Origin of the sequence: Pseudomonas sp. UBA5666 (assembly GCF_002420785.1) — a bacterium.
GTDB classification, from domain to species: domain Bacteria; phylum Pseudomonadota; class Gammaproteobacteria; order Pseudomonadales; family Pseudomonadaceae; genus Aquipseudomonas; species Aquipseudomonas fulva.
This window is the reverse complement of sequence record NZ_DIIQ01000025.1, coordinates 1-52,012: the sequence shown is the minus strand read 5'-3', so window position 1 is coordinate 52,012 and position 52,012 is coordinate 1. Positions and strand designations below refer to the sequence as shown.

69 protein-coding genes and 4 pseudogenes (1 of these 73 cut by a window edge) are annotated in these 52,012 nt (G+C 59.4%); 9 read left to right on the top strand and 64 right to left on the bottom strand.

Features of this window, described 5'->3' with window-relative positions; genetic code table 11:
* Nucleotides 1–51 carry the end of a LysR family transcriptional regulator gene (locus B2Y33_RS12895; RefSeq protein ID WP_206405765.1) on the top strand. It extends 837 nt beyond the left edge of the window, so 51 of the gene's 888 nt are visible here — the last part of the coding sequence; its start codon lies beyond the left edge, outside the window; the stop codon is at nt 49–51.
* 28 nt (nt 52–79) lie between these two features.
* Here B2Y33_RS12895 and B2Y33_RS12890 read toward each other — a convergent pair whose 3' ends face one another.
* From B2Y33_RS12890 to B2Y33_RS12850, 9 genes are all read right to left on the bottom strand, one after another.
* Nucleotides 80–1,393: an MFS transporter gene (locus tag B2Y33_RS12890; protein ID WP_206405764.1), complete on the bottom strand. Its 1,314-nt coding sequence runs from the start codon at nt 1,391–1,393 to the stop codon at nt 80–82.
* A gap of 72 nt (nt 1,394–1,465) precedes the next feature.
* A complete protein-coding gene (locus tag B2Y33_RS12885) occupies nt 1,466–2,305 on the bottom strand; it encodes a class II aldolase/adducin family protein (protein ID WP_009681448.1) in 840 nt (279 codons plus the stop codon).
* Between the two features lie 252 nt (nt 2,306–2,557).
* Nucleotides 2,558–2,773 carry a tautomerase family protein gene (locus B2Y33_RS12880; protein WP_206405763.1) on the bottom strand — a complete coding sequence of 72 codons (216 nt, stop codon included), beginning with the start codon at nt 2,771–2,773 and terminating at the stop codon, nt 2,558–2,560.
* 48 nt (nt 2,774–2,821) lie between these two features.
* Nucleotides 2,822–3,919: an alkene reductase gene (locus B2Y33_RS12875; RefSeq protein WP_206405762.1), complete on the bottom strand. Its 1,098-nt coding sequence runs from the start codon at nt 3,917–3,919 to the stop codon at nt 2,822–2,824.
* Between the two features lie 28 nt (nt 3,920–3,947).
* Complete coding sequence (locus B2Y33_RS12870; RefSeq protein WP_046784311.1) at nt 3,948–4,514, bottom strand: OsmC family protein; 567 nt, start codon at nt 4,512–4,514, stop codon at nt 3,948–3,950.
* Nucleotides 4,515–4,581: 67 nt separating this feature from the next.
* Nucleotides 4,582–5,253: a DsbA family oxidoreductase gene (locus tag B2Y33_RS12865; protein WP_039612627.1), complete on the bottom strand. Its 672-nt coding sequence runs from the start codon at nt 5,251–5,253 to the stop codon at nt 4,582–4,584.
* 45 nt (nt 5,254–5,298) lie between these two features.
* A complete protein-coding gene (locus tag B2Y33_RS12860) occupies nt 5,299–5,631 on the bottom strand; it encodes a carboxymuconolactone decarboxylase family protein (RefSeq protein ID WP_009681453.1) in 333 nt (110 codons plus the stop codon).
* A gap of 94 nt (nt 5,632–5,725) precedes the next feature.
* A complete protein-coding gene (locus B2Y33_RS12855) occupies nt 5,726–6,286 on the bottom strand; it encodes a TetR/AcrR family transcriptional regulator (RefSeq protein WP_009681454.1) in 561 nt (186 codons plus the stop codon).
* A 58-nt stretch (nt 6,287–6,344) separates the two neighbouring features.
* Nucleotides 6,345–7,130: an SDR family NAD(P)-dependent oxidoreductase gene (locus tag B2Y33_RS12850; protein WP_039612625.1), complete on the bottom strand. Its 786-nt coding sequence runs from the start codon at nt 7,128–7,130 to the stop codon at nt 6,345–6,347.
* Nucleotides 7,131–7,466: 336 nt separating this feature from the next.
* On the opposite strand from B2Y33_RS12850, the gene B2Y33_RS12845 reads away from it, so the two are divergent.
* A complete protein-coding gene (locus B2Y33_RS12845; protein ID WP_054573869.1) occupies nt 7,467–8,492 on the top strand; it encodes an IS110 family transposase in 1,026 nt (341 codons plus the stop codon).
* Nucleotides 8,493–8,897: 405 nt separating this feature from the next.
* Here B2Y33_RS12845 and B2Y33_RS12840 read toward each other — a convergent pair whose 3' ends face one another.
* The 5 genes from B2Y33_RS12840 to B2Y33_RS12820 form a co-directional block, all read right to left on the bottom strand.
* A complete protein-coding gene (locus tag B2Y33_RS12840) occupies nt 8,898–9,263 on the bottom strand; it encodes a histone-like nucleoid-structuring protein, MvaT/MvaU family (RefSeq protein ID WP_039612624.1) in 366 nt (121 codons plus the stop codon).
* Nucleotides 9,264–9,600: 337 nt separating this feature from the next.
* Nucleotides 9,601–10,089 (bottom strand): hypothetical protein, encoded by a 489-nt coding sequence (locus B2Y33_RS12835; protein WP_143133043.1) that lies wholly within the window; start codon nt 10,087–10,089, stop codon nt 9,601–9,603.
* A 171-nt stretch (nt 10,090–10,260) separates the two neighbouring features.
* Nucleotides 10,261–10,644 carry a hypothetical protein gene (locus B2Y33_RS12830; protein ID WP_206405761.1) on the bottom strand — a complete coding sequence of 128 codons (384 nt, stop codon included), beginning with the start codon at nt 10,642–10,644 and terminating at the stop codon, nt 10,261–10,263.
* A 2-nt stretch (nt 10,645–10,646) separates the two neighbouring features.
* Nucleotides 10,647–11,114, bottom strand: coding sequence for a hypothetical protein (locus B2Y33_RS12825; RefSeq protein ID WP_206405760.1), 468 nt, complete (start codon nt 11,112–11,114; stop codon nt 10,647–10,649).
* Between the two features lie 49 nt (nt 11,115–11,163).
* Complete coding sequence (locus B2Y33_RS12820) at nt 11,164–11,559, bottom strand: DUF6957 family protein (RefSeq protein WP_119714290.1); 396 nt, start codon at nt 11,557–11,559, stop codon at nt 11,164–11,166.
* A 129-nt stretch (nt 11,560–11,688) separates the two neighbouring features.
* Here B2Y33_RS12820 and B2Y33_RS12815 point away from each other — a divergent pair, with 129 nt between their 5' ends.
* The gene (locus B2Y33_RS12815; RefSeq protein ID WP_206405759.1) at nt 11,689–12,150 is read left to right on the top strand and encodes a helix-turn-helix domain-containing protein; all 462 of its coding nucleotides are present in this window, start codon (nt 11,689–11,691) and stop codon (nt 12,148–12,150) included.
* A gap of 260 nt (nt 12,151–12,410) precedes the next feature.
* Here the strand turns inward: B2Y33_RS12815 and B2Y33_RS12810 are convergent.
* The 3 genes and pseudogenes from B2Y33_RS12810 to B2Y33_RS12800 all read right to left on the bottom strand — a co-directional run.
* A pseudogene (locus B2Y33_RS12810) lies at nt 12,411–12,860 on the bottom strand (cation:proton antiporter); the annotation flags it as partial.
* Nucleotides 12,861–13,390: 530 nt separating this feature from the next.
* Nucleotides 13,391–13,693 (bottom strand): hypothetical protein, encoded by a 303-nt coding sequence (locus B2Y33_RS12805; RefSeq protein WP_049587425.1) that lies wholly within the window; start codon nt 13,691–13,693, stop codon nt 13,391–13,393.
* A 65-nt stretch (nt 13,694–13,758) separates the two neighbouring features.
* Nucleotides 13,759–13,941 (bottom strand): annotated as a pseudogene (locus tag B2Y33_RS12800) (DUF2514 family protein); the annotation flags it as partial.
* A gap of 232 nt (nt 13,942–14,173) precedes the next feature.
* On the opposite strand from B2Y33_RS12800, the gene B2Y33_RS12795 reads away from it, so the two are divergent.
* The gene (locus B2Y33_RS12795; RefSeq protein WP_241194952.1) at nt 14,174–14,422 is read left to right on the top strand and encodes a hypothetical protein; all 249 of its coding nucleotides are present in this window, start codon (nt 14,174–14,176) and stop codon (nt 14,420–14,422) included.
* Nucleotides 14,397–15,218, top strand: coding sequence for an SDH family Clp fold serine proteinase (locus tag B2Y33_RS12790; protein ID WP_206405757.1), 822 nt, complete (start codon nt 14,397–14,399; stop codon nt 15,216–15,218). The genes B2Y33_RS12795 and B2Y33_RS12790 overlap by 26 nt, the downstream gene beginning before the upstream one ends.
* Nucleotides 15,219–15,238: 20 nt before the next feature.
* Here B2Y33_RS12790 and B2Y33_RS12785 read toward each other — a convergent pair whose 3' ends face one another.
* From B2Y33_RS12785 to B2Y33_RS12615, 35 genes and pseudogenes are all read right to left on the bottom strand, one after another.
* A complete protein-coding gene (locus B2Y33_RS12785; RefSeq protein ID WP_206405756.1) occupies nt 15,239–15,523 on the bottom strand; it encodes a hypothetical protein in 285 nt (94 codons plus the stop codon).
* On the bottom strand, nt 15,520–15,897 hold the full coding sequence (locus B2Y33_RS12780; RefSeq protein WP_206405755.1) for a hypothetical protein: 378 nt from the start codon (nt 15,895–15,897) through the stop codon (nt 15,520–15,522). The genes B2Y33_RS12785 and B2Y33_RS12780 overlap by 4 nt, the downstream gene beginning before the upstream one ends.
* Nucleotides 15,894–16,340 (bottom strand): structural protein P5, encoded by a 447-nt coding sequence (locus tag B2Y33_RS12775; protein WP_128610883.1) that lies wholly within the window; start codon nt 16,338–16,340, stop codon nt 15,894–15,896. The genes B2Y33_RS12780 and B2Y33_RS12775 overlap by 4 nt, the downstream gene beginning before the upstream one ends.
* A 59-nt stretch (nt 16,341–16,399) precedes the next feature.
* Nucleotides 16,400–16,627: a hypothetical protein gene (locus B2Y33_RS12770; protein ID WP_206405754.1), complete on the bottom strand. Its 228-nt coding sequence runs from the start codon at nt 16,625–16,627 to the stop codon at nt 16,400–16,402.
* Between the two features lie 57 nt (nt 16,628–16,684).
* Nucleotides 16,685–16,855: a hypothetical protein gene (locus tag B2Y33_RS12765; RefSeq protein ID WP_181074198.1), complete on the bottom strand. Its 171-nt coding sequence runs from the start codon at nt 16,853–16,855 to the stop codon at nt 16,685–16,687.
* Nucleotides 16,833–17,219: a hypothetical protein gene (locus tag B2Y33_RS12760; RefSeq protein ID WP_104925815.1), complete on the bottom strand. Its 387-nt coding sequence runs from the start codon at nt 17,217–17,219 to the stop codon at nt 16,833–16,835. Before B2Y33_RS12760 ends, B2Y33_RS12765 begins: the two co-directional genes overlap by 23 nt.
* Nucleotides 17,216–17,941: pseudogene (locus tag B2Y33_RS12755) on the bottom strand (phage tail tip fiber protein); the annotation flags it as partial. The pseudogene B2Y33_RS12755 and the gene B2Y33_RS12760, both read right to left, overlap by 4 nt.
* Nucleotides 17,942–21,997: 4,056 nt before the next feature.
* A pseudogene (locus B2Y33_RS12750) lies at nt 21,998–24,907 on the bottom strand (host specificity protein J); the annotation flags it as partial.
* Between the two features lie 56 nt (nt 24,908–24,963).
* Complete coding sequence (locus B2Y33_RS12745) at nt 24,964–25,569, bottom strand: tail assembly protein (protein ID WP_206405752.1); 606 nt, start codon at nt 25,567–25,569, stop codon at nt 24,964–24,966.
* Between the two features lie 426 nt (nt 25,570–25,995).
* Nucleotides 25,996–26,751: a C40 family peptidase gene (locus B2Y33_RS12740; RefSeq protein WP_288632980.1), complete on the bottom strand. Its 756-nt coding sequence runs from the start codon at nt 26,749–26,751 to the stop codon at nt 25,996–25,998.
* Between the two features lie 2 nt (nt 26,752–26,753).
* Nucleotides 26,754–27,503 carry a phage minor tail protein L gene (locus B2Y33_RS12735; protein ID WP_206405751.1) on the bottom strand — a complete coding sequence of 250 codons (750 nt, stop codon included), beginning with the start codon at nt 27,501–27,503 and terminating at the stop codon, nt 26,754–26,756.
* Nucleotides 27,500–27,838 carry a phage tail protein gene (locus B2Y33_RS12730; protein WP_058604113.1) on the bottom strand — a complete coding sequence of 113 codons (339 nt, stop codon included), beginning with the start codon at nt 27,836–27,838 and terminating at the stop codon, nt 27,500–27,502. The genes B2Y33_RS12735 and B2Y33_RS12730 overlap by 4 nt, the downstream gene beginning before the upstream one ends.
* Nucleotides 27,838–31,155 (bottom strand): phage tail tape measure protein, encoded by a 3,318-nt coding sequence (locus tag B2Y33_RS12725; protein WP_206405750.1) that lies wholly within the window; start codon nt 31,153–31,155, stop codon nt 27,838–27,840. Before B2Y33_RS12725 ends, B2Y33_RS12730 begins: the two co-directional genes overlap by 1 nt.
* A gap of 39 nt (nt 31,156–31,194) precedes the next feature.
* Nucleotides 31,195–31,437, bottom strand: a complete 243-nt coding sequence (locus B2Y33_RS12720) for a hypothetical protein (protein WP_286929208.1) — start codon at nt 31,435–31,437, stop codon at nt 31,195–31,197.
* Nucleotides 31,434–31,778, bottom strand: coding sequence for a hypothetical protein (locus B2Y33_RS12715; RefSeq protein ID WP_058604110.1), 345 nt, complete (start codon nt 31,776–31,778; stop codon nt 31,434–31,436). The genes B2Y33_RS12720 and B2Y33_RS12715 overlap by 4 nt, the downstream gene beginning before the upstream one ends.
* Before the next feature lie 40 nt (nt 31,779–31,818).
* Nucleotides 31,819–32,319, bottom strand: coding sequence for a hypothetical protein (locus B2Y33_RS12710; protein ID WP_058604109.1), 501 nt, complete (start codon nt 32,317–32,319; stop codon nt 31,819–31,821).
* A 54-nt stretch (nt 32,320–32,373) separates the two neighbouring features.
* Complete coding sequence (locus B2Y33_RS12705; protein ID WP_206405749.1) at nt 32,374–32,760, bottom strand: DUF3168 domain-containing protein; 387 nt, start codon at nt 32,758–32,760, stop codon at nt 32,374–32,376.
* Nucleotides 32,753–33,253, bottom strand: coding sequence for an HK97 gp10 family phage protein (locus B2Y33_RS12700; protein ID WP_058604107.1), 501 nt, complete (start codon nt 33,251–33,253; stop codon nt 32,753–32,755). The genes B2Y33_RS12705 and B2Y33_RS12700 overlap by 8 nt, the downstream gene beginning before the upstream one ends.
* A 3-nt stretch (nt 33,254–33,256) precedes the next feature.
* Nucleotides 33,257–33,442, bottom strand: coding sequence for a hypothetical protein (locus tag B2Y33_RS12695; protein WP_206405748.1), 186 nt, complete (start codon nt 33,440–33,442; stop codon nt 33,257–33,259).
* An 8-nt stretch (nt 33,443–33,450) separates the two neighbouring features.
* Nucleotides 33,451–33,777: a head-tail adaptor protein gene (locus tag B2Y33_RS12690; protein ID WP_206405747.1), complete on the bottom strand. Its 327-nt coding sequence runs from the start codon at nt 33,775–33,777 to the stop codon at nt 33,451–33,453.
* Entirely contained in the window at nt 33,774–34,115 is a 342-nt protein-coding gene (locus B2Y33_RS12685; protein WP_104926155.1) for a head-tail connector protein, read from the bottom strand. The genes B2Y33_RS12690 and B2Y33_RS12685 overlap by 4 nt, the downstream gene beginning before the upstream one ends.
* A gap of 3 nt (nt 34,116–34,118) precedes the next feature.
* Nucleotides 34,119–34,631 carry a hypothetical protein gene (locus tag B2Y33_RS12680; protein ID WP_206405746.1) on the bottom strand — a complete coding sequence of 171 codons (513 nt, stop codon included), beginning with the start codon at nt 34,629–34,631 and terminating at the stop codon, nt 34,119–34,121.
* Between the two features lie 47 nt (nt 34,632–34,678).
* Nucleotides 34,679–35,866 (bottom strand): phage major capsid protein, encoded by a 1,188-nt coding sequence (locus tag B2Y33_RS12675; RefSeq protein ID WP_206405745.1) that lies wholly within the window; start codon nt 35,864–35,866, stop codon nt 34,679–34,681.
* A gap of 2 nt (nt 35,867–35,868) precedes the next feature.
* Nucleotides 35,869–36,726: a head maturation protease, ClpP-related gene (locus B2Y33_RS12670; RefSeq protein ID WP_206405744.1), complete on the bottom strand. Its 858-nt coding sequence runs from the start codon at nt 36,724–36,726 to the stop codon at nt 35,869–35,871.
* 3 nt (nt 36,727–36,729) lie between these two features.
* Complete coding sequence (locus B2Y33_RS12665; RefSeq protein ID WP_206405743.1) at nt 36,730–38,031, bottom strand: phage portal protein; 1,302 nt, start codon at nt 38,029–38,031, stop codon at nt 36,730–36,732.
* Nucleotides 38,024–38,185: a hypothetical protein gene (locus tag B2Y33_RS12660; protein WP_198528913.1), complete on the bottom strand. Its 162-nt coding sequence runs from the start codon at nt 38,183–38,185 to the stop codon at nt 38,024–38,026. Before B2Y33_RS12660 ends, B2Y33_RS12665 begins: the two co-directional genes overlap by 8 nt.
* Nucleotides 38,182–39,867 (bottom strand): terminase large subunit, encoded by a 1,686-nt coding sequence (locus B2Y33_RS12655; protein ID WP_206405742.1) that lies wholly within the window; start codon nt 39,865–39,867, stop codon nt 38,182–38,184. The genes B2Y33_RS12660 and B2Y33_RS12655 overlap by 4 nt, the downstream gene beginning before the upstream one ends.
* Complete coding sequence (locus tag B2Y33_RS12650) at nt 39,867–40,412, bottom strand: terminase small subunit (protein ID WP_196127659.1); 546 nt, start codon at nt 40,410–40,412, stop codon at nt 39,867–39,869. Before B2Y33_RS12650 ends, B2Y33_RS12655 begins: the two co-directional genes overlap by 1 nt.
* A 156-nt stretch (nt 40,413–40,568) precedes the next feature.
* Nucleotides 40,569–40,907 (bottom strand): HNH endonuclease, encoded by a 339-nt coding sequence (locus B2Y33_RS12645; protein ID WP_206405741.1) that lies wholly within the window; start codon nt 40,905–40,907, stop codon nt 40,569–40,571.
* Nucleotides 40,907–41,065, bottom strand: coding sequence for a hypothetical protein (locus B2Y33_RS12640; RefSeq protein ID WP_206405740.1), 159 nt, complete (start codon nt 41,063–41,065; stop codon nt 40,907–40,909). Before B2Y33_RS12640 ends, B2Y33_RS12645 begins: the two co-directional genes overlap by 1 nt.
* Nucleotides 41,066–41,077: 12 nt before the next feature.
* Nucleotides 41,078–41,302, bottom strand: coding sequence for a hypothetical protein (locus tag B2Y33_RS12635; RefSeq protein WP_206405739.1), 225 nt, complete (start codon nt 41,300–41,302; stop codon nt 41,078–41,080).
* Between the two features lies 1 nt (nt 41,303).
* Entirely contained in the window at nt 41,304–41,594 is a 291-nt protein-coding gene (locus tag B2Y33_RS12630; RefSeq protein ID WP_206405738.1) for a hypothetical protein, read from the bottom strand.
* A gap of 57 nt (nt 41,595–41,651) precedes the next feature.
* Nucleotides 41,652–41,849 (bottom strand): hypothetical protein, encoded by a 198-nt coding sequence (locus B2Y33_RS12625; RefSeq protein ID WP_206405737.1) that lies wholly within the window; start codon nt 41,847–41,849, stop codon nt 41,652–41,654.
* Complete coding sequence (locus B2Y33_RS12620; RefSeq protein ID WP_206405736.1) at nt 41,846–42,175, bottom strand: hypothetical protein; 330 nt, start codon at nt 42,173–42,175, stop codon at nt 41,846–41,848. The genes B2Y33_RS12625 and B2Y33_RS12620 overlap by 4 nt, the downstream gene beginning before the upstream one ends.
* Complete coding sequence (locus tag B2Y33_RS12615; RefSeq protein WP_206405735.1) at nt 42,175–42,546, bottom strand: chemotaxis protein; 372 nt, start codon at nt 42,544–42,546, stop codon at nt 42,175–42,177. The genes B2Y33_RS12620 and B2Y33_RS12615 overlap by 1 nt, the downstream gene beginning before the upstream one ends.
* Nucleotides 42,547–42,669: 123 nt before the next feature.
* Here B2Y33_RS12615 and B2Y33_RS12610 point away from each other — a divergent pair, with 123 nt between their 5' ends.
* Nucleotides 42,670–42,903 (top strand): DUF6555 family protein, encoded by a 234-nt coding sequence (locus tag B2Y33_RS12610; protein ID WP_182387795.1) that lies wholly within the window; start codon nt 42,670–42,672, stop codon nt 42,901–42,903.
* Nucleotides 42,900–43,127, top strand: coding sequence for a hypothetical protein (locus B2Y33_RS12605; protein WP_054912148.1), 228 nt, complete (start codon nt 42,900–42,902; stop codon nt 43,125–43,127). Before B2Y33_RS12610 ends, B2Y33_RS12605 begins: the two co-directional genes overlap by 4 nt.
* 44 nt (nt 43,128–43,171) lie before the next feature.
* Here the strand turns inward: B2Y33_RS12605 and B2Y33_RS12600 are convergent, their stop codons facing one another.
* The 11 genes from B2Y33_RS12600 to B2Y33_RS12550 form a co-directional block, all read right to left on the bottom strand.
* Complete coding sequence (locus B2Y33_RS12600) at nt 43,172–43,681, bottom strand: acyloxyacyl hydrolase (RefSeq protein WP_206405734.1); 510 nt, start codon at nt 43,679–43,681, stop codon at nt 43,172–43,174.
* Nucleotides 43,682–43,866: 185 nt separating this feature from the next.
* A complete protein-coding gene (locus B2Y33_RS12595; protein ID WP_206405733.1) occupies nt 43,867–44,256 on the bottom strand; it encodes an antiterminator Q family protein in 390 nt (129 codons plus the stop codon).
* A gap of 7 nt (nt 44,257–44,263) precedes the next feature.
* On the bottom strand, nt 44,264–44,581 hold the full coding sequence (locus B2Y33_RS12590; protein ID WP_206405732.1) for a hypothetical protein: 318 nt from the start codon (nt 44,579–44,581) through the stop codon (nt 44,264–44,266).
* Complete coding sequence (locus B2Y33_RS12585) at nt 44,578–44,835, bottom strand: hypothetical protein (protein ID WP_206405731.1); 258 nt, start codon at nt 44,833–44,835, stop codon at nt 44,578–44,580. Before B2Y33_RS12585 ends, B2Y33_RS12590 begins: the two co-directional genes overlap by 4 nt.
* Nucleotides 44,832–46,130 carry a tyrosine-type recombinase/integrase gene (locus tag B2Y33_RS12580; RefSeq protein ID WP_206405730.1) on the bottom strand — a complete coding sequence of 433 codons (1,299 nt, stop codon included), beginning with the start codon at nt 46,128–46,130 and terminating at the stop codon, nt 44,832–44,834. Before B2Y33_RS12580 ends, B2Y33_RS12585 begins: the two co-directional genes overlap by 4 nt.
* The gene (locus tag B2Y33_RS12575) at nt 46,127–46,540 is read right to left on the bottom strand and encodes a VRR-NUC domain-containing protein (RefSeq protein WP_376744007.1); all 414 of its coding nucleotides are present in this window, start codon (nt 46,538–46,540) and stop codon (nt 46,127–46,129) included. Before B2Y33_RS12575 ends, B2Y33_RS12580 begins: the two co-directional genes overlap by 4 nt.
* A gap of 11 nt (nt 46,541–46,551) precedes the next feature.
* Nucleotides 46,552–46,848, bottom strand: a complete 297-nt coding sequence (locus B2Y33_RS12570) for a DUF1364 domain-containing protein (RefSeq protein ID WP_206405728.1) — start codon at nt 46,846–46,848, stop codon at nt 46,552–46,554.
* Between the two features lie 127 nt (nt 46,849–46,975).
* Complete coding sequence (locus B2Y33_RS12565; protein ID WP_206405727.1) at nt 46,976–47,755, bottom strand: hypothetical protein; 780 nt, start codon at nt 47,753–47,755, stop codon at nt 46,976–46,978.
* Nucleotides 47,742–48,713, bottom strand: coding sequence for a phage replication protein (locus B2Y33_RS12560; RefSeq protein WP_206405726.1), 972 nt, complete (start codon nt 48,711–48,713; stop codon nt 47,742–47,744). The genes B2Y33_RS12565 and B2Y33_RS12560 overlap by 14 nt, the downstream gene beginning before the upstream one ends.
* 1 nt (nt 48,714) lies before the next feature.
* Nucleotides 48,715–49,401 (bottom strand): Rha family transcriptional regulator, encoded by a 687-nt coding sequence (locus tag B2Y33_RS12555; RefSeq protein ID WP_206405795.1) that lies wholly within the window; start codon nt 49,399–49,401, stop codon nt 48,715–48,717.
* 210 nt (nt 49,402–49,611) lie between these two features.
* Nucleotides 49,612–49,836 carry a helix-turn-helix transcriptional regulator gene (locus B2Y33_RS12550; RefSeq protein WP_206405725.1) on the bottom strand — a complete coding sequence of 75 codons (225 nt, stop codon included), beginning with the start codon at nt 49,834–49,836 and terminating at the stop codon, nt 49,612–49,614.
* 104 nt (nt 49,837–49,940) lie between these two features.
* Here B2Y33_RS12550 and B2Y33_RS12545 point away from each other — a divergent pair, with 104 nt between their 5' ends.
* Complete coding sequence (locus B2Y33_RS12545) at nt 49,941–50,747, top strand: XRE family transcriptional regulator (protein ID WP_206405724.1); 807 nt, start codon at nt 49,941–49,943, stop codon at nt 50,745–50,747.
* A gap of 50 nt (nt 50,748–50,797) precedes the next feature.
* Entirely contained in the window at nt 50,798–51,706 is a 909-nt protein-coding gene (locus tag B2Y33_RS12540) for a hypothetical protein (RefSeq protein ID WP_288632971.1), read from the top strand.
* A 52-nt stretch (nt 51,707–51,758) separates the two neighbouring features.
* Here the strand turns inward: B2Y33_RS12540 and B2Y33_RS12535 are convergent, their stop codons facing one another.
* The gene (locus B2Y33_RS12535) at nt 51,759–51,989 is read right to left on the bottom strand and encodes a DUF1654 domain-containing protein (RefSeq protein WP_288633016.1); all 231 of its coding nucleotides are present in this window, start codon (nt 51,987–51,989) and stop codon (nt 51,759–51,761) included.
* Nucleotides 51,990–52,012 lie beyond the last annotated feature (23 nt).

The window sequence follows — 52,012 nt, the reverse complement described above, 5'->3', positions numbered from 1 at the left end:
TGCCTTTCCGCCTTCATTCAATCGGTCGGCGCCCGCCTTGATCAGCCATGATCGCTCGGCGGGCATCGATACTCGATTGCTAGCGGTTCACCACCGATTTGGGCATCGCCAGGCAGACCACCGCAGCACACAGCAGCGCAGCCGCGATGCAGTAGAGCGCGATGCTGGTAGAGCCAGTGGTGTCTTTCACCCAGCCGATCAAGTAGGGGCTAATGAACCCAGCCAAGTTGCCGATGGAGTTGATCATCGCGATCCCTGCCGCCGCCGCTACACCGCCTAGGAATGCAGGCGGATAGCACCAAAACTGGCTCATAGCAGTCATCACGCCCATGGCCCCCACCGAGAGAAATGCCACCGTCAACATGGGGTTTTGCTCTGTGGTGGTGGCGAGCACCAACCCCAAGGCGCCGATCACCGCAGGCACCGCCGCATGCCAGCGACGCTCAAGCACATTGTCCGAATGCCGCCCGGTCATGACCATGGCAATCGTCGCCAGGGCATACGGGATAGTGGTCAGCAGCGAGACTTCCGCCGCACTCTGAATACCCGAGTTCTTGATCAGCGATGGTAGCCAGAAGGTGATGCCGTTCAGGCCCATCATCACGCCGAAGTAACCTGCACTCAGCAGCCACACCTTGGGGTTGGTGAAGGCGCTGAAAGCAGAGTGTCCATGGTGCGACTGGTCTTCTCCCTGAAGATTACGCTTTAGGACGGCTTTCTCTTCCGTGGTGAGCCACTTGGCATCGTCCGGATTGTCACGCAGGTAGAAGAGGACGACGAAGCCGGCAATGATCGAAGGTATTGCTTCGAGGGCGAACAGCCACTGCCAGGCTGAATAGCCATGCCACCCGTGAGTGGTCGACATGATCCACCCCGAGAGTGGCCCGCCAAGCACACCCGCCATGGGGATGCCAGTGAGGAACATCGCAGTGATTTTCCCGCGCCGGGAAGACGGGAACCAGTAGGTCAGGTAAAGGATGATACCGGGGAAGAATCCGGCCTCAGCAACCCCCAGCAGGAATCTCAGCATGTAGAACATGGCGGGCGTTTGTACGAACACCATACAGGCTGACAGTACACCCCAGCTGACCATGATGCGGGCGATCCAACGACGAGCGCCGATCTTGTGCAGCATCATGTTGCTCGGCACCTCAAAGATGAAGTAACCGAAGAAGAAGATCCCGGCCCCAAGGCCGTACACAGTCTCGCTGAACTTGAGTTCGTCGAGCATCTGCAACTTGGCGAAGCCGACGTTCACCCGATCCAGGTAAGCGAACACGTAGCAAAGAAAGAGAAAGGGAATCAGTCGCAGGGTTAAGCGCGCGTACAGCTTTGACTCGTCCGGAATGGAACGCGAATCGGGGACGCAGGCAGCATCAAGAGCATTAGGCATCTGCCTATCTCCAGTCATTGTTATTGTGCGGTAAGGAAGAGGCGCCGCCCGGACGGACAGCGCCAGAGGGCGTTACGAGAACATGTCAGGCTGCTCAGCCGCGATCTTGTCGTACAGCGCCTGGAAGTGCAGCCAGCCAATGAAGGGGCTGCCCACGTTTTCACGGCTGTAGCGGCAACGCTCTGGCGAGACCAGTTTCGGTGTGATGCCAGAGGCTTCGATCAGCAACTGCTGCTGGCAGCAACGCTCCAGGGCAATGAACCAGAATGCGGCTTCATCGATGCTGTGACGGCTCGCGGTCAGCAGGCCGTGGTTTTGGTGAATAGCAGCGCGCACGTCCTTGAAGTAATCGCAGACGGCGTTACCGGCCTTGGTCTCCACCGCAACGGCACCAGCCTCTGCTGTGATGACGACGTGGTCTTCAAAGAAAACGGCAGCATCTTGGGTGATCGGCAGCAGCGGACGCCCGGTGGATGCCCATGCGCCACCGTAGATGGTGTGAGCGTGGCACATCGCAACGATGTCTGGATGCGCTTCGTGGACGGCAGCGTGCAACACGAAACCGGCACGGTTGATGGCGTAATCACCCTGAACTACTTTGCCCTTGTGGTCGGCCAGGATCAGGTTGGACATCTTGACTTGTGAGAAGTGAACGGCCATCGGGTTCGTCCAGTACAGCTCAGGAAACTCTGGATCACGGACGGTCAGGTGACCGGCAAAGCCGTAATCGAGGCTGTGCTCAGCGAATGCGCGGCACGCTGCCACCAAGTGCTTCTTGCGGTACTGACGCTCTTCTTCGAAGTTCTTGAACTCAGGGATCTCGGGGAAGATGAGCCCTTCCTGTTCAGGCTGATAAATCGAAATGCGCTTCTTACCGCCTGCGGTTGGGTCAAGTTTGAGTACCGATTCCACGATTACCACCTCTGGTTATTGTTTGGGGTGACGTCATGGTCTCGATCTGGCGTGGGGGTGACAAACGATCCGTTTTCAAGCAAGGCTCAATAAAATTCAGTCTTGGCTGTTTGGCATCTACGGCATGAAGCTGGCGTTACGAAAACTCTCGAGGGCCTGATCGCAATTCAGCCCTTGAAACGCAAAATGCCCTGGAGCGAGTAAACGCCAGGGCACATTGCACTGATGCTGCGATGCAGCGTCGGAAGGGTGTCAGGCGTTTTGCATAGCTCTGACTTTGTCAGTGGTAATGAGCTCACCACCGATGCCCCACTCACCGCTCTTCACTTCTTCAAAGATGACCCAGGTCACACCACGCATTTTCTCGCCTTCAACCGAGACCATGGCGTCGGTGATCTTGCTGATGATCTCTGCCTTCTGCTCGGTAGAGAAAACACCTTCGATGCCTTTCACAGTTACCAATGGCATAACATACTCCTTCAGTTATTGGGTTATTGCGATGATCAATACGCCTGATTAAGCCTGGTAAGGCGCGTAGTCCGTGTAGCCTTTTGCCCCGATCACACCGTAGAACGTGGAATGATCGCTGGGGGCCAGAGGCCAACCGTTTTGCATCCGCTCAACCAGATCGGGGTTGGCGATGTAGGGGGTGCCAAAGGCGATCAGATCGTGATTGCCGTTCTGCAGCTCCGCTTCTGCCAGCTCAGCGGTAAAGCCACCTGCACCAATGACCGTGCCCTTGTAGAGCGAGCGGAACTGCTTGTAGAAACCATCCGGGAATGGAACCGCGTCCAGTGTTGGCTGGTAGTTCAGATGGACGAAGGCCAATTCGCGCTCGTTCAATTCGGCAGCAACACTGTTCCAGGTTGCTTCCTCTTCCGGGTACGGGCGAAGGTCATACAGGCGCCCAAACGGCGAGATACGAACACCGACACGGAAGCTGCCAATGGCATCAGCAATCGCGTCGACCGTTTCCAGCAAGAAGCGCTGTCGGTTTTGAATCGAGCCGCCGTACTCATCGGTACGCGTGTTGATTTGGCTGCTCAGGAACTGGTCGAACAGGAATGCGTTAGCCGCCATGAGCTCCACACCATCGAAGCCCGCATCCACCGCTCGCAGTGCGGCGGCAACGAAGTCTTCGGTCACGCGGTGGATCTCATCCACAGTTAAAGCACGCGGGACACTCGGTGCGACCGGGCCAGCCACACCGGGTGCAGTCCAGGCGTAAACCGTAGTGCCCACAGCAGGCTCGGCACTTGCCGAAACAGGCGCTGCGTTGCCAGGCTGCAGCGATTCGTGAGACATCCGGCCTACATGCCACAGCTGGGCGAAGATCTTGCCGCCTTTAGCATGAACGGCATCAGTTACCTCGCGCCAAGCGCGGGTCTGCTCGTCGGTGTAAATGCCGGGGGTGTACAGGTAACCGCGCCCCTCGTCGGAGATCGGCAGGCCTTCAGTGATAATTAGGCCCGCCGAGGCCCGCTGCGCGTAGTACAGCGCGGTCAGCTCGGACGGCACATTGTCTTCCGTCCGGGTACGGGTCATTGGGGCCATCACAACGCGGTTGGCGAGTTTGAGGCCTTCCAGGTCGTAAGGAGTAAACAGCTTTTTCATGATCTACCTCTGCAAACGACTTCGTGAATCAGGCGGCTGGTTGGCCGGCGATAACTTCCAGCTTGGGCACCATGCGGATGGCCTTCGAGAAGTTGGCGAGGTTCACGGAAGTCTTGGTGACAATGCGGTGTAGCTCTTCCACTTTTTCTGCAGGTGCATCGGTGTGGATGCGCACCACGTAGCTCATCTCGTCGAAGCCTGGGTTGACGCTCTCGTCCAGGCCCAGGAAGCCACGCAGATCCAGCTCACCACTGGTTTCGATTTCCAGACTGTGGATAGTGATGCCCATGGCCGATGCGTTCACCACATAGCCAACTGAGAGGCAGGCGTTCAGGCCAGAGATAAGTAACTCCTGCGGGTTGGGGGCAGAGTTGGTACCCAGCAGCTCCAGTGGCTCATCAGCCGCGATCTGGACGTTTCGTGGGTAGTCGGTGCCGCTCAGGTGGAAGCGGTCAATGGTCGCCACGGTGCGGGTCTGATGTTCCCACTTGGTGTTGATTTTGAAGCGTGCGTGACGCTTGGCTGGATCTTCAGCGACGCCCTGTGCAAAGGCTTGCAGAGCAGCGACATCGATACCGTTGAGATGCTTGTCCATTTTCAGTTCCTCTCAAAATCGTGGATAAAAACTCAGAATTAAAAAACAGGTGAAGGCGATGGCCTGGTCAGCTCTCGCAACCAGAAATCGAGCAACTTGCTCCACTCACGCTCTCTCCATCGTTCGAAAGATCCTCAACAGCTGATTTCAGCACCTTGGAGAACACCTCAACCTCTTGGGCCCCTGAGAGATAGCGGTTGCCATTGACAACGAACAATGGGATGCCGGTGCCAAGGCCCTTAACGGTTGCTTCATCGCTGAGAATCGCTGCTTCCGAAGAATCGAATCCAAAGAGGTCAGCAGCACCAACTTCAGCTGCAAGATCTTTAAGTGTTCGCTCATCGAAAATGTCGCGCCCCTCTGTAGTTCCAGCTGCGTAGAGTCGCTCTACATATTTCGCCTGTAGCGTCGGACTCGAAATGGCTTTCACGTACTGATGCGCCGCACTGGTGTCCCCGAAACGCATCACATCGAAGCGGTAGTCCAAGCCCTCAGGAGAGGCGACTTCCTGAATAGCTTCCATGAAGACCTGTGCACGAGCCTGGCTACCTGTCTTCAGCACCAGTGCCTTCTCGAATGCGATGGGCTGCATGCCTTTGGCCAAGCGGTAGGCCCTGGGTACAACTTCAACCTCTACGTCGCTCGGAAGAGCGCCGATTGCCTGCTCCAACCGCTTCTTTGCTATCCAGCACCAGGGACAGACAAAGTCGGAATAGACTTCAACCGTGATCTTTTTCATAACTTTCCTCTGCACCTCTGCTGTCACAAAGAACGGCCTGGGCTATCAGCTACGATCCATGGCATCCAGCACGTGGGTGCTGTAAACAACCGCCGCGCCGGCATTCAGATTCACCGCTACTCCAAGTGCCTCAGCCACTTCCTCGGTCGTGATGCCAAGCTTCTTGGCTTCCGCTGCATGGAACGCGATGCAGCCGTCACAGCGAGTCGTTACTGCCACCGCCAGTGCGATCAGCTCGCGAGTCTTCGCGTCCAGGTGATTGGTTTTGTTACCGGCGTTACCGAGCATTGCCACACCCCGCAGGGTGTCAGGCGAATGCGCACCGAACTCCTTCAGGCGGGCGCTGACGTCGGTGATGGTTTGTTCCCAATTTGGCATGCTAGACATAGTTACCACCCTACTGGTTGATAGGTAAGACATTTCAAAAAAAGGCCGACACGTGACCCGTTTCGGCCCTGTTCTCAAGCAGAGATCAATACTCTGCAACCATCCGAATGACTGACATATTCACGTGATCATCTTCGTTGGTGGCCCAATTGATGAAGCTTGAGCCTTCAAGGATGCTCAGCAGCAAATACGACTTTTCTCTGGCGCCACGACCCTCGGTAATCTCACCCGAGGTAATTCCTTGATCCATGACCTTGGTCAACCAGGACAATTGCACGTCGAAGAAACGGCGCGTTTGTCGTTGAAGCCCGTCAGGCAAAGCCGCCATCTCTGCAGCCAATGCGCCACACAGAGGCAGCAGTCCACCTTCGGTGCTTGCATGGAACAACACAAAGAACGCATGAAGCCTGTCCAATGCAGTGGGATGATTGATTTCGATGCGTTCGAACTCAGCCTCCACCCGCGATACGTACTCTTCAACGATTGCAATCCCCAGGTCTTCCTTGGTTGGGAAGTGGTAGTGGATGCTCGCCTTTCGAATACCAACCGCATCGGCAAGATCCGCATAGCTAAATGCCGCGTAACCTTTGGTACGCATCAGCCCTTCAGCGGTTTGAATTAACGCGTCCCGTGTCGCCAGTGCCATAAAATCTCCTGCCAAAATCGCTCGACCAGAAAAGCGATTCCGGCCACTACACGCTATGTTACTTGCCTTGCTTACGACCGGCCATGACTCCGCCGTCCACATCCCAGACTGCGCCGGTTACCCAAGACGCCTTGTCCGACAGCAAGAAGACGATTGAGTCAGCCACATCACGTGGTGTGCCATTGCGACCCAGCGGGTGGAAATTGTTGAAATCCTTCAGGGCACCATCCAGCTGATCACCAGGGATGAAGCGTTCGAAGATCTTCGTTTCCACGATACCGGGGCTTACCGAGTTGACGCGGATACCATGCTCTGCCAACTCTGCACCCGCATGGCGAGTGAGAGTGTCCAGGCCGATCTTGGCCATCGAGTAAGCCGATGCGGGTACGCCTTCAACAGCCTGCCGAGCAGCCGCAGCCGTTACGTTAACAATAGAGCCTGGCTTCTTCTGCGCGATCAACTCCGCAGCCACATGACGGGTCAGGAAGAAAATGGCGCGGTTGAGGTTGAGGAAGTTGTCGTAGTCCTCCAACGAGTGCTCAACGAAGGCCTTGGGGTAATAGATGCCGGCGGAGTTGACCATCAGGTCAATATCCTTGTGCTCGGCAGCCAGCTTCTCGATCAACCCCTTCACGCTGGCGAAGTCGGTGAGGTCAGCCGAATAGGCAACGACCCTACCCTCACCTACCAGGGCTGCTAGCTCTTTACGGGCCGCTTCGGCCTTTTCGGCACGGTTACCCACGATCACGACTGAGCCGCCTTGTTCCGCAACCATGCGTGCGGTTTCAAGACCGATACCGCTCGTACCACCTACAACCAGAAGCTTGCGACCTTTGAACTGCATGAGTAGTACCTCCTCGGTTTGTCTATCTACTGGTAGGTAGATTAGACCCGCGTGATTTGAGTGTCAAGCTACCGCCTGTCGTGATCGGCCAGAGGGAGTGGATGACACCGCTAGGGGCCGCTAGCCCGGGCGGATTAGAAACCGGTACAACTCAAGGAAGCTAGACCAGCCAATGACCAGCACGAAGACACCGTTCATTTGATCGTTCTTGGATTGCCCCAGCCAGGTCGAGACGGAAACAAAAAAACCGCCAACAGGCGGTTAATGAGATGGTCACCCCGACACCCTGCGAGGGCTACGCTTTCGCAGGGTGTTTTCATTCCGGAGGCCATCATCATGAGCGATTTGGCACTGGTCGGTATCGACCTCGGCAAACATACCTTTCATCTGCACGGCCAGGATAAGCCCGGCCGGGAGCTGTTTCGCAAGAAGCTCTCACGACAGCAAATGATGCGGTTCTTCGCCAACCTGCCAGCGTGCACCGTGGTGATGGAAGCATGCGCCGGCGCACATTTCGTCGCTCGTGAGCTGACCGCCCTGGGGCATCAGGCGAGGCTGATTTCTCCTCAGTTCGTTAAGCCCTTTGTCAAAGGCAACAAAAACGATTTCGTCGATGCGCAAGCTATCTGCGAAGCCGCTTCGCGCCCTTCGATGCGTTTCGTTTCGCCCAAGACCGAAGCTCAGCAGACTCTTTCTGTGTTACATCGCCTACGCGAGTCACTGATCCGTGACCGCACTAAGGCCGTCAACCAGATGCATGGGTTCTTGCTTGAGTTCGGCATCAGCTTGCCTCAGGGCCTGGCGGTCATGAAGCGTTTGTCTGCCGTTCTGGCGGAGCACGAGCTGCCTGCTCGGCTGACAGTGCTGCTGCAACGTCTGCACGACCATTTCGCCTATCTGGACGAGCAGGTCAAGGCACTGGATAAAGAGCTGGTTGGCCAACTGGCCGACGATGATCTAGGGCGTCGTTTGTTGAGCATGCCCTGTGTCGGGCCGATCACCGCCAGCCTGCTGGCTGTGGAAATGGGCGATGGTCAGCAATACGGCTGCAGTCGCGATTTTGCCGCTTCTCTAGGCTTGGTGCCCAGGCAGTACAGCACTGGCGGCAAAGCTAACTTGCTAGGGATCAGCAAGCGAGGCGACAAGAATCTGCGACGCCTTTTGGTGCAATGCGCCAGGGTCTACATGCAGAACCTGGCGCGGCAGAAGGGGGCTCTGGCGGACTGGGTGCGAGCGCTTATGACGCGCCGACACTCAAACGTGGTCGCCTGTGCACTGGCCAATAAATTCGCCCGCATAGCTTGGGCGATTTCTGCTCATCACACCCAATACGAAACAGGGCCAGGCGCCTTGAACGCCTGACCCTGTGGTTGTTGCTGTACCACGATTCACCTTTCAGGTTTTGCGATAGCTGAGCAATAGATGAAATAAACGGCCTACCGGCCTGGCGAGGATCCTGACATAAAAATCGGCTCTCGAAGCCGAGCGGTTTTTAAGGATCGTCAGGCGCGGCTCTCATCGTGGCGCGGGGCTTACCCCAATTTGACGCCGGATAGATTTAAGCGAGCCATCCATTTCATCCGTTAATCAGTATTGCAAAAAATGGGGTGACCATAGATTTTTTAATGGTGTAGCTCGGGGTCTCCAACTCCCCACGACGGGGTTTGATTTGTCGCTGAAGAGGTCTTTTCCTCAGAGAGGCTTTGGTGTCGGACACATACACGATGAGGCTACCTATCGTGTACTCATTGCGTCAAGACGCAATGTTTACTGACGCCAGGACTCGACGGTTTCAGCGCCATGCTCGGTTTTCCATGCCTTCAGAATTGCATGATTACCACCCTTGGTCTGAACCACTTCACCACTGTGCGGGTTTTTATAGATCTTCAGCTCGCGGGGCTTACGGCTGCTCTTTTCCTGGGCGGCTGGGGCCGGAGTACGTGCAGAGGCTTTGGGATCAAGAATGCTGATCACGTCGCGCAAGCTGTAGCCGTATTCACCGAGGAGAGCTCGCAGCTTCTCTTCGAACTCCATCTCAGCCTTAATGGCCGAGTCACCCTTCATGGCTTCGAGCTCTGCCAGTTGCTGAGCGAGTTTTTGCTCTAGACGACGAAATTCAGCGAGACGGGACATCGGGACGTATTCCTCAGGAGGCTAATTATTTAGCAAGATTACAGAATCGGCTGAGGAAAGTCATAGCAATCTCAGGTCGCCCAAGCCAGGTGACTACATGGAGCGGCCCATCCTTCAGAATCGAGGCTGTAACGCACATTCTGGAATGTAACAGCGTCAATGTTACATTCCCAAAACCACGTTACAAGCCCCATAAACATTGGGTTTGCGACCAAACCGCAAGCGGAGCGCGCAAGCCACGATGGCTGAAGGCGTGAGGATGGAAGCCCGTAGGGCCGTGACCGGCAAGCCGGGCACGGTTTACGACAGCCGTCCCCCACAGGGGCACGCTCAAGTATCAGCGATGCATTTTGCTGAATCGCTGTACTAACTTGTCCGGAGCAATCGACTTCCAGGTCTCAAGCGAAGTTGCCTTACGGAACAAGTTGATACCTACGCCAACGAAACCAGCGAACACCAAACCAGCAATGGTAAGTGAATAGCCAGTCAGATCGGATACAAATTGGGCAAAGCCATTGTACGATCCACCACTTGTATCAAACGCGCCGATTGCAAAAAACAACCCAATCCAGGATAGCAGAAACGCCACGCCCGCGATTACCGCACCGTTCACCCAAATACCTAACTGGCTTGTGTACTTCAAGCTAGGCTGCTCTAGGATTTTCCCGTTTTCGGCCTTTACAGCCATTACAAATCCTGTATTTTTTTGCTTATTCCTCGATTTCTGCACAAGGCCATAAAAGTCATACCGGCCACCATTCTCCAACTCCTCATAAATTCGAGTAGGCATCCGAAAATTAGGAATGAGGACGTCGTCGATTTTCATGATGACTTGCACATTATCTGAGAAGCTCTCAAAAACTCGTATGTCCTGTAGGCACCCTGAAAACTTCAGATATTCAAACTTTATAAACACTTGCAGCTCCTTGCTCAATTCCTGAATGACAGGCAGGGGAAGGCCTCGAGCACACCTCGGCATGCTCAGGCTCGATCTAAATCAGTGCAGCTGTGTATTAGGGAAGCGGTCTCCAACCAAGCGGCAGAAATCCCTCAAGCTGCGGCGCCCACCATCACGGCGGAAGGTAGCCACGACATACTTGGAGTTCATGGTCGTGATCACCCAGAACTTGCCTTCCTTCCTGACATTCACGATGTCGGATGTCTGGATCAGGTGCCCATCGGCAAAACGACCATGAGGCCCTTGCCGCACATGCCCGAAGACGACGCCAACGGCGCTCAACCGATGAATGTGGACATTCACCAGAAACGCAGTGACTTCGTCCTCATACCCCTGGCCTATAGCTCGAGCAATACGCAACAGATCGAAGTCCGAGTAGCGCTTCATGTGGTAGTCCACCTTCACCGTGTTGACCTCTGACATGCCTAAGCCCTCCGAGGCTCTGAAGCATTGGCCTGAGCCATACCGCGTCGGTACAGCTCTTTGACGTCGCTCAGGGAGTCGGCACCGAGATCAGGCTCATGCGTATCGACATACACAGCACCACCTTCTACTTCCAGAACACAGATGGCCACACCAGCCTGGTTGTGTCCCATCGAAAGCGACGTGAGCTTCTCCATCTTCCAGCAGCCATCCTTGTTCATCCAGGATGGGGTGACGGCTTGGACTTCCTGCACAACCAGACTCTCGTCCTGCGCTACCAGCAGCTCGACGAGGCGCATCTCATCGTTGAGCATCTCCTCATAATTCCTGAATTGACCTTCATGGAGACGCTGAACGCTCACGTGGTACCAGTGGGTAGCGAGAGCTCGGGAAACGCCATGCCAATGCATCAGCCCGTCGCCGAACATACCGGGGATGCCTGCCATGTCAGCTTGGTGAGAACGGAACATATCTTGATCTCTGAAACAGTCGAGTCGTCACAAGCGGGGGCCGCGACACCTAGAAGATTGAGAAGATGCCTTGCAGCGAAGACGACTTGCGTTGTCCTGGCCCTTTGAGCACGTAGACGGTGTTTCTAGTCTCGAAGAGGTAGCCTTCATTGAAGGTTCTAGCGATTGTCGACCGCACCCAATCGCCAGGCTCGAAACGGCGCTGTTCGTCATGCACGACCTTGTGGGCAAACAAGAACATGGGCTGACATCCAGCCGCAGCTACCTTGGCCTGCTCATCTTCCGTGAGGATGGCGTCCAAGATCACCCAATCCTCTACCACGCAAAGAGGCATCCGCTTGTAATGTTCTCGAGCAGCGAGGAGCACATCTTCGAGGGATAGTTCAGAGCCGACCAGGTCAACGCCTCCCTCCCCAAGTAACCCGTCGCTGAGTGGGCTATCCATCAAGCACATCCCCGCATTTCATTTTTCATAAATTGCAGGCCCAGAGGCCAGACCGCCATGACGAGGAATATATTCGTTTGTTTGGCGATAGGCAAACGCGGCATACATCTTGGTTTTTGGGGATTTGTAATGTCGCTCCGCCAATCCTTTGCGGCAGTGCTCCAAATGCTGCGCCAAAGCAAAGGCAACACGCAGCGCTCCATGGCATCCAGCCTGGATCAAACGACCATCAGCAAGGTGGAGAGCGGTAAGCATTCGGTGACGTTGGATGTGAGCCAAAAATTGGCTGCTGCGCTTGATCTTGAGCTGACCGCCTTGATTGCATTGACCGTTTCTCGGGACAGCAATCGCACGCCTAGGGAAGTCCTCCTCGCCTCGCTGGCCGAGATTGAAGCCCTCGGACTGGCTGACACCAACCAAACCTCGGAGCCTGAAAGAAAGGTTCCGCTCAACGTTTCAGCTGCGCGGAAGAAATGGCAGGCCGTACAGGAGCTGAAGGGAAAAGGGCTTACTCGAGGTCAGGCTGCAAAACAGCTTGGGATGCCCGAGTCGACGTTGCGTCGATTGTGGAATCAGGTGTCCGAAGACTGACGATTTGGCAGCAGTTCATCTAGATGACACTAAGGACATCGACTCAGCACTCAAACACCGAATCAGCGCATTCGGAGGCAGTGCTCATACCAACCACGCATCCATCTGGTCGCGGCGGGACATCGCTGAACTGATCGTTCTATTTACCTAATATTGAAGGTGTCCATTTCAGGCTGCGGAGAGATGGACAGTCTCTCGTTTGGACAAACCTAGGTAAACCGGGGGTTGGCGGTGTCTGTCTGCAGGGCATATAGGGGGTATAAACTCTCACCCTGGAGCATGTGCATCAACGGCGTAGGCAGGCGGTCCTGGGTAATGGCCGACACGGCCACCGCGTCAGTCGGCGACAGTACGGCTGCCAGCGCGAATGCCACCGGCAACGGGATGCTCGGCAACAACCAGTGGATGAAATAGCCCGCACCGACCACGGTGAACAACACCAAGCCCACCGCCAGGGCCACCACCGGGCCGCGAATGCGCCACAACGCGCGTTTGGGAATGCGCCAGCCATCGGCGAACAACAGCGGCGGCAAGAACAGAAACAGAAACAGTTCGGGGTCGAGGGCGACATGCAGCCCCAGTGTCGGCCAGGCCAGCAAAGCGCCAGCTGCGATTTGTACCAGCGGCAGAGGCAGGGGAATCAGGCGGCCGACCAATTTCGACACGCTGACCAGCATCAGCAGGATAAGGACGGTATAGGCGGACTGCATCCAGTGGGTCTTCCTTCTTCAAACGGCCCCGTACCCGAGGACAAAACGTACACCTGGATCAGCATGGTAACGGGTGACAAGCGTGCCTGGCCGCTGCACCAAGGTCGCAGGTGGCGAACTAATGTGTAACATGAAGATACATCTACCGCCCAAGGGTTCAGCCGGTATCGGGAAATGACCGGTGGTTTCGCTCAATTGGACGCACGTTCCAGCCCATGAAGGAAGGCAGCACGCGTTTGCAGAAGCAACCGCTGCCCGTTCAGGACAACCTCCCGTGGCGCCGTGCGGAGGGTTATCGCATAATCGCGCGACTGACATTCGGAAATGGAGAGATTGGGGCGACACGTATCCCCGATGCACACAATGACCTACACGCTCTACGGCATCAAAGCCTGGGACGCGCTACTAAAGGTATAAAACCCCAATAGAATCAATACTTTGAGCCAATTCCGGCGCTTTACGATGGCGCCGTTTTTGTTCGTTTCAGCCCCAATAGAATCAGGCGTTTACGGATGCATTTTGGGGAAGATTTACGCAACGATATCCTTCCCCGGCGTCCTGCCGACCAAGATCCGTCCGTGATCTTGATCTGAAAAATTCTCAAACCGAAACAACTCGAGATCCCAGGCTTCCTCATGCTCGAGCAGTGCCCATAGCCGTGCGGCTTCTGCCAGCTCTAGCATTTCGCATAGCTCACCGGCGTCGATCTCGCGCCGGCGGTGAGCCGCCTTCGCCATCTCTGCCAGCACAGCCGAGCGGCCGTCCGGATCGGTCACTAGCGCAAAACGATCATCAAGCTCAGCGACCCACGCTGGCGGGAGTAGGATCGCCATAGCTCACCATTACTGTATATAAAAACAGTATCCTACTCATAACAACCGGCGCCGAGCAATCCACCTCAGCCGGATGGCAGGAGTGCATCGTACTCTCGCTGGCACTGCTCCCCTGCTATTCGGGCCTGGTCATAAGCCTTCGCCAGCTCTCCCGCTCGAGCATCAGCCCGTGCGAGCAAGTCGGATAGCACCATGCCGGCGCGGATGGTTGCCTGGCCTCGAGCGACATCGGCGGTATTCATTCCGGGCGTCTGCCAAAGCCGTGATAAGGAGACGGTCAAGATTTCCTTGCTCCGCTCGTCGTCTTCTGTAGGAGGCTTTCGGCGTTTTTCCCTGGCCTAGGCGCCCTTCAGACGAAATATGATTTGACTTAACGCTTGACGTAGCGATAATCGCGAGCCACCTTGTCCATACGGTGTGCAAATCCTGTGGATAAGTCTATCAGCGAAGAACACCGCTGATCGTTCAATGGAGCAGCTTATGAGCAGCGTATTTTTCCAAGAGTCAAGCGCGATGGCTCAAGCGCGGAATCTTTTTGGTACTCGGACCGACCAGGTTATCGTCAAAGACGAGGTAACCGCGCCCCCAAGCCGCGATCCTTATGAGGCTATTCGCCAGGCAAGCGAGCGCATGAACGCCGGTCTGACGGTATTTGCCCTAGGTGAAAGTCAACAAACCAATGACGAACAGGACGCTCGCCATCATGCCGGACTGCTTTCCCCGCTCTAAGACGCTACCGTCTCAATCCCCGCTTTTTTGGGTTACTCATAAGGACCGGTATCTTCGTCAGCAGTTGATCTCTGACATCCAAGAGGATACTGGTCGAGATCTGATCGTCTACTTTACCGAATGCGAGCAGTCAGGCGCCCAAATCGACATGGGCGACGACGTCCTATTCGCAGAGCTTTTGCGCGGTGCCTTAGGCAGACCTATCGACCTGCTGGTTGAGACTAACGGCGGTTACACCGATCCAACAGAGAAGATTTGTTCACTGCTTCAGCAGGCTGCTCCTGATTTGCGGGTCATTATTCCTCGGCGCGCAAAAAGCAACGGCACCGTGATAGCTCTGACAGGATCCACCATCATGATGGGGATAGAGTCTGAACTAGGCCCTATCGATCCGTCATATAATGGTGTGCCTGTGGAATTCATCCTCAACGCGCCACCAGGATCATTCAACCCTATTGAGTTTCAGCTAGCCTTGACCACGCGGGGCCAGACCGAAAAACTGGCGCGTGAGCTGCTATCTAGAGGCATGATGTCACATATCCCGGAAGCCATTGACGAGACGATCTCGAAGATGGCTACTCGAGGACACTACCACTCCCATGGATCCGTGATTGACATGAGGGAGGCAGCCCTGCTGAACCTCAATGTGACCCAGCATGCTATGGACGATGCTCTGTGGCAAAAAATTTGGCTTCTCCGGACGATGTACCAGTACGACTGCTTGCAGTCGGGATATGCCAAGCTTTTTGAAAGCCAGAAGCTGAGCAGTGCCGTCAAAGCCGTCAGCAGGCCTTGATCACGTGAGGGCGGAAGCCCTCATCGACAAGCGGCTACGGCCGCTATTAGCTCCCCCTCGAACCCGATCCTCTGTCGGCGCTCAGCCAGCAGGGCACGCACCTTCACCTCAAGGCTTTCGGTCTTGCGGAGGCCGGCGGCGGCCCAGGGCGGCACAGCTACGTCGGGCGTGCGACAAGGAACCTGCACAGGAACCTCGACGCGCACGGTTCGAATCTCCGGCTCGTCATGGCCTGCACAGCCCGCAAGCAGGAGAAAGCCTGCGAGCACCCCTACCCCTTGCAGGGATCGGCTTGCAATGGTCATAGGCCGAGCTCCTTGTCGATAATCGAGGCGGCAGCCGTGCACTGATCGCCACCGGTGCGCTCCTGCTGGATGCGGTTGGCTGCTTGGTAGTCCGGCTCGGCACTGGCGCGGGCTTCGGCTACCGCCTTCTCGGCGGCGGCCTGGCGCTGCTGGGCGGCCAGCTGCAGGTCACCCAGTGCCTTACCCTGCTCATTGGCCAGGGCGACCAGGTTGTCTCTGGCCGCTTGGCAATTGCCGGCCTTCTCAGCCATTGCTGCAACGTCGGCGCGGGCGTCTTGGATCTGGCCGTGCTGCCACCAGATAACGCCGGCGGCGGCCAGGGCCAGCAACAGCCAGAGCGGTATGGCCTTCAGCGCTACAAGCGCGGCGTTCATGCCAGGGCCCTCCTGATGCCCTCATCGATCAGCGTCGACGGATACGGGTTGGTGCCGTTCTCGTGCACGATGATGCCGACCACCAGTTCGCGCAGGATCTGCGGCTTGGAGATGTCGATCGAGTCGCGCACGCCGACGCCCAGGCGCTTGGCGATGGCCTGCGCATAGGCATTGGTGTCGTTCTCGCTCGCCGGCGCCCACCGGTTGATGAACTCCAGCGGGGTGTCGATACCAGGCCGCCCAACACCGGGCATCCCATCCTTGCCGCGGTAATTGAGCAGTAACTTGCCCAAGGCGCGGATGCCGTTCTCTGGGTGATCGAAGCGGGCAAAGCGCGGTTTGGCCACGCCTACCTCCAGGCCCAGCTGCCCCTGCCAGGCGTTGCGCGGGTTGTAATCGATGTTCCCTGGGTTGTTATTGCGGACACCGCGGGGTGTAGTCATAGGTTTCTCCAGGCGAAAAAGAGCCCGCACGGTGCGGGCTGTATTGGTGACGCGGGGGCTCAGGCCTCGGCGTTCTCGTCCGGTACCGGATCGGGCTTGGCTGGCTCGCTGCCAGTGATCACGACCTCGGCGGTGAACTCCTCGAGGAGCTCGGCTGTAACGAACCGGTGGCTGGGGAACTGGCGCAGGCCGGCTTGGATACGCTCCTTGGCCTGTTCCAAGGTGGTGAAGCGGGTCTTGTTGTCAGGGTCGTAATCGTTGATCAGGTTGATGGCTACGTAGGGCATGGTTTTCTCCAGGCAAAAAAATGCCCGCGCGTGGCGGGCTTGAGGGGTAATTAACCGTCAGGTCTTGGGGTACTGCTGCTTTACTCGTTGGATCGTGGAATAGAACGGCTCGGCCTTGGGCATTGTTCCTTGGTCCATCGCGTGCCAAAGCATGTCCAGCTGTTCCTCGATCGCCGGGTAGTCAGTGGCCCGGGCTTTGGCATGGTCACTTTTGTGCTCGATTTTCAACGCTCAATACCTCGCTCTGATAAGGCCAAAGGTCGATCACAACCTCATACTCGCCGGGCAGGCTGAAGCCCAACTCGATGTCGCTGCCATCGGCGGTGTACTCCACGCCCTCAATGTTGAGCACCGCATTGGCGGGCACGCCTTTGAGGGTCATGCCAACCAGCTGCAGTGCCATCTTGGGTCGAGGCACGATCTTGCCCGCGCTGACGAACTGCTCGAGCTCGCTGGCCCGGGCGAACAGATAGGAGAATCCTGTTCGCTTCGCGTTGAGCTCCGCCTCGAGCTGGGACATGTAGCCGCGCATGCGGATTTCTCCGCGCTCGTTGTAGAGCACTACCTCCCCGGCAGGGGGTGACTGGGTCATCTCATGATTCCTTGCACCATTAGGTTCTGATAGGAAAGCACCACGCCCACCGCACCCAGGATCGAGAAATCGACCGTGTGCTGGCCTGCTCCCACGTACTGACCAGAGGCCAGGGTGATGGAGCTGTCCGACCAGTTCGCGACAGATTCAGCGATCATGTTTCCATCCAGGACCAGGCGGTACTGATAGAACTGGGTACCGTTCGAGAGGAACGTCGCGCAGTAGTTGATGTAAACCATGCCAGGCTGAGGCATGTAGAACGTGATAGTCAGTGGCGTCTGCCAACTGCCGTTGCAGTTGAAGCGAGGGGCATAGCCAGCGTACCGGGGGATGGTCACTGCCTCGTTACCGATCTTGAGCGTGTCCACCTGCAGGTTGCCGATCTTCGAGTTGGTGATGGCCGCGTCTTGGATCTGGGCGTTGGCGATCGCACCGTTGGCGATCTTGGCGGTGCCAATACTCGCGTTCCGGATGTAGGCGTCGGAGATGAACGTCTGCCCGCCCACCACAGAGAATGGCGACGAGAGCCCTCCCCCGTTTGCATTGAGCAGCACGAACTGGTCCGAATAGACCACGAAGGCCGATTGCACCACCCCGTTTTGCTCGTTGATGCCGATGCCAAACCCGCCCCAATGGTGCACGCCCACCTGGCTGTTGATCTGCACACGCATGGTGTACTGGGCGTTGAGCATCCCTTTCATGTCGGACTGAGCTGTAGCGACCTGCTGAACAGCAGCATTGGCGTTACCCGCCGTTGCCTGGGCCGTTTCGACGCGCTTGGACAGAGCGCCATCGGCATCGGCCCGCGCTTGAACCTCACTCTGGACAGCCGCCGCCGCTTCATTCGCTTTCGCCTGGGCGGTGTTGATTCGAGTGCTCAAGGCTGAGTCAGCAGTGGCGCGAGCAGTCGTTTCATCCTGAATTGCTGAATTGGCGTTGCCCACTGACGTGTAAAGCCCGTCCGTGCGCTTGGCCTCCGCCTCGATCTTGGTTCCCTGCTGAGTCACCTTGGAATCCAGCGACGACAGCGCGCGGCTGGAGGCTGATGGTGCGGCACGACCAATCGCAATCCAGTCCACCTCGAACACATCGCTCGCCATACTGCCGAAGTCGATACGGACCCGGTCGATGATACTGCTGGTCCAGTCAGCTCCCCCTGAGGTCAGGTTTGCCATGTCCCATTCAAGGATGGTACTAGCGCCCACGGCCAGCGCTGGATTGGCGATGACCTTGCGGTAGCTGCCAGCAAAACCATGGTCTTTGGTCGAGTAGAACAGCTGCCCATCCCATCCCGAGCCGCCACGTCGAGTTATCGCGACACGAATGCGCGTGTACGCACTGCCCTCAATGGCGAGACCGGCCGCGCTTATGAGTTGCGGGTCATTGCCTGTAGAACTGATGGTCACGAAACCAGCGCCGAGCGTGATATTCGCGCCCTGGCCATACCACCCATCCAAGGCCCCATCGAAATGCCAAAGAGCTCCAGGTGCAGGATCCAAACCTGCTGCACCCAATCCACTGGTCACAGTTGCAAGGTTATTGCGTAGATCAACCAATTGGCCCGATTGTGACGTGAGGCTGTTTTCGGTTGCAGACACGCGGCCTGAAATAGCCTCCACAGCGGAAGCGGACGCTCTGGTGGCAAGGCCGTTGACGGGGCTGTTGACGCTGGTCTCCAACTGAGTAGTTCTGCCGGCTACTGCCGTTATTGCCGCACCTTGCTGCTCAACGCTGGAGTTGAGACCGTCGATGGCCTTACTGTTGGACGAAACATCGGCACCTAGCACTTGCCCGTTATCCGACCATCCTGTGGCGCGGGCACCGTGTTCCATCTGGGGGCGCGCTATCTCTATGAAACCGCTGCTGACCGCGCCGGTTGCGCTGAACACGCGATAGTAGACGTTGCACTCAACCGCCCCAGCAGGAGCTACCCCAGAGTATTCGATACGCGTTGATGACGATGTCAACGACGCCAATGCACCGGCTGGCGCACTGATTGCTACTCCTGAGGCATTCAGCCACTGCAGATAGATCCGGCACGCTAAACCTGCTGTACCGCGCATGTAGGCAGAGGCCGTAAACACCTCCCCCTCTGCGACCTTTGGACGCTTTATCACTGCTCCGCTGGAGGCTGGCCGAAACGACTTGTAGCCGGTTGGCGAGGTTCCAGACGTTGTGAGCCCAGAAGGCACCTCAATCCGCTGTGCTTTTTCCCCAGAACTAAGCCACGACGGGATGAGCGTGTCGATTGAACTCACAGAGCCTTCGACTTGCCAGCCCTCGGCCGTACCATTCAAGCCTGGGAATTTGGCCATTGCCGGGTTGTAGAAAAGGTTTTCACCACCTACATCGCCAATGCTGTTTTCAAGCTGAGCGATTGAGCTTGAGGCGCTGGTCAGCCCTTGCTCATTTTTTTCGACTCGACCAGTGAGCGCTGTGGTAGCCGCTGCGTTGGCAGCAATGCTGTCAGCATTGGCTTTGCCGTTATCGCGCCAGCCAGTCAGGGTATTACCCTGCTCTAGCTGCGCCATGTCGAAATCGACGAACCCTGCGGTGAGCGTCGATCCCGCGTTGGAGCGGATCCGATAAAGCACGTCGACTCGCACGGATCCGGCGGGAGCGAGTGCCGAAACCAGTAATGGGCGCTGATATGTAGGGTTGAGCACCAGGTTGCTTGGCCCGTTGGTGCTGAGCGTACTGCCAGCGGCATCCTTGAACTGCAGGTAGAGCTGCAATAGCAGACCCGTGTTGCCGCGCACGTAAACCGAAGCGGTGTACGCCTTCCCTTCGAACGCTGGCGGCTGCCGTTCAGCAACCGGTGCGAAGTCCACATAGGTCGCCCCTGATCCGGCTGTCAGGCCGGAGACGTCAAGTCGCTGGCATTTGCCCTCGGCACCCAGGTCGGAGTTACGCAGGGTGGGCGCCACCACCACCCCGGCGGTGTACCTCCAATACCAGCCAGCGGCGATATTGGCGTTGGCGGCAGACGCGACGTCGAACGATGGGTTGAACAGCAGGTTCTCCGAGCCCGACGAGGCGATCGAAGCGTCGATGCGAGTGATCGACTGCCCGGCAGCAGTGATGTCCTTGCCATGCTGCTCGACCGTGCTTCCCAGGCTGGCCAGCGCGCTGGCGTCAGCCTTACCGCCCAGCTGGTTCAGTGCGGTTTGTGCAGCGGCTGCTGCATCGGTGGCCACCTTGTCGGTCACCGCCAGCCAGGCGCTGCCGTTCCAGCGCTTCGGCGTATTGGCGTTGCCAGTGGTGTCGATCCACAGGTTCTGCGCGACCTGGTCGGTGGTTGCCGGCGCCGAGGGCTGCACCAAAACCTTGCCTTTGCTGCCGGCCAGGGTTGATGCAGCTTGGGCCGCCTGCTGAGCGGTTGCCACGTTACCGTCAGTGATAACCAGGCTGCTGGTGAGTCTGGTCACTTGCTCGCCAGTAGATTTGAGCCCCTGCTCGTTCTTCTCAACGCGAGCGCCCAAGCTGGTAACGGCCTCGGCTGACGCATCGGCCGCCGCCAGGATCGACGGATGATAGGCCGTGGCCAGCCCACCCTCCTGAAGTTGCACATTGTCGACCTCTGCCCAGATGTTAGCGGCGGCGCTCGAGTCGTTGAATAAACGACAGGCGTAGACATTTACCTGTGTGGCGTTGGCTGGGGCAGTGCCCGTAAGCGTGTAACGAGTGAAGTTCTCACCCAGCACCGGCTTGTCAGAGGTGGCGGGTGCCGAGAGCACTGCGCCAGCAGCGTCAAGAAACTGCAGATACATCCGCAAGAAGCCTGGCGCTCCTGATCCACGCGCATAGACGCTCAGCGTATAGGTCACCCCGGCCGTAACTTTGACTCGTGCGCGACCATCGGCCGGACTCGACACCACCTCGATGTAGCTCCCGGCCCCGACGCTTGCGCTGATGCGCAGAGCGTTGAGGCTGCTGGTCAACGGCGAGGGCACAAAGGCCCGCGCAGCCGCGCCAGATACCGCCCAATGCCGCGGCCTGCTGCCATCGGCAACCAACTCCTCGAACGAGCTGTTGGGAAGCAGGTTCTCGCCGCTGAGCGACGGCAGACTCGCCTCGATCTTGGTCAGGGACGTGCCTTGAGCCGTCAGGCTCTGGCCCTGCTGGGCAACTGTGTTGCTGAGCGATTGGACGGTCGAGGCCTCAGCCTTCTTGCTTACGCTGTCGGTCAGCGAAGTCAGGGCCTGGCTCTGCGAGGTCAGCTGCTGATCCTGGGCTTTGTCCTTGTCTTCGGTCGCCGTCACGCGGCTGGTGACCTGCTGCAGCGCCTGCGAGCTGGCCTTGCCGTCGATGCTGGTCTGCATGCCGTCCATGCGGGTGGCTTGCGACGTGAGCTTGCCCTCGGCATCGCTGACGCGGGTACTCAGATTGCTCACTACGCTAGCATCGGCCTTCAACGCCACTTGGCTAAGCGCCGACTGGGCAGCAGATGCTGCATCGGTGGCCACCTTATCCGTCACCGCCACCCAAGCCGAACCGCTCCAGCGTTTCGGGGTGTTGGCGTTGCTGGTGGTGTCGATCCAGAGGTTCTGCGCCAGGCGGTCCGCGACGGCAGGCGCTGCCGACTGAACGATCACCTTGCCCTTCCCGCCCGCCAGCGTGGCCGCATCCTGAGCAGCCTGCTGAGCAGCCGAGACGTTGCCGTTAGTAGTGGTCAGGCTCGATTGCAGCCCGCCGATCTGAGACGCCTGGGCGGTCACCTTGCCATCCAGCGTGGATACATCGGTTTCAACCTTCGAGACGCGCGCGGCCATGCCGTTGGCCGTAACAACGGCCTGCCCTACGTCAGTCCAGTAGGTAGCGTTCGGTGGCGGCGTGTTCAGCGGTACCGCTTTCAGGGCCTGGTAGAGCTTGCCATCACTGCCCAGGGCGCTCTGGCCGACGCTGTAGGCCTTATCCTTGCGGTATGGCAGGGAGCCGGCCAGGGCCGAGACGTTCGCTATCTGCTGCTGCAACTCGGTCTTGGCGGCGGAAACGTCCGCGCTCACGGCCGTGATCTGCTGCTCGAGGTTGCCCTTCACGGTGCCAAGAGCGTTGTTCACGTCGCTGATCTGTTTGGCCAGCTCAGTCTTGGCGGTGCCGATCCGCTCATTAACCGACCCCGGGCCGTTGCCATCGATAAGCGCAATTTTTTCGATCTTGCTGGTGAGCTCCTTGCCCAACTCGCTCTCTGTGATCTGGTCCTTGATCTGCTCGAGGATAGGACCGGCATCGGCACTAGCAATGCCGGTAACCACGGTCGGAGCCACAGGGAAGAACGGCCCAACGTTGCCGGAACGGTCCACCAGGCGCGCCCAGAAGAAGAAGCGCTGCCCCGCGCGCAGGCCCTGCATGACATGCTCGCTCTGCGGGTAGGCCAGGTCGGCAAGTTTGGTTGCCGCGCCAAGGTCGGTGCCTTCGCCGTACCACAACTCGGTACGCTCGGTGTCTTCGGCGCCGGCAGGCAGGCCCCACTTGATGCCGATGCTGAACAGCAGGCTCTCAGTTGCCAGGAACGTAACTGCCGGCGGCAAGCCTTCCTTGCCGTTCAGCTGGGTCAGGTCCGAGCTTTTCCAGATCGAGGTGATATCGAACGCGCTGACCGAACGGACGCGGGCCAGGTATGCGCCAGCATAGATACCGACCACGTCCACAGACGCGGCACCAGTGCGTTGCAGGCGGATCCAGTTGCCGTTGTCCTTGCGCCACTCGACATCGTAGGCAACAGCGCCCGCCACTGCCGGCCAGGCGATGGTCATGGTGCTGACCGCGATGCCCTGGTCGATCATGTGACCAGACGACAGCGATACGCTGGCCGGAGGCGCCACGGTGGTCACCGGAATGACGCTGATCGGGCGCTCGTCCAGCTTCGCGCCGGTGTCGATCGCGGCGAACTTGCTCGGGTTGAACTCGAGCGCAGTGATTTCGTAGTTGCCCTCTTGGGTGCGGGTGGTCTTGAGCACCCGGAACAGCTGTACGGCCAGGTCGTCGTAGTCAATCGCCCACTGCAATTCAGGTTCGGGCTGCAGGCTGTACTCGGTGGTGACGGTCACCGCCCGGCCCGCGACGGAGTGCACAGTCCGCGCCTGGGCGGTACCGTTGGGCAGGTTCACGATCAGCCGGTCACCGGCCTTGATCGGGGTGTCACGGTCCAGCGTCACGACGCGGCCAGTAGCCGAGGAAATGCGCCCGCCGTTTGGGCGGCCTGCTACCAACTCGTCCGCCACCGGGATGACGAACCCAGGCAGCGGGATACGGCCCTCCATGCCGGTCTTGAACGTAACGGTGCGGTCCTGGCTGTTGCTCAGCAGTGCCCATTTACCGCGGCGCTGGGCCTCGGACGCGCGGGTGCAACCAATGGCCGAGAGCTCGATTGGGCGGTCCCGGTACCGGCGCTGCAGCGCGTTGTCGGTCACCGGAATAACGTCGGTGTCGTAGTTGTTGGCCGGGTTATCGTAGCTGACCAGGGCACGGCTGTAGTGCGTGCTGCGCTCGGCTCCGCCATACACGAACTCACCGTCGATCACGTTCGACCTGGTGAAGACGTAGTCGATATCCTGCGCGCGCGGCATGTCCGCCTGCATGAACAGCGAACCGTGGGCCCAATACACCATGCCCCTGTAGATAGCCGACAGATCACGCAGCAGAGTCCAGGCCTCGGCACGGCCCTGCAGGTTCATGTCACAGAGGAAGCGCGGCTCCTGGCCACCCACACCGTCCGGCACCAGCTGGTCGCAATACTGGGCGATGCGATACATCTCCCACTTGTCGACCATCCACGGCTTGATGCGCTTGCCCAGGCCGAAGCGGTCTTCCACGCACAGACCATAGGTCACGAAGGCAGGGTTGTTGGTCCAGGCCAGCTTAAACGTGCCATCCCAAACACCGCTGTAGGTGCGGGTGATCGGATCGTAAGTGCTCGGTACCGGCCAGCGCTTAGCCTTGCATTTCACCGTCACCGCCGGGATGTTCTGGAACTGCTGGGCATCGAACTCGATGTACAGCAAGGCCGTATTCGGGTACCGGATCTTCTGGTCGATGATCTCGGTGTAGCCCGCCACGGTCATGGTATCGGCCACGGTGCCGCTGTTCGCGTTCGGCGTGAGTCGGCGTACGCGCAGCATCCACCCAGAAGTGGCCTTGGGCAGATTCACGCGCACCGAGCGCTGGTAGCCGTTGGTGGACTTGCCATCCACGGCGCCCAGATGAGCCTCGACATAAGCGCCACCGTCTGTAGCGATATCGATCGCGTATTCAATGCGATAGCCCTTAGTGTCGCCGTTGCTCTCCTGTTTGGCCAGGCGCGGCCAGGACATGCGCACGCGAACAGCTGAGAGCTGGGTATTGCTCAAGGCGCGCGTGAACGGGTTGTCGCTGCGCAGCTCAACGTTGACGGAGGTTTCGTTCTCCACTGACGGGATGCCCTGGATGTAACTCTGCTCAACAGAGCCCGGGCGCCATTCCCATTTCACACCCGGGAAGTTCACATTGCCGCTGGAATCAGCGATCGGGGTGTTGTCGAGGTAGATGTCCCGGTCAGTGGGCACCCCATCGAATTCGCCTTCGCCCACTGCCAGCAGGATCTTGGCGATGTTCGTCGAGCGCAAGCTGTCCGGCGACTCTACTGCCTGCTTCGGCTGGCTCTCGCCCCCTTTGGCGCCGACAATTTCCAGGTGATCTACTGGGCCCATGCTTTCCTCCGTGCGAAAAAAAACCGCCAACTGGCGGTCTGTGCATTCTTTTGGCGCTATGCCTTGTCCTGCGCCTCGATTGAGGCGGAGATGATCGCCCCGCCCCAGCGTCGTTCGCCGATGCAGATCGGGACTGGGTTGCCGCTGGCTGTGGTGTTCTTGGCGCTGCCGAAGGCGTAGGACGGTAGGTTTTCTGGCGCGGCGCTTTGGGTTAGGCCCTTAGCCTGGGGGCTGAGCATTTGGATTACGCCTGCGGCGACCATGGCTCCACCTAGCTGGTAGAGAAATGGGGAGGCGCCAGCAAATGGCGTAAATGAGAGGACAAAGGCTGCGGCGATGAGTACAGCGCCGACAACTGTCTGAAGCGTGCCTCCACGCTTGCTGCCTCCAACGACAGGGACGATACGTATCTCTTTCACGCCTCCGCGATCGAATTGATCTGGGCCGACGTTACGACCGTTCCGGAAAATAGCGAAGCGCATGCCTAGTTGGTCAAGCCTCCTGATCTCCGCCTCAAAACCAGGAATGGTCGCATTAAGAGCCCTGAACACTTCGAAAGTGCTTCCGCTATCGAGTGATTTTTGATGCAGGCGGCCGAATTTTCGGGCAAGCGAGCATGACAATTTGATGCTAGTCAACGCTGGTGGCTGAGCATTGGGCATGGCTGTAAATTCCTATGGGCATAAAAAAACCTCCCGGAGGAGGCGTTGATCTTGGATATGCTCAGATGCAGGTTCGCGCCACCTTCACCCACTTGGACCACGTACTGTTCCGAGTGTAGATACTGACCTTGGCACCAACGGTCTGGCTCTGCACTACCGCCATCACTGGCGTTCCCACCATGTCGATGTCTAAGCGAATGCGATAACCAGTTTCGGTTTCCGTCGAGACTACTCCGCTACTCATGTCCTGCCATTTCGGGGCGAGACATTTAGAGAAGTCTCTCGCGGTCTTTGGAGTGTGGCTTTCGAAGGCAGGCCCGTGTTCTACAAGATCCGAAGGCGAGACACATCCCGCCAGCAACCCCAAGCCCAATGCACAGATCAAAACTCGCATGTGATCCCTCCATGAAAACTTCGAATGTATCATCACTTACTGTCGCGGTGACGCAACACCAAGCGCGTCCGTTCGAGCCAAGGCCCGCCGAAAACGATGATTTCCGATGGTCGCCCCAGAAGGTGATGCAGCATGAATGGACCCGGCCCAAACACATGGCTGTCCTCGCCTGGCAGCTGGGAGTCAGTGCCAAGGTAGATGCCCGCATGATTTGGATGGGCAGTACGCCCCACCGCCATGACGATCAAGTCACCACGCTGCGGCTCGCTCACCTGGTGGAAGCCGGCAGCCTCATAGGCCTGCTCGTATAGGCTCGGTCCATCGGCGTTCTCCCACCAGCCCTCCTCTCGATCGTAGGCAGGAAATTCCACCCCCCATTCCCGGTGATACCAGTCGGCGCAGGTCTGCCAACAGTCCCAGGCACCGTGCACGAATGGGCGACCTAGCAGCGGCGTGCATCCGGTGGGCGTGATCGTGCGCAGATCGCCCTCTGGCCAGGACAAGATGTACCAGGGCAGGCCGGTGGCCTCGCACATAGCCAAGTCTCGCGGCGACGGCCTGCTGGTGGCGTCGGGATGCGAGTGGACGATTCCAATCACCTCGCCCAGGTCTTCGGCCTCGGCGTACTGCTCGGGTGCAATCCGGAATTCCTCAGTCGGATCGTTGGATGCGTTGGAGCATGGGTGATAGACCTGCCTTCGGCCAACCTGCAGCAGTATGCCGCAGCACTCTCGCGGGTATTCAGCCGCTGCGTGCGCTTGCACGGCGGCGAGAATGTTTTTGCGCATGGTTAGCTCCGGGCGATCAGCGAGACGGCAGGGAAGCCGCCGAAGGGTAGTTCGTTGCCCTGGCCATGCCGGACGGTGCAGCCGGTGTCCAGGCAGCCGTTGCATTGGTCCTTGGCTGGGTCTGACGTAGGGTTTCCGTCCATGTCGTAGTAGGGCCCGGTGTAGCCACAGTTCGGCCCCCGGTACCCTGCCGTCATCGCCCAATGGCATAGCTGCGTCATCTGACGCCCAATCGTTTCGCCACCCACATCGCCCGGGCTTGCGAGCTCCCAGGCTACGGTGGTGCCGCTTTCGGACACCTTCTGATCGATATACCAGACTTCGATCGCCTCCTCTGCCGGATCTGCGGAGGGGTTGCCACCGGCAAAATTCGCAGCGTCCAGGTACTCGGCGAAGGTGTGCCGCATGGTCAGCTTGAATTCGAGCAGGTTGTCGAAGGCCAAGCACAGCGCGGTGATCCGGCCATTAACGTTACCCGCACTGAACGTGGGCCGCACTGCAGTTCCATCCGAGTTCGCCTCAATGCCTTCAATCTGGACCGGCCAGGCGCTGTACTCGTTGCCCTGCCACCAGATGGACTTCGCCGGCAGCTGGTCAGCATTGGTACCGGCTGCTCGCAGCTCGTCGGGAGTGTGAGGAATGGCGTGCCCATGGAATCGCAGCACGTCAGCCCCGAAGTCCGTACCGTCGAGCTCGAACAGCAGTATCTCAGCCCCTGGTTCAAGCTTCTGTAGTTGGGTGATCAGGCTCATGGATGAAATGCTCTTTCGAAGGTGGCAGTAAGTACGGTGATGCCGCCGGGCTTACGCACCTGCCGAAACTTCTCGCAGCGGTACAGGCCCAGCACTTCTTCCGGATTGGTCCACAAAAACGACTTGGCGCCCCGGTGGCGGCGGATGAATGCAAGGATCGGAGCGATCTCCGAGGCAAGCCCGCCGAATGTCAGATCCCAGCTGTCCGTTTCGCCGTTGAGCCCATCGCTTGTTACCTGGGCGTAGTTGTCGCCGAACTGGGACTTCCTGGTCCGAAGCTCGCTATCTCCGCTTGCCTCGTCATCGGGCACCCATGTGAACGTCTCGATAGCCATCAGCGCCTCCCGGTCGTGTTTCGGTGGCTGACGCCGCCAGGGCGCCAGGATGAGGCGATAGCTCGTTCGGCTACCCCCTGCATCTGCCGCTCCATGTTTTGCTGGAATGCTGCAGGGTCCAGTTCCATGCCCTCAGAACTTCGGTCTTCCAAGGCGACGGTCACCGGAACGCTGACCTGCACGATTGTCGAGCCACCGCCCCCGCCCACCATCTGTACGCCCAGTGACCCATCAGCCCCACGGGCCAGCGGCATGATGGCTTCGGGACCAGCCTCCCCAGCGACACCCAGGCCACCGCCTGCCATAGCAAAGCCTGTCGGCCTGGTTAGCACGCTGTTGGTAGCAAAGGCCCCACCTTTGGCGAACATTTGCACTCCACCATCCCAGGCGCCGCCCTTAGCCTGGGCCCGGAAATAAGTGCTCGAGTAACCGGCCTGAGAAGCGCCAAGGTTGGATGAAACCGCCCCGGCAGAGCCTGGCGTCATGCCGTTGCCGCCTCCACTGCCGAAGTAGTTTGTCGCAGCCGTTACGCCCCAGTTCACCACAGTGCTGAGCAGAGAGCTTGCGGCTTGCTGGCTGGCAATCCTGGCCATGTCAGCTATCACGCTGGTGGCAAAGTCCTTGAAGTTGGCCTTGCCCGTGACTGCGAAGTCGGCCAAGGCGTCCCTGGCCGTGTTGAAGCCAGTGGTCAACATTTCATCGGTAGCGCCGGCCACATTCGCAGCATCAGCCCGGATATTGGCCCAGGCTCGCTTAGCTCCGTTTCGATAATCTTGCTGGGCCACCAGCCTGGCGTCGTAGCCATCAACTTCCATCTGCAGCTCGCGGGCCTGGAAATCCTCCAGATCCGCTAGGCGCTGCTGATACGCGTCCTGGCTCAATCGCCGGGACACATCCTCCTGCTGTTCCTCCAGCTGCCGGCGGGCCTCGGCGTACTTCTGCCGAACGCTATTGAGGCGCTCAGCCTGGTCGCGCTCGTCATCGCCCATTCCGATACCGGACACATCGGCATTGATAGCGTCCTGACGTGTCTGCAGGACTACCTCCATGGCCTTTCGGTAGGCTTCGGCGCTGTTTCGCCGCGCCTCCGCCAACTTCCTTTCCTCCTCGGCACGCTTTTGGATGGCCGGGGCTGCATAGGCCGCGTTCAGGTTTTTGATGCCCAGCTCCATCTCGGCCGCTGTGATCTTTCCGCCTGCCTGTGCCTTGCGCAGCCCATCAATACCTTCCTTGAGGTCTTCCAGACGTTTGCGCTCAGGCAGAGCACGGTCAATGATCGCATCGAGGGCCTTGATTTCGTCCTGCAGGGACTTGGTTCGGTCCTTGCTCCCTTGAGTCGCGTCTTTGTTTTTCTTCTTCAGCGACTCAATCGCGCTCGCGGCGGACAGAATCGCCTGGCGGTCTGTTTCAGTGAGGTCAGCGTTTTCGGCGATATGACGGTTGGCTATCTTGATTGCATCGCCGTTGTCCTGAAGGCCTGCGAGCTGCTTCTGCAAGGTGGCCAGATAGCTCTCGCCGGCGGAGCTCATGCCGGCTTTTGCAGCATTGTTAGCCTGAGTCGAAGCTGTATTGCGATCGGTTTCGCCAGTCAGCTCAGCCAGCTTGGAGCGCAGGTTCACCAACTCGGCGCTGAGATCCGAGGCTTTGATCTGACCCGTCTCGATAGCCTGGGCCATCGCTTCGGTGACACCAGGAATACCCCGCACTTCATCGGCTACGGCCTTCCAATCCACCACGGCGCCGGTTGCTGCTTGATTGGCGGCATCGCGGACCAGGTCGAGCGCTCTTTGCGCTTCCTTGGGCATTGGAGCCAGGCCGGCAATGAAGCCATCGACACCCGCAGCTCCAAGGCCGCGCAGATCATTCTCGAACTTGTCAGCAATGGCCCCGGCAGTCTGCCCGAGCTGGCTCTGCAGGTCGTCAAGCTTGCCCTGTAGCTCCCTGAGTGCTACGGCCTGGGTGGCGCTGTTCAACTTCCCGAAACGCTCCATCACCTTGTCGAGAGGGTCGGCCAGATCGCCCAGTTTTTTCTCCAGGCCATCGGAGTTCTCGCTCAGCAGCAGGAAGCTGGCCGCTGCGGTACCAGCGAGCAGCGCCAGCCCCATCGGCCCGCCCAACGCCGTCAGTAGGCCGCCAGTGGCAGCGCGGGTCAGGTTTGCCTGCGCAATGGCCAATGCCTCGGTCGATGCTGTGAGCGCCGCTTGCTTGGGCAGCAGCTGCGTCTGAACCAATGACAGACGCTGCAGGCCAGTAGCGGCGGCGACAGACGCCTCTGCCTGCTGCAGTTGTGCCTGCGCGTAGATACGCTGGGCCTCGGCACCGCGAATCGCAGCCCGGGCGTTGTCGACTTCGGCAATTCGCTGGGCCAGCGCAGCTTTCACTGCCATCCCGGCCTTGGCCACGTAAAGGGTTAGCGCTGCGGCACCGGCACCGCCCATTGCGACTGCCACCAGATCCACATTGTCGGCCAGCGCCAGGAGCACTTGGGAGAGACCTGCAACCGCGCCGGTACGCTCCTCCATGCCGCCCAGAAAGGTGCTGATTGCATTACCGATATTCACCAGGGCGTCCTGAACACTGGTGGACATCTCGGCAGCTGCTTTACGGTTAGCATCCACCGTGCTTAGCAGACCGGTGTTGAGGTCCTCAAGCGCGAGCTTGCCTTCCACACCCAGTTTGCGAATAGCCTCAGCGCTCTTGCCGGTGCCGCTAGCAATTGCCTGCACGATGGTGGGCATTGCGCTCTGGATAGAAACCCATCCATCGGCGTCAATCTTGCCGGTCTGCAGAGCCTTCGAATAGGCATCCAGGGCCGATGCCGCTTTGTCAGCGGTCGCGGCGTTGGTCACCAGCTGGAAGCTGAAACTGTCGGTGATATCGAGCGTCTGCTGAGTATTGAAGCCCAGGCTGCGCATCACGTCCGCCGTGCGGATGTACAGCTCCTGCGCTTCTGCCAGTGGGCGGTACGTTTCCTGCGCAGTGCGCAGCAGGTGATCCTGCACCACCTGATATTCTGCGGCGCTGCCAGCGGCGGCCTTCATCCGGTCGGACATTTGCCCGTAGGCATCCACCTGCTTGATGATCCCGCCGATCAGCCCCGCGCCTGCCACGGCTGCAAAGGCGCCGCGCATCAATACACCCGCCGACTGCGCTGCCGCACCCGCCCTATCGAACGCGGAATCGACGGTGGCCAGATTGCGGTCGATCGCTTGCGTGCTGCGCGCCACCAGTTGATCAGCGTTTGCCAGTTCGCGGCGCAGCTGGGCCGTGGTGGCCTCGATCTGGACCAGCATGCCCTGGACTTGTTGATCGGCCATGCGTTTCTCCAAGCACAAAAACCGCCCGTAGGCGGTGACTTATTCCGGCTGCCGACCTCGGAAGAAGGCCTTCAGCTTGTCAGCTACGCTGCCAGGCTTCCGCGCTACGGTCGCTTGACCAGATGCATTGCCTTGGGCCTGGCCGCGGCCGGTCCATTCGATCCGCGCATCCAGCGCCAACATCAGCTGCGGTATAGGGGTATGCCAAGCCGTGTCAGGCGGCCAGCCAAGCCAGCCGGTGGCTACGCCGAACAGATAATCGACGTAGCTACCGTCCTTCACGGCGCTGTGCTGTCCGCCTCGTCCTTTCCCCGGGCGACCACGCTCGGCGGTACCGGGTTAAGCAGCACGGTGATGAAGTCGATCAGCTGGGTAGAGACCTTGGCGACACCGGTCTGGAAGACCTCGGTGGCCACCTGGGCGTGCTTGTCAGCACCCAGGCCTGCGCCAGCGACGATGATGTCGGCGCTGGACGAAATGCTCATCAGCCGCATCGACTCAAGCGCGCCGCGCAGGCCACCAAATCGCGCCTCGATCAGCAGTGCCGCTTCAAGCGTTGGCCGCAGGGTGTAAGTCCGCGCACCGACCACCAGCGTGATGGTGCCGTACAGAGCTTCGCTCATGAATTATCCTCACGAATTGACGGGGCCGTAGCCCCATCGTTTAGGCGGTTGCTGGACCGGCCGCGATTTCGAGGATGTCGGTGTTGATGCCCAGCGTGACGTTACGCCGTACGACGTTGTCAGCGGAACCGGCCGCCACTTTGTTGTTCATCACCCGCGCCCCGAAGTAGAACGTGGTCGGCAAGATGGGTGGGGTTGCTCCTGGATCGCCATCGTTGAGGGTGACCTTGATGTTGTAGTTACCCTTGGCCCGGTCCTTGTGAGCCACGGCCACGGCTTTCTGGCCCACATCGCCGTTATCCAGACCGACAACCATCGTCATGTCACCGGCATCGGCTGTGCCCTTGTATTTGCGCACCCGGCCGTTGTCCAGGGAGGTGAAGTTGACGGGGCTAAAAGTGTCGCCGAACTCACCGAGGTCTTCGATCTCACCCACCCGGACGTAGGTGTCAGCTTTGTATTTGGTTTCAGTGTCGGCGCCGGTCTTGCCGCCAATGTAGAGGCGGCAGCCGGCGGCTGTGTTCAGGTTGTCTTCGGCCATGGGGGTTCCTCCAAAGGCACAGTGGATAAAGCCGCGGTGCGGCCGGTAGGTGGATCAGTGGGTGGTGATGACGCGGACGGTGATCGACCCTTGGTAGGTAACCCCGTCAGCGTCACGCTGGGCGTCCGACTGGATAACGCGCACAGAGACTGCCCTGCCGACGCTCAGCGGCAGCGGGCGCTCGTCCAGGGCGGCAATGACTTCCCCGTTGATGCGTTTCACCTCTGCCTGGCCAACCGTGTCTGACCAGACCGACAGGTACAGCAGGCGCTGCTCGCGCTTACGGCCTGATATCGGGCTGACGTTGACTGAAACCTCGCGGTCGATCGACACATAGGGCATGTCGGCGTCCATGGGCGCACCGTCAAAGACCGGGCAGCTCACCTCGGCCAGCAGCCTGGCAAAAATGGCCTCTTGCAGCGATACCGAGGGATCAGCCATTGCCTACCCCCTGGCTTGCCTTGCGCAGCGTGCGGCGCACCGCTGTCTCGATGTCAGCCATAACGTACTCGCGATTCACATCGATGGAGGGCCGAAGCCACGGATGCGCCGGCCTGGCCGGAATGTCAGGGTACTTTCCGAAGAAATGCGTACCGTCGCTCTTGTTGGTCGCACGCCGGTTTCGGTTCCCGGCTCGCTTGCCGCCGATGTAGCCCTTGGTGCCGTACTCGATGAAGCGCAGGTAAAAGAACTTGCGATTGTCGCGCTTGCCCCTGATCCCGATCTGCGCATCAAGGCCGCTGGGCGCGACGTAGATCTTCAGCGCGGCGGCGGCAGCGCCCGTATCCTTGGGCATCAGCTGTTGCTGCGTGGCCAGCACCCGCTCGGCAGCATGGCGCATGGCCGGGGCCAATTCGTTGTCCATGGTCTTGTGGATGTTGCGCAGCGTTCGCCGTAGGCGGATATCGCCGCGCATCTTTGAGCGGCGGGCCATGGCCTACTCCTTGGCCTGGGCCTTGGCCTGGGCCTTGGCTGTTTTTTCCTGGGCCGCATCTTCCTTGACCTCGATCGCGTAGCCGCGGGCGATCAGGCCTTCGCCGTATTCCTTCTTCACTTCGAAGATATCGCCCTTTTCGCGCTCGCCGGATGCACCGGTCAGCGGCCCCAATGCTTGAATTTTCATGGTTCACCTCATGGATTCGGTACCGATGAGCAAAGAAGTCTCATCAGCGTGTTTTCGTTGTCTGGCAATACAGCCTCGACCTGATACGTGACGCCGCGGCGGGTGAGCCTTACGCCTGCCACGATGTCAGCTCGAGGCCTGCTGATGATCTCGGCGGTAACTACCGCTTTGAGCTTTTCAGCTACAGCGATGATCCGGCCAGAGGGTGTACGCACTTCACCCCACATCTTTGGACGAGCTGCAGGGAGCCAGGTGACGACAGCCCCACCAGACTTGGTGCGCTCCTCGTGACGGAAATTGACTTCGAATAAATGACGAAGCGCCCCGGCCCTCATATGCCCCACCCCACCCGATACGGGGTCAGCAAGGCCTGCGAGCCTCGAGGCAGGTCAGTCGCGATTGTCCCCGTCACCACGTCTTCTCGATTGGCGTAGAGGTGCCCCAGGATCAGAAGGCACGCCGACTTGAACGATGCGTTGCAGAGCATAGGCTTCTCCCCGGCTAGGCCTGCCAGTGTCGCCTCTGCCATTGATTGCGCATCGACGTAAACCTGGCGGTTGAGGTAGTTCATTGCCGAGAGCTCGGCCGAGTCGATCAGCAGCTGCAGATAATCGTCGTCATCGTCTGGATCACGAAGGTGGGCCCGGGCCTGCGCCATGCTGATCAATGACATGGCTCACTCCTCCAGCGGAGTGCGCGATACCAGATTCCGCCTCTCGAGGTCCTCGGCGTGAAGCCGCGGTACCAGGTAGCTTGGACCGCCGCGCCGGCGCAGCTCGCCCTCATCCATGAACGAGCGTAGCGGGTAAACCTCAACCTGAGCCGTGTTCACCTCTGCCGGCGCGCTCGAGGTGAGTTCGTCCAGCCCTGCTGTGTCGGCGACAGCATGCAGCGCGTCGCCAGCCTGGCCCAGTTGGTTCGGCGAAACGCCGGTACCTGCAGCACCCTCGGCCGAAGTGCCCACCGGCGGCAGCTCTATCGGCAGCTCGCCCGCTGGGCCACCGGCTTCTTGCACGGTGTTGGCGACTGGCTCAGCGCCGGGCACGGTGACTGCTACACCACCCGCGGCCGCATCTGCACCGCTGGGGTCGCTGCCGCCGGGCGGCGAGTTCAATGCCTGGTCACCAGGTGCTGGTACAGCCTGCTCCGGTACCACGCTTGGTTTCTCCTGTTTCTTGGTGCTAGCCATGGGATCGCTCCTGTGCGGCGCCATCGCTGGCGCCTAAATTGGAAGGCTTAGGAGCCGCTGCCGGTCAGTGGGCCGGTAACGAAAGCTTCGCCACGGTAGATGGCGAAGGCCAGGCGCTCCTCGGCGCGGATGGTCGCCATGTTCTTCTCGAAGTCATCGGCGTTCTCGGTCGAGATCAGCACTTCGATTTCCATACGATCGAAGATCTGTGCGCCCAGCTTGAAAGCGCCGACCAGGAAGTCATCCTGCGTCATGGCCTGGGTCGAGACGACCGGACGATTCCACAGGCGCGGGGTGGTCCCATCTTGGGGCTCACCGATGATGTAGCGGCCTTCACCATCTTTTGTGAGCTCGATAGCAGCCCAGTCGATGGGATTGAGCACGATGCCATCCGAGGGGAACTCGGCCAGCTCGGCCTGCAGGAGCGCCAGGCGCAGGCGATCGATACGCTGTTCACCCGTTACAGTCACGCCGGTGGGAGCCGCGTAAAGCTGGGCAACCGTCATGAGGCCTTGCAGGTTGGCACCGGTACCGTTGCCGTACAGCAGTTGGGCCTCCTCGGCCATCAGCAGGCCGTAACGGGCGCGCGCGTCGATGTAGCTCTGGAGCGCCTGGGCATCGTCGAGCATCTGGCGACTTGCCTTGAACAGGTGCGCGATGGTGCGCACGTTGGCCGTGGCCAGTTCGAACTTGATATCCGAATAGGGCTTGGCCAGGGTCTCAGCGACAGGTTTGGCATTGTTCGTGAAGCCGCTTTCACGCACGTACTCGATGGAGTTGGCTTCAGTGGTACCTGGCGCCACAAGGTCGCGGATGGTGAGACGACGCTGAGGCGGGGCGATGATGCCTGGCTGGCGATCCGCAGCGGTCAGAGCCCCACCTGTGGCCGTAGTGATGGCGGCACGCGGTACCGACACACGACGAGAACCACGGAAGGACGAGCTCAGGCCCTTCATTTCTTCACTGCCTACGACCAGAGCGCCAACCGAGAGTTGCTGCTCCTGGCGGTCTGCCGGCGCGCGGCTGGCGTTGACCAGCTTCTGCTCGGCTTCCTGCAAGCGTGCCGACACTTCGCCCTGCTTGGTCAACAGCTCGTCGACCTTAGCGCGGGTTTCGGCGTTCATTTCGCCGGAAGCCTTGATCTGCTTTTCGGTGGCTTCGGCCTGGGCCTTGATCTGATCGCCAATGCCCTTGAGGGTGGCGTTGAATTCCTTGACTTGGGCTTCGTAGTCCATGGTCACTTTCCTTTCAGAGAATTGAGAAGATTGGTTGCCGCGCTCAGTGAGGCGGAGAGGTCTGGCGCGGCAGCGCTTGGCGTGCCGGTCGGAACAGCGCGCGGCGTGTTCCCGCTGGCAGCGCGAGGCATGCCAGACTTGAAAGTGGCGAAGAGTTCACGGCGCTCGGAGCGCGGCATTCCGGCTTTGGCCAGGGCTGCATCCATGGCCTTGAGGGCATTGGCCTGGCCGGTTTCCTCGGTTTCGCGCTCGGTCACCTCGGTCGCCGCCAACAGGCCGGTGGCCAGCCCTAGCTCCAGCGCGCGCTTGCCGCGGATGAACGTCTCGTCATCCATCAGCTCGGCCATGTCCTCAACAGTCTGGCCGCTGGTCTCGGCGTAGAGGTCGGCCATGGCGGCGTCGAACTCTTCCATGTCGTCCGATACGTCGCGCAGGTAGTGGCGGTTGCCGGAGAGGAAAGTCCAGCAGTTGTGGATCATCAGGAAAGCGCTGCTGGCCACTTGGCGCTCGGAGCCGGCCAAGTAGATGACGGACGCTGCGCTGGCAGCCATGCCGAGCACCTTGGTGGTGACCTTCTGCTTGTGCTCGCGCAGGCGGTTGTAAATAGCGATGCCTTCGAACATGTCGCCACCTGGTGAGTTGATGTACACCGTCACCTCACGGTCGCCGATGGCCCGCAGCGCTGCATCGATGCGCTTGACGGTAACGCCCTCCCCGTACCAGTCCTCACCGATCACGCCATAGATGGTGATGGTTTCCGAGGTGTTTTCCACGGCCGCCTGGATGGCGGGGTTCCATTTATCGAGCGCACGCGGGCTCATCTCGCTGCGCAGGCCGCGAGACTGGATCTTGTGTTTCATGGGTTACTCCCCGGAGTTGCTTTGGAGCCAGTTCATCAGCGCCGCGCGTGCGGCTTGGCTGTCGTTTTGTTTGCCCAGCTGGTCAAGCGGCACCAGGTTCGATTGCACGGTGAGGATGTCGCCGCCGGGCATGCTGGGCAGATTCTCTTTGTGCCGACCTTCGTTTCGGGTCATGTAGCCGTTTTGGCCCATGGTGCTGAGGTAGGCAGCACGGCCGGCACTGTCAGCGCGCAGGAAGGCTTCCAGCGAAAACTCCGCGTAGTGCTTGATCCGATCCACCGCTGTTAGGCATCGCTTGTTCACGCACTGCTCGATTGGCGCCGTGTAGGTCATGATGCAATAGGTCAGGAACGCGATTTGCTGTTGCTCAAGGCCTGTGCCCCAGTTGCTGCCCTTGTCGGTCTTCATCACCATCCAGGGCGGCACGCCGAACCAACGGCAGATCTCCTCGATGCTGTGCCCACGTGATTCGAGCAGTTGGGCGTCAGCCGGATTAATCCCGATCATCTCGGGCTTCACGCCCTGCTCAAGCACCGGGCTCTTACCCGCATTGAGCGCGCCAGAGATCGTCTTGACGTAGTCCCGAAACTCGGCACGCTGCGTAGGGTTGAGCGTCTTATCCACCGAGAAGGCTACGGTGGGCATCATCCCGTTCTTGAAGGTGGTATTGGCCGCATCGTCGGCCGACATGGCCGAGCCGAATACATCGGCGCCGTAACGAATCGCCGACAGACCCATTCGCCCGTCCAAGGTGAACGCTGGGATATGCAGCATGTCGGCCTGGGCGATCTCCCGGCGGGCGCCCTTGCGTGGCTGGAAGAAGTAGCGCAGCCTGCCATCGTCGTCCGGCTCGGGAGTCACCCGCGACGGCATCAAGAAATCTAGGGCGATGACCCTTCCACCGGACCGGTGAATCTCGCAGTAGGCATTTCCCCAAAGCAGCATCGAAGCAACAACCGCCTGCCAGAAGTGGAAAGCCGCCATGTCCTCGTTCGGGCTGTTGTGCACCACATCGTAGAGCGGGAAGTCTCGCGCCGTCTCACGCCCACCGTCCGGAAGGCGCCGGTAGATGCTGAGCGGCAAGCCTGCGACCGAGGTAGAGATGATGCGCACGCAGGCCCAGACCGCCGACAGGCGCATGGCCTTGTCGACCGTGACAGCCTTGCCGCTACTGGACTGGGCGCCCAAGAAGGCGCTCCAGAACCCACCGTCCGACAACCGAATGCTCTTGCCCAGCCAACTGCTCATGCTTGCCGAGGGTTTGGCGGCTGCAGTGCCGAGCGCTTGAGAGAGGGTTTTAATCACTGCTCAGCCCTCGGCGAATGAACGCTGCAATGCTGAACAGGCTGACCGAGCCCGCGATCAGAGACCAGCCCGTGCCCGCGAGCATCCAGACGCCCGCGCAGGCTAGGCCGAATCCGCACACCGCGCAGATGATGAAATAGTGAAATGCGTTCATGCGATCAGTGGATCCCGAATGCCGGCCATGAAGTTTTCCATGCCGCCCTGGCCCTCTGGATTGAGGGCCATCAGCGTCACAGCGTTGAATAGCGCCATCAGCGGGTCGATCTTGGCCGAGCCGCTGGCCTGCTTAGTAATGAGGATCGAGTTGCCACGGGGCTCGACTTTGGCGTTACCGCAGCACCAGGCCATCATCGGCTGGCCCCCGTGTAGCAGCGTACCCTCAGCCAGCTTGCGCTCGGCAGTCTTGATGGCTCCGCCCAGGCGCCAGCCTTGGGAAATGCCATCAATCTTTTCGCGCGGAATTCCAACAGCCTCCAGCGCATCGAGGATCGCGCCGACGCCGGCCGGGTCCAGCCCGACCTTATCTAGCAGGCCGGCCTGCTCGACCTGCGCCACCAGTTGTGCCACCGCCTCAATGTCGTCACCGATGCGTTCAACCAAGGTCAAGTGTCCATCCTTGGCGAAGTCGCGGATGCGCGGCGCTTCGGCTTTACGCCGCTCCAGTACTGATGGATGGGCCCAGGCATGGGTCCAGGTCAGCCAGCGCCGTGTGCCCTGCTCTCGGCCGAGTGCTGCAAAGCCAAGCAGGTCATCCAGCCCCCCGCCATCGACACCGATGTCGATCACTTCGCAGCGGTCGATGAGGTCTTCCAACGTGCGGCATAGCTCGGAGGTCTGTGTCTCCCAAAAATCAGCACCCGCCCAGCGATCCGAAAGCAACGCCAAGCCGATCTCGACGTTCAGGTGCTTGGCCAGGAAGCCGCGGAACGACTCTTCGCCGTCCAGCTGCGCCTGGGCGTACCCACGCTCGATGAAGGGTTCGTCAACCGACAGCCCCAAATTCGGGTTGGTGATGTACGCGTTAGAGAAGTCCCGGTGTTCGCCGGCGTCTAGCATCGCCTTGGGAAATTCATACAGCACCGGCAAGAACGACTTATCGACGATCTCGCCGTCGCGCACCTTGCGGGCGTACATCAGCTTCTGCCGGAACACGCCGGCCGGCGGGGCATCCGACTGGGTGGTGGCCCAGATGATGAATCCCTCCGGCCGGGATGCAAGGCCACCGGTGGCCTCGCGCAGCATCGCCTCAGCATTGGCGCGCTTGCCAAACACCCACAGCTCGTCGATGAACACGCCGATGGCCTTTTTGCCCGACACTGTCTCGCTGTCTGCTGCTACTACCTTGAGCGTGGCATTTGTCTGCCGGTGCGTCACCGTGCGCAGGTGATCCTGCACCTTGAGCAAGGCTTTTAGCTCGTCGTCGGCCGCCACCATGTCCCTGATCGGCAGGTAGGAGTTGTCCGCGATCTCTTTGGTCGGTGCGAGGATGATGAATTCACCCGAAGCGCGCCAGTTGATGATCAGCGCTGTCAGCATGATGCCGGCGGCAATGGTCGACTTGCCGTTCTTTTTACTGATCAGCAGCATGAACTCACTGACAAGGCGCCGGCCTGAATCTGGGTCGTAGGCCCCGAAGATCGCGGCCACGAACTGGTTGACCCAGTCACGCACGGTCTCGCACATCAATGGACTGCCAGTGGCGTCCACCATGCGCAACGCCCCGAACACTTCCAAGGCTTCCTTAGCCTCTGTCGGGAACAGCGGCTCGAACGGAATCAGGCTCTGGCGCGCAACGATGCGCTGTTCCCAATCTGGGCAGGCGGTTGACCATTCCATTATTTCACCGACTGCAGCGGACCGCGGCGGGTACCGAACTTGCCGGTGGCCGCTTTCTCTGCATTAGCCTGGGCCTGGTCCTTCTTACCGCTCTCGCCTTTTCGTGGATGGACGAATGGCATCAGCGCCTTTGCCGCGTCAACGCGCAGTTTCGGCTCGCTGCCCATGTCGTTCATCACCGACAGGAGAAAGTCCTTTGGATCGCGGTGCAGGAGTGCCTGGGCCAGGTCGAAGCCGGCGGGTTCCGGCTCGGAGTTATCCTCCGGTATCGATGGCGATTCATGACCCGGTTCTGGCTCTTTGACAGCCTTGGCGGCGGGCCTGGCTTTAACATCCGGTTTAACATCGCCTTTAACATCTGGGGGCATCAGCCCCAGGGCGCGTAGCTTCATCAGCTCAGCTGCGACATCCTTGTCCTTGACCAGCCGGGAGCCCGCCGCAGACGCTGTCTTCTCCGAATAACCAGCCGCCACAGCCGCGTCTCGATTGGACGCACCTTCCCTCAGCGCGGCGATGAAAGCGCGCTTGCGGGATGTTAAAGCCATTTAACAAAAATCCTGTGGGGGAAAAAAATCTGTACGTGGGGTCGGGAGCGGTCTAGCTAGATGAGAATCCCAAGCTTTTGACCCCCCTACCCCATTTGCAGCACGTCATTGGCGTGCCTCGGCCAACAGCCGGCACCTCTTTGGTGCGCCGCGCGGTCAGCCCACTACGCCTGCGGCCTCTTCGGCCTGCTTGACCGTGTCGTGGCAGGGCTTGCAGAGCGGTTGCCAGTTTTCCTGATTCCAGAACAGATCGCGATCACCCCGGTGCGGCACGACATGGTCAACAACGCTGGCGGCGGTCGTTCGCCCGATCTTAGCGCAGTAGACGCAGAGCGGGTGTTCTTCGAGATATCGCTCCCTCGCCTTCTGCCACTTGTAGTTGTATCCGCGCTGCGAGCTGGTCATTCCACTACGCCAACTGCTGGGGTCTACCAGCTTGACCCTAGTGTTTGCGGCTTCCTGTAGGCGGGGGCTGATCGTCTTGAGCCTGGCCATCAACGCACCTCGATCACGATGCCGCGCTCTATCCAGCGCGTGGCGCGACCAAGGTGAGGATCACGCCCGGTGAGGTGACACGCGAGCAGCACGCCAGCCAAGTAGTACTTCAACCACCAGCGGTGGCGGCAGACGATCGTTGAGTAAACCTTGGCCATGGCCGGCATTCCTTATCTCTTGTACCAAGTCAGCTGGTAGCACCGTGCATCAGGCGGCACCTCGGCGATCGGCCAGCGCAGGCAGTCCATGTGCTTGCGCTCTGGCCTGGTACGGCTGACCCGAAGCGTCTGCACCAGATAGGCCGAACCGGCTGCTGTGGTTATGTAATCGCCAACCGCGATGCCATCGGCGCCGTCCATATACAGCTTGCAGGGCGTATAAGGCGGCTTGGTCATGTCAGCAGAGCAGGCTAGTGATAGCCTGGCCTTGGTCCGCGACTCTGCTGGTCAACTTCGTTACGGCTTGGGCATGAGCAACGCCACCACTTTGAAGGCCATACTGCGGGGTTACCTTCACGAAGACCGCCTGCAAGTGCTCAGTAATGGACTTCCACTGCTCAGGCGTAGGGCGCTCGCCACCATTCAATTCAGCGAAGCCGTTGAGCCAGTAGGCGAACTGCTCTGGCGTCATGCGCGGCTGAATCGGCTGTGAGATGTTGGCACTGGTTACGGTGTTAGCAAGTGTCATGGGATTACCTCAGATGTTCGCGCCACGAAACGGCGCATTCCGATTTTGTGGCGCGGATCAATCAGTCCGCTGCATGCTGCACTCGCGTGCGATGTCAGAAGCGCGCTCGCGCACCTCCAGCGTCTGTCCATCGAACGTATGGACGATGGCGCAGATGCCGTGCCACTGAGAGCTGGCGCTGGCCTCGCTTACACGAGCGATAGCAGCAGGCGCCAGGTAGTGATCGTTGCCGCTGGTGCTGGTCAGCTTGATCAAGGTCGTTCCTCGCTCTGTACTCGGTTGAGGGCTTCGTCAGCCTTGTCGGCGGCCTGCGTGGCGGTGGTTGCTGCCTTCGATGCCTTTGCGGCGGCGCTTCCAGTCTGCCTGGCCAGCTCATCCAGGCGCAGGTCGCGCTGCTCGGTCGCTGCGTCGTAGGCCCTGCGCACCTCGGCTACCTGCTCCAGGTAGGTCTTGGCCAGCGCCCATTGCGCCAGCTGGTAACCGCCAAAGCCGCCGCCGACCACCAGCAGCAGGGCAATGGCCCACACCTCGATGCGGCGCCACCAGCGGCGGGCCATGAATTCCCATGCGCATCTGTCCATCACCGGGCACCTCCAAGTTGGGCACGTAGGCGCGAGATCTCCTCGCTCTGGCTGGTGACCTTCTCGGTCAGCTGCTCCACCTGCCTGGTAAGCGCCAGGATGTTGCCCTCAAGCTTCCCCATGGATCGGGTCAGCTCGTTGCGCTCCTGGGCAAACTGATCGGCGCGCGTTTCGGCCAGCTTGCGAGCCTCGCGCTCGGAGTCGAGCAGCTCATTCAGGCGGCGCACGGTGCCGATATCGGCATTGTCCATTGCCCGATCGGCAGCATCCTTTGACAGGAATTTGCGCAGCCAGAGGAAGCCGCCCAGCAGGACAGTGCCCGTACCGCCCAGCCAGGTGGCTGTGCCTGGGCCGAGATCGGTCGGGTCCATTTTTTCTCCAAACTATGATGTAGGGCGCATAGATAGTCGGCGTGGGGTAATCGACCTTGCCTTATCTTCATCTGAACGCTAAAAGAATCGATGACCGGATCGGCCTCTTATCGGATGTGGAAAATGCTCAACCAATCGCTATTTCTCATTGAGTATCAGCTTCATGGTGAGGCGCGCAGCTTTATCATCCGTACAGAAAAAATGGATAACGCGGAAGCGTGGCATTGGGCTGCCTGTGATGCAGGCGTGGGCGTAATCCCAAAGTTCAGAACAGCGGACTTCAAAAAAATCTCGCGGCCCTTGGCTGAGCGCTACGGCATTACCGATGTTCATTGGAAAAAATCGAGCATCGCATGAAATATAAAATCGACTACAACCTCAGAGGACATGCCCGATTTTGGGTTTGCGATTCGCCGACGTCATTTCGCCAGGATGATGCTCTTGCTGTGCTTCTGCGGCTGCATGCTCATACAGATCCCCTGACGGCAATGCGCGTGCCGCTCCCGGTCGCTCGTGAAGATTTGGCCATGGCGGTTGCCGATTTGGGCATTTCCGATGTGCGCATCACGCTCTATGCCTAAACCCGTAACGTCCGCGCATGGCGGACGAGACGGGACTATCCAAATCAAATCCGGTGGCTATAGAAAAGCGAGTACGACTCAATGCCGTCGTTCGGCTGTTTGATGCCAGCGTTGGAGTAATGCATTGCTCGGATACCGACTTTCTGAGTCTCGCCGATTTTCAGGCCCGCGCCGATGCGATCCTCAAAGTTAAAGGCCGAACCAAAATCCTGATCCCCTGCGGAAGTGCCAGAGAACACCGCCAACCCAATGCCTGCTTCGATGAATGGCTTCACGTTACCGCTGCCAAACTCGTAAACGAACACAGGGGCGAAAGACAGTGAGTGAGCTCCACCAGAAGCGTCTCCAGCTTCCCAATAGGTGTAGCCAGCGTCCCAGTAGCCGGTTAAGCGGCCGGTGCTAGTCTCAAACCAGCTTTTGTCCCAGTCAAAGCCTACAGCGGCACGAGCGGTCAAACCGCCCTGGCTTGTCGCACCAATAGCGCCTGAGAGGTCAGCAGCCTGTGTGCTGGTAGCCAAGAGGGAGAACGCTGCAGCAGCGAAGATTTTTTTCATGATCACGGAATCCTGATGGTTTTACTTAGCAAGCTATCAGAAACAGAGTGCCATCAAATCGTTCCGCTGTAATGCAAAATTCCAAGGAAAAACCCTAACTAGATAGCCAGGGTTTGTAGTGTCACGTTGCTTGCAAGCTGGACACGCTGCTATGAAAACAGGTGTTTATCCGCGCGGAAAGCTTTTTATGCGGCTTCGCGCAATTGCTCGAGCGCGCAGTCTATCCAGGCCACGCCGGTATTGATTAGCTCACGAGCCTTTGCCTCACTCATCTGGTGATGGCGACCAACCCGCAGTGCTGGCCACTTTGCCCCGAAGTACAGCCACACGAATCCCCCCATTTGTGGGTTGCGCTTGCAAAGTCTGGCCACGGCGCCGTCCACGGCCAAGGCTAAATCGTCGGTGATGACATACTGCTTCAAACCGCCCCCAGTTGGAGCGTTGTCCCGTATGAGTGCATATAGAGGGCAAATGTACTGGGGCACACCCATTCCATCCATACGCCACCACCCCCACTGCTCCAGCATGTAAGCCGTATCACCCAGGGCCTTATCGACATAGGTTCGTTTTTTCATATGGTCATCAATCCCCGGTGTAGTTGGTGCCGCCGGCGCCGCGGCGGTTGTTCGTTTCGTATTGCTCGGATGGGCCCGTAGTGCGCGGTGGCCGCTGGCGATCAACCTGCTGCTCCAGCTCATGCACACGCAGGCCCAGCTGCGTGACAAGCTCCTCCAGCGGCAGCGGCTCGCCAGTGACGGCCGACAGCCAGCCCGATGCATTGCAGCGGCCACATGGCAACTCATAGAAGACGCCCTTGATCGCTGCCCTTCCGTTGCAATCTGGGCACCTGGCCAGGATGACCCGCTCCTTGCGCAGCGCTGGGCCGTGGCTTTTCATCACGCAGTCACCTTCAATCCTTGAGCATTGATCGCTGCAATGACTTCGCTCACCCATAGCTGGCCGTCAGTAGCCGCCGGCAAACGGACACACGCCTGGACGCGAGACTCTTCCCACACCACAAACATGGCCTCTTTGAGATTCTGCAACCGCTTGGCTGCAATGAGGTTGCCCTCGGCTACAGCTCTCGCGGTGGCGTGGTTGTGCCAAGACTCAAACTGCTCATGAACGATGTCCGGGGCGCTTTCGCTGGTCATTTTGAATCCTCGCTAGTAACAAATTCGGGATGGCGGCTACAGGCCTTGCCCGCTGCCGCCTGCGCCTGGATCTGTGGGATTTCGGATAAGGCCTCTGTAAGGCCGTGTATGCGCCCAAATCCGATGCCGTCTAACCAGGCATGCCACTTCTCAAGGGCCGCCCTGCGCTGCGCCATGGCCTGGGTGTGGATGTAGGTGCTGGCGATCTTGCCCAGTGAGTGGTTGAGCAGCATCTCGCCGATGTGCCCATCAATGCCAAGGTCGGTCCAGGTGCTGCGCGACACCTTGCGCAAGTCGTGACTGGTCCACTCGCCCCGGCCAAGCTCGGTGAACACGGCGCTGGCTTGGCCTTCGCTCAGGCACACGCCGCGCCGGTTCGGAAAAAGGTAAACACCTTCATACCCATCGGCCTGCTGGATAGTCCGGTACCGAGCCAGCAGCGCGCATAGCTGGGCGGTCAGCGGGAGGCGGTGTTCGGTCCGTGTCTTGGCGTTCGCCGCAGGGATGAACCATTCACCTGCCGTTACCGAAACCTCGCTCCACCGTGCCATACGGGTCTCGCCGATCCGGGTGCCATGCGCCAGCATCATCAGGGCCAGCATCACTTTCTCGGGCGCGTCATCAAAGGCATGTACCAGCTGCTGCATGACCTCAGGCAACTGCACGGCTCGCAGTCGGGAGGCCTTGGGCATGATCTTGGCCTTGGTGAAGTCGCTAAAGCGCATGCCGGCCATGGGATCGGCCACGACCAGCCCCAGGCGCTTTGCCTGCTTGAAGGCGGTCAGCAGCAACGCGAACATCTGGCGCAGGTACGACAGCGACACCTCGGCCTGAGACGGCCACATCAGCTGCTTGTCTAGGCTGTCGGCGGTCACATCAGCTATGGCCAAACCGTCCAAGCGCGGCTTCAGGTGCTGCGCAATCGCCGATCGTGCACCCGCCTTGCGCTTAGCGGACAGCGCCCGGTCTCGGCCCATGCGGTCACCATACCAATCGAGCAGCTGCCCCACTGTAGCCATGCCCGACGCGACTGGTGCGGTGGCCGGGTCGCGAAGCATACGCTGGCGCAGTGCGGGCAGCTCAGCGATTACGGCCGCAGCGCCCAGATCAGGCCAGCGTGCTACCGGCACCCACTGCTTGCCGCGGACCAGGTGCCAGGTGCCCCTAGATCGATCTGACCAGAAGCGCAGATACAGGCCCGGGTAACGCGGATCGCGCAGGTCGCGCACGGCCAGGTCGGCGGCCTGTCGGCGCACCTCAGTTTCCGTGAATTTGATGGACCGCGTTGCGCTCATGCTGCCACCGTCGCAGGCTGCAGGAGGTAGGCACGTATCGCTTCTACGGCATCAATGCGGCCCCGGCACACAATCGCCAAGTAGCCCTGCTCGGTCAGAGCCTCGATATAAGCGTGCTGACTGGGAGAGATGTCAGCATCGAACGGCGGCAAAGCTTTGAATTCGATATACAGGCCGAACCAGCCACCGCGGGCCATCGGGAGCACAAGATCAGGCACTCCCGCTTTGACTCCTTGGGCCTTGAGCTTGCCGGCCACCGCCTTCACTCGGTACCCCCCGTTCGGAACGTGATAGATCAGTTTGAACACCTGCGGATAACGCAGCTGCAGCTCCTGCATCAGCGCTGCCTGCTCCTGCCCTTCCCTGTCGACGGGCTTGGCGCGTGGCTTGCGCGGCTTGAACGTGCGCATGGACAACGCAGTCATGCGACCAAGACCCCCTCGCTGATGAGCTGCGCCTGGGTTCGCATCACACCCTCGGCGTGGTATTGGCGAGCGGTTATACGGTCAATCACGTGGCTTCGGCCGTCGCATGCGTCATGGCAAGCGCTGCAGCACCATGCGCCCTGCATGTCGTGCGGCTTTTTACCGACGCCACAGGTACCCGCCAGGCGGTAGTGCGCCAAGACAGTAGTTTCGGGGTTACCGTTGCACACGCCTGGGATACGCACTTGGCACTCGCGGCCACGCGCGGCCTTGGTCAGCTTGGTCCGCCTCATCATTCAACCTCGCAATGCAGCCATATCAGTCTTGCCTGGCGAAGAGCGCCGGGCTGGTCTAAGGGACCGTCCATCAGCACCATGGAAAACGGCCGATAGCCTGGTACGTGCACGGTCCAGATTCGTTTCACTGCTGCACGCCCAACCCAGCCAACGCGGCGCGAGCCTGGCGCTTGCGGAGGTAGGTGCTTACACGGCGCCGCTGCGCCTCTTTCGCACGGGCGCTATCTTTCTTTGCCTTGGAAGCCGTCAATATCGAGCGGACTTCTGCAAGCTTCTCCCGCACCGCGGCGCTGGGCTGAGTGCGCACCGCCCCTGTAAGCAGGCCTGCGATGGCCTGGCCGTCAGCAGTCACCGGAGCTATGCGAAGGTCGGCGAGGTACTTGTCCCCTATGTCACGGCTGATCAATTGAGTCCGCACAGCGGTTTCAACGGCCGTCACGCGCCGCCCGGAATCGAAGCCCAGAGAAACCTCCCAGGTGACAGGCTTGTCTTCAGCGCGAGCGAAGCTGACCAAGCGCTCATAAGCGCTCATGAAAGCCATTCGGGCGCCAATCTTGTCGCCTGCTTCGAGAATCGGCTGGGACGCCACCATGGCCTGACGAACCTCGTGGGTGAGCACTACCGTCTCGTATTCGTCATTGGCCGCCAGGGCGATGGACCACGCTTCATCCTTACCGGGCCGGCCATCGGCAGCGTGGATATGCTTCAGGACCATGCCCAGCGACAGGCGCCCGGCTGGTTCACGACGACAAGCGCGCAGGGCGGCAACGATCACCTCAGGTTCGTGCGCTGACAGGTCTTCGGCGATCAGCTTGGCCCCAGCGGCACTGATGGTCTGGCCCATGGCTTCAGCCGTTGCGCAAATAGCCATAGCCAGCTCGGCGATGTCATCACAGGAAAGCATTGCGCTTACCCCCTTGGTTGTTACGTATGGCATCGGCGGCATCGTGGGCCGCATTGATGTTTGCTTGGGTCTGCTCCTGCTGGCGCGCCGTGGTGGCGTTCATCTGGCGGTTGGTCACCCATTGGGTGTGGTAGGCCTCGCACTTGGTCAGCAGGTCGCCGAGGTTATGGCAGCCGTTGATCAGCCTCGAGTCGTTGATCGACACGAAATAGGCGGCGACTTGGTGGGCGACGTCGATGCCCAGGCGGTCAATCAGCTGCCCCAGCTGGCCACCGACCTTGGCGTTCCACACTGGCCAGGCGCCGTAGCGCTTGCGATAGGCCATGGCGTAGTTGGCCCAGGCCTTGTAGGTCTTGCAGGTCTGGTCCTTCGGCCCTGGCATGTCCTCGGGGATTTCACACCGAGGTGCACCAGCCGGAACCAGTGTCAGCCCCGTGGGTTGCGACGGCGGAGCCGGGGCATCCTGCGAACTGTGACTGGTACCCTGATTGGTATCTTGATTACTGGTATCTTGATTTGTCGGAGATTTTTCCGACCCTGGCTCGGATTTATTTCCGACCTTGCTCGGATTTTTTTCCGAGGTGGATCGGATTTTTTTCCGACCCTCTGTACCCGCCTTCAAGGTCGGATATTTCTCCGACCCATCCTCTTTTTTGTTCCACTGCGCTGCCTTGTCGGTCAGCCGGAAAAGCGTGACACTCGAAGTGCTCGAAAGCTCGATCAGGCCAACGTCCTGCAGCACCTTCAGCATGCGATACGCCGTGTCGGGCTTATCCGTCAGCAGCGGCAGCTCTTCGATGATCTTGGCCTTGCTCAGCACGAAGAAGACGCCCTGCTCAGTCGTCATCGCCTTTGCCCAACTCGGGCAGCCATAAACGAATGCGAACAGCAACGCCTGCTGGGAGTTGAGTCCCCACTCCAAGGCTTTGACCTGGTTGATAGTTACAGTGAATTGCATGTCAGCTCCGCCCTATGCTTAGGCCAGCCACGGGCACTGCGAGAAGCTCTGCCAGACGTGCCAACCCCTTCGGCGTGACCAGAACATCGAACGCCGCGCGGTCACTGCCTGTTTCGGGATCAGGCTTGAGGCCAGTCACTTTGTGCTTGAGCAGCCCCGCACTGATCCGGGGCTGATAGGCAATCCATCGCTTGGAGCCGCGACGACGGTAGATCCAGCGGTTTTCTTCCAGCCAGCCAAACAGCTTGAATGGCGCCACCTGAAGCTGCTTCGCCGCATCGGTGACGCATATGGCGCCGCCTGCACCCGCCAGACGCACAATCGCTGCTACCTTCGGGGCCTGCCTGGCGAGCGCATCCTGGAGGCGCTGGTTCTCCTCAGCCTTGTCGGCAGCAAGACGCAGCGCCTCTGCGAAGTTTGTCGGGACCTGCAGGTGCGCCAGCATTCGGGTCTCCAGCTCCTGCCAGCGATCAATGATCCTGGCCCGGAGTGACGCGTCGTACCCCGAAACCAGCACCAGGGCATCCCGCTGATCGAGAAGGAATTCAGGGTAAGCCTGGCCGTTTTGAGGATGCACGTAGGGGGTCTCCTCAGATTTGAGGACACCCCTTTTTGCCAGGGCCCGAGCGTCACGCAATACGTTGTCGTGACTCTTGCCGGTCAACTCAGCTACTTCGCGAGTCGACATCAACCGGCGCAGTTGCTCAGTGCGTGGAAATGCCGAGGGAGCGTGAGTGTTGCTTGCATCGATCGCTCTGTGCATAATCGACCTCGATGTTTTGTTAAAGAAGCCGGGCTGCCACCCGGTTTTTTTGTGCCTGCGATTCAGGTACTGGATGGATCAGCAGGTGTTTCGGTCATCTACTGGCTCATTGCCAGATCAGTAATCATTTAAATGTCAGACGGCTTCTGGGCCGCGAGCCGTTGGCGGAAAGACTCCATCAAGGCTGCAATCGGCGCCGAGACCGTTCAGCGCATCGACTATCTTCCGGGCTGCATCCAAGCCGACACTCCGTCGGCCGGCCTCGTAATTGGCCAGACGCGACTGATTCCAGCTGAGCTCCCGGCAAAGGCGCGCCTGGCTAATCCCCGCCTCTACCCGGATCTTGCGAACGTTGTTCATTCGGGGCTCCTCAATGACTAGCACTCAGGATAAACACGCATCGTGTTAATATCAATCACAATAAGTGAAAGCCGTGTATTTCGTTTCGTGATGAAATCCCGCGCATGAATGAATCACTGAGCCAGCGCATTAAGCGCTTGAGAAAAGCGACGGGAATGTCCCAGGCCCAGCTGGCAGATGCTTGCGGCTGGAAATCGCAGTCACGCGTAGGAAACTATGAAGCCGGTACGCGAGAGCCGACGCTGGCGGATATTGCAGCTATGGCAGCTGCCCTTGGAGTCGATCAATCCGAGCTACTCCTGAACTATCCGACAGTGCCCGAGGTTTCGGCGCCAGCGCGGAGTACGGCTGATCTTGTCAGGCAGATGCTCGCAAAGAGCGGCAAAGGCATTCCGGAAGAAGCCCGTCAGCGCCTCCTAGCTGCGGCTGAGGAGCCGAGCGCTAGCAGTGTCGTCGCGGCTGACTTTGTTCGCCCAGGCCTAGTGGGCGATGAGGTGTGGATTGCTCACTACGACGTGCGCGGAGCAATGGGTGATGGTGAGGTAGCTCACGACTTCCCTGAGATGCTGCAGGATATCCGCGTCAGCCCTACTCACCTGCGAGAGATGGGGGTCGAGTTCAAAGAGCATTTCCATCTGAAGCTCATCACAGGCGTAGGCCAGTCCATGGCGCCGACCATCAAGAGCCGCGACCCGCTGGTCGTTGACATCAGTATCCGAGAGTTCGTGGGTGACGGGATCTACTACTTCTCCCACCAAGGGCATCAGTACATCAAGCGCCTGCAGAAGAAAGGGCGGGACCATTTCAAGATGATCTCGGACAACACGAATCATCCACCGGAGGACATCCGGGTTGATGAAACCTACATCCAGGCCAGGGTGCTCCTGGTGTGGAATGCACACCTGGTTTAGATGCATCACCCATTCAACGTTTGCCTTAGGATTGCGAATTGAGCCCAAAAATGGACTTTGAAGTCAGGCTTCCTTTAGCCTTCTACTACGAAAGCAAGACTCCACTCCCAATTCCTGACGTCATCAGAGCTTTGTCGGCACTGGACAGGATGAGTCCTGCGATGCCAGCCTTCTTCAGCTCGCTTAGCGGTGCTCAGGTTCAGTCTTGTGAGCTCCGAGTTGAGAAAGTCGAGTCAGGAAGCCTCAAGGAATATCTGGAATTGGTGCTTAAATGCCTAAATCAGGTGGAGAAAGACAAGCTCGAGAAATGGCTGATGACTACAAAATTTGGTACCGGTCTTAGGTACACTGCGATAGCCGGGGTTGCCGCGGCAGCTTTTATCGTTGTAGCGGCTAGCGCGGTTAGCCTGGTAGACAAAGCGGCTGGCAACAACGCTCCCAGCATTCAGGCCACGAATAGTGTTGTCATGGTGGCCGGGCAAGATATGTTCAATTCCTCGCCGCAGCAGCTTAACAAAGCGATCGAAGCAGCGCTGTCGACAGATAGAAAGCGCGTGGCTGCTGCGGCTTTGGACTTCGTTAAGCCCGTAGCTGGTCAGAATGGCGGAGATATTTATGCTGGCGACAACAAGTCCAGCCCGTTTGTGATCAGCCATGCGGCCTCCAGAGACGCGCCTGACAAAGCCGTGCTTTCACCGGTTTCGCAGGAGCTGAAGTATCAAAACGTAGATGTCGACATCAGAAGCTTGAATCGCGATAGCGACAGAACAGGCTGGGTAGCGCGAATCCCTACGATAGCCAACAAAAAGAAGCTGCCGATGTACTTCGAGGCAGGCCTTGACAACTCGAAGGCAGGGACAAGTCAGGTGATAAAAGCCGACATCACTGTTTCCTATGACGCGGATCCAGATTCTGGGGCATTGGTACCCAAGAGCTTTACGGTCACTGCCATTCACTAGGATCAGCTTTCATGTCGAAGCCCGCCATCAGCGCGGGCTTTCTCTTGGAGCGTCAGAAAGGAGCTTCCTCCTCCTGCTTCTCCTCTTCCCAGTCTTTGTCCACCATCAGATCGTCCCGATCCTCAGCGCTCTGCGGCTCCCACCGCACCGTAACGCTATCGTCGTCGTTGAACGTCATGTCCAACTCCGGCGTTTCGACTAGCAGCTCCATCACCTTCTCCCACTCCATGTCTCCATCCGTGTCAAGGCGATGGATCGTTACCCAACGCTGCGACTGCGCAATAGGGTTGTTGCCGCTGACCGAAA

Excerpts from the sequence above, each read along its gene's own strand:
- B2Y33_RS12735 (WP_206405751.1), bottom strand. The coding sequence starts at position 27,503 with ATGAGCCTGATCACCCAACTACAGAAGCTTGAACCAGGGGCTGAGATA.
- B2Y33_RS12840 (WP_039612624.1), bottom strand. The coding sequence starts at position 9,263 with ATGTCCCGTCTCGCTGAATTTCGTCGTCTAGAGCAAAAACTCGCTCAG.
- B2Y33_RS12820 (WP_119714290.1), bottom strand. The coding sequence starts at position 11,559 with ATGGATAGCCCACTCAGCGACGGGTTACTTGGGGAGGGAGGCGTTGAC.
- B2Y33_RS12860 (WP_009681453.1), bottom strand. The coding sequence starts at position 5,631 with ATGCCAAATTGGGAACAAACCATCACCGACGTCAGCGCCCGCCTGAAG.
- B2Y33_RS12780 (WP_206405755.1), bottom strand. The coding sequence starts at position 15,897 with ATGAACGCCGCGCTTGTAGCGCTGAAGGCCATACCGCTCTGGCTGTTG.
- B2Y33_RS12675 (WP_206405745.1), bottom strand. The coding sequence starts at position 35,866 with ATGGACTACGAAGCCCAAGTCAAGGAATTCAACGCCACCCTCAAGGGC.
- B2Y33_RS12695 (WP_206405748.1), bottom strand. The coding sequence starts at position 33,442 with ATGAAAATTCAAGCATTGGGGCCGCTGACCGGTGCATCCGGCGAGCGC.
- B2Y33_RS12710 (WP_058604109.1), bottom strand. The coding sequence starts at position 32,319 with ATGGCCGAAGACAACCTGAACACAGCCGCCGGCTGCCGCCTCTACATT.
- B2Y33_RS12580 (WP_206405730.1), bottom strand. The coding sequence starts at position 46,130 with ATGAGCGCAACGCGGTCCATCAAATTCACGGAAACTGAGGTGCGCCGA.
- B2Y33_RS12595 (WP_206405733.1), bottom strand. The coding sequence starts at position 44,256 with ATGAAAAAACGAACCTATGTCGATAAGGCCCTGGGTGATACGGCTTAC.
- B2Y33_RS12715 (WP_058604110.1), bottom strand. The coding sequence starts at position 31,778 with ATGAGCGAAGCTCTGTACGGCACCATCACGCTGGTGGTCGGTGCGCGG.
- B2Y33_RS12725 (WP_206405750.1), bottom strand. The coding sequence starts at position 31,155 with ATGGCCGATCAACAAGTCCAGGGCATGCTGGTCCAGATCGAGGCCACC.
- B2Y33_RS12615 (WP_206405735.1), bottom strand. The coding sequence starts at position 42,546 with ATGGACCCGACCGATCTCGGCCCAGGCACAGCCACCTGGCTGGGCGGT.
- B2Y33_RS12795 (WP_241194952.1), top strand. The coding sequence starts at position 14,174 with ATGAGCAGCGTATTTTTCCAAGAGTCAAGCGCGATGGCTCAAGCGCGG.
- B2Y33_RS12700 (WP_058604107.1), bottom strand. The coding sequence starts at position 33,253 with ATGGCCCGCCGCTCAAAGATGCGCGGCGATATCCGCCTACGGCGAACG.
- B2Y33_RS12830 (WP_206405761.1), bottom strand. The coding sequence starts at position 10,644 with ATGTCAGAGGTCAACACGGTGAAGGTGGACTACCACATGAAGCGCTAC.
- B2Y33_RS12775 (WP_128610883.1), bottom strand. The coding sequence starts at position 16,340 with ATGACTACACCCCGCGGTGTCCGCAATAACAACCCAGGGAACATCGAT.
- B2Y33_RS12865 (WP_039612627.1), bottom strand. The coding sequence starts at position 5,253 with ATGAAAAAGATCACGGTTGAAGTCTATTCCGACTTTGTCTGTCCCTGG.
- B2Y33_RS12705 (WP_206405749.1), bottom strand. The coding sequence starts at position 32,760 with ATGGCTGATCCCTCGGTATCGCTGCAAGAGGCCATTTTTGCCAGGCTG.
- B2Y33_RS12770 (WP_206405754.1), bottom strand. The coding sequence starts at position 16,627 with ATGCCCTACGTAGCCATCAACCTGATCAACGATTACGACCCTGACAAC.
- B2Y33_RS12605 (WP_054912148.1), top strand. The coding sequence starts at position 42,900 with ATGAAATATAAAATCGACTACAACCTCAGAGGACATGCCCGATTTTGG.
- B2Y33_RS12635 (WP_206405739.1), bottom strand. The coding sequence starts at position 41,302 with ATGACCAAGCCGCCTTATACGCCCTGCAAGCTGTATATGGACGGCGCC.
- B2Y33_RS12540 (WP_288632971.1), top strand. The coding sequence starts at position 50,798 with ATGGACTTTGAAGTCAGGCTTCCTTTAGCCTTCTACTACGAAAGCAAG.
- B2Y33_RS12655 (WP_206405742.1), bottom strand. The coding sequence starts at position 39,867 with ATGGAATGGTCAACCGCCTGCCCAGATTGGGAACAGCGCATCGTTGCG.
- B2Y33_RS12875 (WP_206405762.1), bottom strand. The coding sequence starts at position 3,919 with ATGAAAAAGCTGTTTACTCCTTACGACCTGGAAGGCCTCAAACTCGCC.
- B2Y33_RS12890 (WP_206405764.1), bottom strand. The coding sequence starts at position 1,393 with ATGCCTAATGCTCTTGATGCTGCCTGCGTCCCCGATTCGCGTTCCATT.
- B2Y33_RS12685 (WP_104926155.1), bottom strand. The coding sequence starts at position 34,115 with ATGTCATTGATCAGCATGGCGCAGGCCCGGGCCCACCTTCGTGATCCA.
- B2Y33_RS12640 (WP_206405740.1), bottom strand. The coding sequence starts at position 41,065 with ATGGCCAAGGTTTACTCAACGATCGTCTGCCGCCACCGCTGGTGGTTG.
- B2Y33_RS12630 (WP_206405738.1), bottom strand. The coding sequence starts at position 41,594 with ATGACACTTGCTAACACCGTAACCAGTGCCAACATCTCACAGCCGATT.
- B2Y33_RS12565 (WP_206405727.1), bottom strand. The coding sequence starts at position 47,755 with ATGCTTTCCTGTGATGACATCGCCGAGCTGGCTATGGCTATTTGCGCA.
- B2Y33_RS12575 (WP_376744007.1), bottom strand. The coding sequence starts at position 46,540 with ATGCGCACGTTCAAGCCGCGCAAGCCACGCGCCAAGCCCGTCGACAGG.
- B2Y33_RS12815 (WP_206405759.1), top strand. The coding sequence starts at position 11,689 with ATGTCGCTCCGCCAATCCTTTGCGGCAGTGCTCCAAATGCTGCGCCAA.
- B2Y33_RS12570 (WP_206405728.1), bottom strand. The coding sequence starts at position 46,848 with ATGAGGCGGACCAAGCTGACCAAGGCCGCGCGTGGCCGCGAGTGCCAA.
- B2Y33_RS12790 (WP_206405757.1), top strand. The coding sequence starts at position 14,397 with ATGCCGGACTGCTTTCCCCGCTCTAAGACGCTACCGTCTCAATCCCCG.
- B2Y33_RS12545 (WP_206405724.1), top strand. The coding sequence starts at position 49,941 with ATGAATGAATCACTGAGCCAGCGCATTAAGCGCTTGAGAAAAGCGACG.
- B2Y33_RS12670 (WP_206405744.1), bottom strand. The coding sequence starts at position 36,726 with ATGAAACACAAGATCCAGTCTCGCGGCCTGCGCAGCGAGATGAGCCCG.
- B2Y33_RS12845 (WP_054573869.1), top strand. The coding sequence starts at position 7,467 with ATGAGCGATTTGGCACTGGTCGGTATCGACCTCGGCAAACATACCTTT.
- B2Y33_RS12555 (WP_206405795.1), bottom strand. The coding sequence starts at position 49,401 with ATGTCGACTCGCGAAGTAGCTGAGTTGACCGGCAAGAGTCACGACAAC.
- B2Y33_RS12620 (WP_206405736.1), bottom strand. The coding sequence starts at position 42,175 with ATGGACAGATGCGCATGGGAATTCATGGCCCGCCGCTGGTGGCGCCGC.
- B2Y33_RS12550 (WP_206405725.1), bottom strand. The coding sequence starts at position 49,836 with ATGAACAACGTTCGCAAGATCCGGGTAGAGGCGGGGATTAGCCAGGCG.
- B2Y33_RS12785 (WP_206405756.1), bottom strand. The coding sequence starts at position 15,523 with ATGACCATTGCAAGCCGATCCCTGCAAGGGGTAGGGGTGCTCGCAGGC.
- B2Y33_RS12560 (WP_206405726.1), bottom strand. The coding sequence starts at position 48,713 with ATGCAATTCACTGTAACTATCAACCAGGTCAAAGCCTTGGAGTGGGGA.
- B2Y33_RS12880 (WP_206405763.1), bottom strand. The coding sequence starts at position 2,773 with ATGCCATTGGTAACTGTGAAAGGCATCGAAGGTGTTTTCTCTACCGAG.
- B2Y33_RS12855 (WP_009681454.1), bottom strand. The coding sequence starts at position 6,286 with ATGGCACTGGCGACACGGGACGCGTTAATTCAAACCGCTGAAGGGCTG.
- B2Y33_RS12645 (WP_206405741.1), bottom strand. The coding sequence starts at position 40,907 with ATGGCCAGGCTCAAGACGATCAGCCCCCGCCTACAGGAAGCCGCAAAC.
- B2Y33_RS12760 (WP_104925815.1), bottom strand. The coding sequence starts at position 17,219 with ATGACCCAGTCACCCCCTGCCGGGGAGGTAGTGCTCTACAACGAGCGC.
- B2Y33_RS12825 (WP_206405760.1), bottom strand. The coding sequence starts at position 11,114 with ATGTTCCGTTCTCACCAAGCTGACATGGCAGGCATCCCCGGTATGTTC.
- B2Y33_RS12585 (WP_206405731.1), bottom strand. The coding sequence starts at position 44,835 with ATGACCAGCGAAAGCGCCCCGGACATCGTTCATGAGCAGTTTGAGTCT.
- B2Y33_RS12660 (WP_198528913.1), bottom strand. The coding sequence starts at position 38,185 with ATGAACGCATTTCACTATTTCATCATCTGCGCGGTGTGCGGATTCGGC.
- B2Y33_RS12650 (WP_196127659.1), bottom strand. The coding sequence starts at position 40,412 with ATGGCTTTAACATCCCGCAAGCGCGCTTTCATCGCCGCGCTGAGGGAA.
- B2Y33_RS12835 (WP_143133043.1), bottom strand. The coding sequence starts at position 10,089 with ATGAAAATCGACGACGTCCTCATTCCTAATTTTCGGATGCCTACTCGA.
- B2Y33_RS12805 (WP_049587425.1), bottom strand. The coding sequence starts at position 13,693 with ATGGCGATCCTACTCCCGCCAGCGTGGGTCGCTGAGCTTGATGATCGT.
- B2Y33_RS12730 (WP_058604113.1), bottom strand. The coding sequence starts at position 27,838 with ATGGCTATCGAGACGTTCACATGGGTGCCCGATGACGAGGCAAGCGGA.
- B2Y33_RS12850 (WP_039612625.1), bottom strand. The coding sequence starts at position 7,130 with ATGCAGTTCAAAGGTCGCAAGCTTCTGGTTGTAGGTGGTACGAGCGGT.
- B2Y33_RS12690 (WP_206405747.1), bottom strand. The coding sequence starts at position 33,777 with ATGAGGGCCGGGGCGCTTCGTCATTTATTCGAAGTCAATTTCCGTCAC.
- B2Y33_RS12610 (WP_182387795.1), top strand. The coding sequence starts at position 42,670 with ATGCTCAACCAATCGCTATTTCTCATTGAGTATCAGCTTCATGGTGAG.
- B2Y33_RS12600 (WP_206405734.1), bottom strand. The coding sequence starts at position 43,681 with ATGAAAAAAATCTTCGCTGCTGCAGCGTTCTCCCTCTTGGCTACCAGC.
- B2Y33_RS12870 (WP_046784311.1), bottom strand. The coding sequence starts at position 4,514 with ATGGACAAGCATCTCAACGGTATCGATGTCGCTGCTCTGCAAGCCTTT.
- B2Y33_RS12740 (WP_288632980.1), bottom strand. The coding sequence starts at position 26,751 with ATGCGCAAAAACATTCTCGCCGCCGTGCAAGCGCACGCAGCGGCTGAA.
- B2Y33_RS12745 (WP_206405752.1), bottom strand. The coding sequence starts at position 25,569 with ATGCCCAATGCTCAGCCACCAGCGTTGACTAGCATCAAATTGTCATGC.
- B2Y33_RS12680 (WP_206405746.1), bottom strand. The coding sequence starts at position 34,631 with ATGGCTAGCACCAAGAAACAGGAGAAACCAAGCGTGGTACCGGAGCAG.